This is a genomic window from Chryseobacterium ginsenosidimutans, assembly GCF_039536845.1.
GTDB lineage: Bacteria > Bacteroidota > Bacteroidia > Flavobacteriales > Weeksellaceae > Chryseobacterium > Chryseobacterium ginsenosidimutans_B.
The window spans coordinates 57,672-115,342 of the sequence record NZ_BAAAZJ010000008.1 but is presented as its reverse complement, the minus strand read 5'-3'; the positions used below and the strand labels follow the sequence as shown (position 1 = coordinate 115,342).

Annotated in this window: 46 protein-coding genes, 3 tRNA genes and 1 riboswitch (2 of these 50 cut by a window edge); of the genes, 17 read left to right on the top strand and 32 right to left on the bottom strand. The window is 34.7% G+C overall.

Features of this window, described 5'->3' with window-relative positions; all coding sequences use genetic code 11:
- Positions 1-246, top strand: the 3' end of a protein-coding gene (locus tag ABD745_RS08825; protein ID WP_344828219.1) for a TrmH family RNA methyltransferase. The gene continues 522 nt to the left of window position 1, outside the view; only the last 246 of its 768 coding nucleotides appear in the window; its start codon lies off the left edge, out of view; it ends in the stop codon at positions 244-246.
- A 74-nt stretch (positions 247-320) separates the two neighbouring features.
- Here the strand turns inward: ABD745_RS08825 and ABD745_RS08820 are convergent, their stop codons facing one another.
- Positions 321-593, bottom strand: coding sequence for a hypothetical protein (locus ABD745_RS08820; protein ID WP_047401248.1), 273 nt, complete (start codon positions 591-593; stop codon positions 321-323).
- Positions 594-776: 183 nt separating this feature from the next.
- On the opposite strand from ABD745_RS08820, the gene ABD745_RS08815 reads away from it, so the two are divergent.
- The gene (locus ABD745_RS08815) at positions 777-1,940 is read left to right on the top strand and encodes a hypothetical protein (RefSeq protein WP_344828215.1); all 1,164 of its coding nucleotides are present in this window, start codon (positions 777-779) and stop codon (positions 1,938-1,940) included.
- A complete protein-coding gene (locus tag ABD745_RS08810; protein WP_344828212.1) occupies positions 1,924-2,514 on the top strand; it encodes a hypothetical protein in 591 nt (196 codons plus the stop codon). The genes ABD745_RS08815 and ABD745_RS08810 overlap by 17 nt, the downstream gene beginning before the upstream one ends.
- Here ABD745_RS08810 and ABD745_RS08805 read toward each other — a convergent pair.
- Entirely contained in the window at positions 2,460-3,038 is a 579-nt protein-coding gene (locus ABD745_RS08805; RefSeq protein ID WP_344828209.1) for a 5-formyltetrahydrofolate cyclo-ligase, read from the bottom strand. The two genes, ABD745_RS08810 and ABD745_RS08805, sit on opposite strands and share 55 nt — an antisense overlap.
- Before the next feature lie 5 nt (positions 3,039-3,043).
- Positions 3,044-4,420 (bottom strand): oxygen-dependent tRNA uridine(34) hydroxylase TrhO, encoded by a 1,377-nt coding sequence (gene trhO / locus ABD745_RS08800; protein WP_344828206.1) that lies wholly within the window; start codon positions 4,418-4,420, stop codon positions 3,044-3,046.
- 376 nt (positions 4,421-4,796) lie between these two features.
- On the opposite strand from trhO, the gene ABD745_RS08795 reads away from it, so the two are divergent.
- On the top strand, positions 4,797-6,326 hold the full coding sequence (locus ABD745_RS08795; RefSeq protein ID WP_344828203.1) for a trypsin-like peptidase domain-containing protein: 1,530 nt from the start codon (positions 4,797-4,799) through the stop codon (positions 6,324-6,326).
- Between the two features lie 63 nt (positions 6,327-6,389).
- Here ABD745_RS08795 and ABD745_RS08790 read toward each other — a convergent pair whose 3' ends face one another.
- The 3 genes from ABD745_RS08790 to ABD745_RS08780 form a co-directional block, all read right to left on the bottom strand.
- A complete protein-coding gene (locus ABD745_RS08790) occupies positions 6,390-6,842 on the bottom strand; it encodes a hypothetical protein (protein ID WP_047401236.1) in 453 nt (150 codons plus the stop codon).
- A complete protein-coding gene (locus ABD745_RS08785) occupies positions 6,842-7,222 on the bottom strand; it encodes a RidA family protein (RefSeq protein WP_047401234.1) in 381 nt (126 codons plus the stop codon). Before ABD745_RS08785 ends, ABD745_RS08790 begins: the two co-directional genes overlap by 1 nt.
- A 67-nt stretch (positions 7,223-7,289) precedes the next feature.
- Positions 7,290-9,878: a putative LPS assembly protein LptD gene (locus tag ABD745_RS08780; RefSeq protein WP_344828200.1), complete on the bottom strand. Its 2,589-nt coding sequence runs from the start codon at positions 9,876-9,878 to the stop codon at positions 7,290-7,292.
- 64 nt (positions 9,879-9,942) lie between these two features.
- Between ABD745_RS08780 and ABD745_RS08775 the strand changes: the two genes are divergently transcribed.
- From ABD745_RS08775 to ABD745_RS08740, 8 genes are all read left to right on the top strand, one after another.
- Complete coding sequence (locus tag ABD745_RS08775) at positions 9,943-11,229, top strand: N-acetylmuramoyl-L-alanine amidase family protein (RefSeq protein ID WP_344828197.1); 1,287 nt, start codon at positions 9,943-9,945, stop codon at positions 11,227-11,229.
- Positions 11,230-11,285: 56 nt separating this feature from the next.
- Positions 11,286-11,360 (top strand) — tRNA-Glu (locus tag ABD745_RS08770).
- Between the two features lie 10 nt (positions 11,361-11,370).
- Complete coding sequence (locus ABD745_RS08765) at positions 11,371-11,691, top strand: hypothetical protein (protein WP_344828195.1); 321 nt, start codon at positions 11,371-11,373, stop codon at positions 11,689-11,691.
- A 66-nt stretch (positions 11,692-11,757) separates the two neighbouring features.
- Positions 11,758-12,012, top strand: coding sequence for a 30S ribosomal protein S20 (gene rpsT / locus ABD745_RS08760; RefSeq protein ID WP_047401227.1), 255 nt, complete (start codon positions 11,758-11,760; stop codon positions 12,010-12,012).
- Between the two features lie 11 nt (positions 12,013-12,023).
- Positions 12,024-12,095, top strand: a tRNA-Glu gene (locus ABD745_RS08755).
- Between the two features lie 101 nt (positions 12,096-12,196).
- Positions 12,197-12,268, top strand: a tRNA-Glu gene (locus tag ABD745_RS08750).
- Between the two features lie 184 nt (positions 12,269-12,452).
- On the top strand, positions 12,453-13,106 hold the full coding sequence (locus ABD745_RS08745; RefSeq protein ID WP_344828190.1) for a FadR/GntR family transcriptional regulator: 654 nt from the start codon (positions 12,453-12,455) through the stop codon (positions 13,104-13,106).
- A gap of 51 nt (positions 13,107-13,157) precedes the next feature.
- Entirely contained in the window at positions 13,158-14,354 is a 1,197-nt protein-coding gene (locus ABD745_RS08740) for an MFS transporter (protein ID WP_344828188.1), read from the top strand.
- 64 nt (positions 14,355-14,418) lie between these two features.
- Here ABD745_RS08740 and ABD745_RS08735 read toward each other — a convergent pair whose 3' ends face one another.
- The 15 genes from ABD745_RS08735 to ABD745_RS08665 all read right to left on the bottom strand — a co-directional run bounded on the left by ABD745_RS08735 (position 14,419) and on the right by ABD745_RS08665 (position 33,724).
- Positions 14,419-16,710: a DUF5074 domain-containing protein gene (locus ABD745_RS08735; protein WP_344828185.1), complete on the bottom strand. Its 2,292-nt coding sequence runs from the start codon at positions 16,708-16,710 to the stop codon at positions 14,419-14,421.
- A gap of 35 nt (positions 16,711-16,745) precedes the next feature.
- The gene (locus ABD745_RS08730) at positions 16,746-17,942 is read right to left on the bottom strand and encodes a cell surface protein (protein WP_344828183.1); all 1,197 of its coding nucleotides are present in this window, start codon (positions 17,940-17,942) and stop codon (positions 16,746-16,748) included.
- A 13-nt stretch (positions 17,943-17,955) separates the two neighbouring features.
- The gene (locus ABD745_RS08725; protein ID WP_344828180.1) at positions 17,956-19,092 is read right to left on the bottom strand and encodes a YncE family protein; all 1,137 of its coding nucleotides are present in this window, start codon (positions 19,090-19,092) and stop codon (positions 17,956-17,958) included.
- Positions 19,089-21,107: a TonB-dependent receptor plug domain-containing protein gene (locus tag ABD745_RS08720; RefSeq protein ID WP_344828178.1), complete on the bottom strand. Its 2,019-nt coding sequence runs from the start codon at positions 21,105-21,107 to the stop codon at positions 19,089-19,091. The genes ABD745_RS08725 and ABD745_RS08720 overlap by 4 nt, the downstream gene beginning before the upstream one ends.
- 112 nt (positions 21,108-21,219) lie before the next feature.
- A riboswitch (cobalamin riboswitch) is annotated at positions 21,220-21,406 on the bottom strand.
- Between the two features lie 182 nt (positions 21,407-21,588).
- The gene (locus ABD745_RS08715) at positions 21,589-21,921 is read right to left on the bottom strand and encodes a hypothetical protein (RefSeq protein ID WP_344828175.1); all 333 of its coding nucleotides are present in this window, start codon (positions 21,919-21,921) and stop codon (positions 21,589-21,591) included.
- A 272-nt stretch (positions 21,922-22,193) separates the two neighbouring features.
- Entirely contained in the window at positions 22,194-22,457 is a 264-nt protein-coding gene (locus tag ABD745_RS08710) for a hypothetical protein (protein WP_344828173.1), read from the bottom strand.
- 107 nt (positions 22,458-22,564) lie between these two features.
- Complete coding sequence (locus ABD745_RS08705; RefSeq protein ID WP_344828170.1) at positions 22,565-23,239, bottom strand: superoxide dismutase; 675 nt, start codon at positions 23,237-23,239, stop codon at positions 22,565-22,567.
- Positions 23,240-23,267: 28 nt separating this feature from the next.
- Positions 23,268-23,948, bottom strand: a complete 681-nt coding sequence (locus ABD745_RS08700; protein WP_344828168.1) for an SCO family protein — start codon at positions 23,946-23,948, stop codon at positions 23,268-23,270.
- Positions 23,935-24,210: a YHS domain-containing protein gene (locus ABD745_RS08695; RefSeq protein ID WP_344828165.1), complete on the bottom strand. Its 276-nt coding sequence runs from the start codon at positions 24,208-24,210 to the stop codon at positions 23,935-23,937. The genes ABD745_RS08700 and ABD745_RS08695 overlap by 14 nt, the downstream gene beginning before the upstream one ends.
- 226 nt (positions 24,211-24,436) lie before the next feature.
- Entirely contained in the window at positions 24,437-24,799 is a 363-nt protein-coding gene (locus tag ABD745_RS08690) for a hypothetical protein (RefSeq protein WP_344828163.1), read from the bottom strand.
- 324 nt (positions 24,800-25,123) lie between these two features.
- Entirely contained in the window at positions 25,124-26,773 is a 1,650-nt protein-coding gene (locus ABD745_RS08685) for a heavy metal translocating P-type ATPase (protein ID WP_425549790.1), read from the bottom strand.
- 348 nt (positions 26,774-27,121) lie between these two features.
- Positions 27,122-27,541, bottom strand: a complete 420-nt coding sequence (locus ABD745_RS08680; protein ID WP_344828158.1) for a Fur family transcriptional regulator — start codon at positions 27,539-27,541, stop codon at positions 27,122-27,124.
- A 13-nt stretch (positions 27,542-27,554) separates the two neighbouring features.
- Positions 27,555-28,808, bottom strand: coding sequence for an efflux RND transporter periplasmic adaptor subunit (locus ABD745_RS08675; protein ID WP_344828156.1), 1,254 nt, complete (start codon positions 28,806-28,808; stop codon positions 27,555-27,557).
- Position 28,809: 1 nt separating this feature from the next.
- Entirely contained in the window at positions 28,810-33,168 is a 4,359-nt protein-coding gene (locus ABD745_RS08670; protein WP_344828153.1) for a CusA/CzcA family heavy metal efflux RND transporter, read from the bottom strand.
- Positions 33,169-33,400: 232 nt separating this feature from the next.
- Entirely contained in the window at positions 33,401-33,724 is a 324-nt protein-coding gene (locus ABD745_RS08665; protein WP_344828151.1) for a DUF6660 family protein, read from the bottom strand.
- Positions 33,725-33,837: 113 nt separating this feature from the next.
- On the opposite strand from ABD745_RS08665, the gene ABD745_RS08660 reads away from it, so the two are divergent.
- A complete protein-coding gene (locus ABD745_RS08660; RefSeq protein ID WP_344828148.1) occupies positions 33,838-34,245 on the top strand; it encodes a type II 3-dehydroquinate dehydratase in 408 nt (135 codons plus the stop codon).
- Positions 34,246-34,398: 153 nt separating this feature from the next.
- Here the strand turns inward: ABD745_RS08660 and pckA are convergent, their stop codons facing one another.
- The 11 genes from pckA to rimP form a co-directional block, all read right to left on the bottom strand.
- Complete coding sequence (gene pckA, locus ABD745_RS08655) at positions 34,399-36,018, bottom strand: phosphoenolpyruvate carboxykinase (ATP) (protein WP_344828146.1); 1,620 nt, start codon at positions 36,016-36,018, stop codon at positions 34,399-34,401.
- Between the two features lie 128 nt (positions 36,019-36,146).
- Positions 36,147-37,052 (bottom strand): GYDIA family GHMP kinase, encoded by a 906-nt coding sequence (locus ABD745_RS08650; protein WP_344828144.1) that lies wholly within the window; start codon positions 37,050-37,052, stop codon positions 36,147-36,149.
- A gap of 15 nt (positions 37,053-37,067) precedes the next feature.
- On the bottom strand, positions 37,068-37,943 hold the full coding sequence (gene fabD / locus ABD745_RS08645; RefSeq protein WP_344828141.1) for an ACP S-malonyltransferase: 876 nt from the start codon (positions 37,941-37,943) through the stop codon (positions 37,068-37,070).
- A 70-nt stretch (positions 37,944-38,013) separates the two neighbouring features.
- Positions 38,014-39,957: a LysM peptidoglycan-binding domain-containing protein gene (locus ABD745_RS08640; protein WP_344828139.1), complete on the bottom strand. Its 1,944-nt coding sequence runs from the start codon at positions 39,955-39,957 to the stop codon at positions 38,014-38,016.
- 36 nt (positions 39,958-39,993) lie between these two features.
- A complete protein-coding gene (gene bshC, locus ABD745_RS08635; RefSeq protein WP_344828136.1) occupies positions 39,994-41,580 on the bottom strand; it encodes a bacillithiol biosynthesis cysteine-adding enzyme BshC in 1,587 nt (528 codons plus the stop codon).
- A 13-nt stretch (positions 41,581-41,593) separates the two neighbouring features.
- Entirely contained in the window at positions 41,594-43,531 is a 1,938-nt protein-coding gene (locus tag ABD745_RS08630) for a putative porin (protein ID WP_344828134.1), read from the bottom strand.
- 248 nt (positions 43,532-43,779) lie between these two features.
- A complete protein-coding gene (locus tag ABD745_RS08625) occupies positions 43,780-45,291 on the bottom strand; it encodes a RagB/SusD family nutrient uptake outer membrane protein (RefSeq protein ID WP_344828132.1) in 1,512 nt (503 codons plus the stop codon).
- A gap of 17 nt (positions 45,292-45,308) precedes the next feature.
- On the bottom strand, positions 45,309-48,314 hold the full coding sequence (locus ABD745_RS08620) for a SusC/RagA family TonB-linked outer membrane protein (RefSeq protein WP_344828129.1): 3,006 nt from the start codon (positions 48,312-48,314) through the stop codon (positions 45,309-45,311).
- A 244-nt stretch (positions 48,315-48,558) separates the two neighbouring features.
- Positions 48,559-51,597: a translation initiation factor IF-2 gene (gene infB, locus ABD745_RS08615; protein ID WP_344828126.1), complete on the bottom strand. Its 3,039-nt coding sequence runs from the start codon at positions 51,595-51,597 to the stop codon at positions 48,559-48,561.
- 76 nt (positions 51,598-51,673) lie between these two features.
- Complete coding sequence (gene nusA / locus ABD745_RS08610) at positions 51,674-52,909, bottom strand: transcription termination factor NusA (protein ID WP_047401197.1); 1,236 nt, start codon at positions 52,907-52,909, stop codon at positions 51,674-51,676.
- 15 nt (positions 52,910-52,924) lie between these two features.
- Positions 52,925-53,392, bottom strand: coding sequence for a ribosome assembly cofactor RimP (gene rimP / locus ABD745_RS08605; protein ID WP_047401196.1), 468 nt, complete (start codon positions 53,390-53,392; stop codon positions 52,925-52,927).
- A gap of 220 nt (positions 53,393-53,612) precedes the next feature.
- Between rimP and ABD745_RS08600 the strand changes: the two genes are divergently transcribed.
- The 4 genes in view from ABD745_RS08600 to rfbB are tightly spaced (at most 2 nt apart) and all read left to right on the top strand, a layout consistent with a single transcriptional unit that may run on beyond the window.
- On the top strand, positions 53,613-54,938 hold the full coding sequence (locus tag ABD745_RS08600; RefSeq protein ID WP_344828120.1) for a UDP-glucose dehydrogenase family protein: 1,326 nt from the start codon (positions 53,613-53,615) through the stop codon (positions 54,936-54,938).
- Positions 54,925-55,848 carry a glycosyltransferase family 2 protein gene (locus ABD745_RS08595; RefSeq protein WP_344828118.1) on the top strand — a complete coding sequence of 308 codons (924 nt, stop codon included), beginning with the start codon at positions 54,925-54,927 and terminating at the stop codon, positions 55,846-55,848. The genes ABD745_RS08600 and ABD745_RS08595 overlap by 14 nt, the downstream gene beginning before the upstream one ends.
- A gap of 2 nt (positions 55,849-55,850) precedes the next feature.
- The gene (locus ABD745_RS08590) at positions 55,851-57,113 is read left to right on the top strand and encodes a hypothetical protein (protein ID WP_344828115.1); all 1,263 of its coding nucleotides are present in this window, start codon (positions 55,851-55,853) and stop codon (positions 57,111-57,113) included.
- Positions 57,110-57,671, top strand: the 5' portion of a protein-coding gene (rfbB, locus tag ABD745_RS08585; protein WP_344828112.1) for a dTDP-glucose 4,6-dehydratase. 518 nt of this gene lie beyond the right edge of the window; the window shows 562 of its 1,080 coding nt (coding positions 1-562); the start codon lies at positions 57,110-57,112; its stop codon lies off the right edge, out of view. Before ABD745_RS08590 ends, rfbB begins: the two co-directional genes overlap by 4 nt.

The window sequence follows — 57,671 nt, the reverse complement described above, 5'->3', positions numbered from 1 at the left end:
CTTCAGAAAAATAATTTTAATATTTACACAACCATCATGGATGAAACTGCAGAAGATCTTTACAAAAGAGATTTTAAGCAGAAATCTGCGGTTTTATTCGGAACGGAACATTCCGGATTAAGTGATTTCTGGATTGGGAAGGGAAAAAATACATTAATCCCCATGTCCGGAAGTATTGATTCTCTGAACTTAAGTAACGCGGTAGCAATTACATGTTATGAAACACTGAAACAGAAAAAAGGATAATTAAAAAATATAAGGCATAAAAAAACCGCATCACTGGGTGATACGGTTCTTTTATTTTTAAGCGTAAGCTAGAATTATTTCTTAACTTCTTCTTTAGCAGTTTTAGCAGCTTCTTTAACTTCAGCTTTAGCATCTTTAGCAACAGCTTCAACTTTAGCAGTAGCAGAATCAGCAGTAGCTTTTACTGAATCAACAGTAGCAGCAGCAGTAGAATCTACAGCAGCAGCAGTAGAATCGATAGCTGTAGTAGCAGAATCAGCAGTAGCTTCAGTAGAGTTAGCTTCAGTTTTTTTACAAGCAACTAGAGAGATTGCAGCGATAGCAGCTACGAATAATGACTTTTTCATAATAAATTAAATTTAATTTTGTTAATATTGTTTTATAAAATCTTTTTCTGTTCTGTTATTTGAACAAGACAAAGGTATAGCAGATAGAAAATTTGTTTAGGAAAAATAATTGTAATACCTTTGTAAAATAGTTTTACAAATAAATATAACTGATAATCAATAATTTAATCATTTTAAAATAAATTGACAGATCTAGATCTATTACATTTTGAGCAGCTGAAAAAGGATGTACAGGCTCAATATTTGAAAGAACACACCCCTTCCCATGATGATATATCAAAATGGAAGGGCATAGATATTATATACTTCCAGGAAGATCTTCGTAAAAAGGCTAAAGGAAACATTAGCGAAAAATCTTTTTATACCTATTTCAAAAATTCACCAGTCACCAAATTACCACGAATCGACATGCTCAATTTGCTGAGTATTTATGCCGGTTATGGTTCTTGGTACGAGTTTAAAAAACAACATCTTTTTGCAGGTGAATTATTGACAGATGATGAAGATTTGGAAGACACTGAACTTAAAGAATTGGAAAAAACGGTTTCTGCATCGCTTGATCTTCCAAAAAGTGACATTCAACCCAAAAAATTAGAGTTTAAAGCACCAGAAAATATTGATTTACAAAAATCAAATACTGAAAATCAAACAATTAAAAAAAATACAGAAATATCTCAAATCAATAATTCTGAAGCTACAAAACCTAAGAAAAATTTCTTCAAAAAGAATGTGTGGGCACTTGTAACATCAATTTTGATTATTACAACAGGACTTTTAGGTTTTAAAGACGTAATTTTTTCAAAAACATATAAATATTGTTTTACTGATGCCGACAGAGGAGCTTCAGTAATCAATACACTGGAAATAAAAGTGATTAAAGAAAATGAATCTCCTATTCTATATAAAATAAAACCGGGAGAATGTTTCTATTATTCTACGAAAGATAAAATTCTGAAAATGCAGATCAGTTCACCTTTTTATGAATATCTGGAGGTAAGCAGAAGTCTTGAAAATGCTCCTGATGAAGAAACCATCGAGCTGAAACCTGATGATTACAAAATGGCTGTCAATTATTTTTCAGTGAAAGATGCCAACGGAAATCCTGAACTTTTGAAGCAAAAACGTAAGCAACTGGAAAACCTGATCAGCAATAATGCAGTTATTTATCAGGTTTACGACAATGCCACGTACGGAATTGAAACATTAGATAAACAAAAATATATTACCTTAGTGACAACACCTACCACTTCGTTGAAAAACCTAAGTGTAATTGAAATGAAAAAAGATAAAGGAAAAATAATCTCCATTAAATTTAAAATTGCAACTACTGATGAAAAACCTCAATAAATTCTTGATTTTTGCAATGATATCCTTTGTTCTTGCAGCTTGTAACAACAAAAAAACGGATACAGTAAGCGATCTCGATAAATTAAGAAACAGCAACAACAGAAAGAGCTATCCTGCTGTACAAATGGACAGTATGCAAGCGGTAAATTCTATTACGAAACAAAAAGTTCAGGAACTTTTAGACCTGTCTACGCTTTACCTTTCAGGAAACAGAGATACGGAAATAGACACGGTGATCTACTCTCAGATGCAAAGCTATTTTCATAAACCCGATACTTTAACATTCAAAAAATTATTCCGTGAACTGGATAGTTTAAAAGTAAAAAGCGTAAAGGTAAACAGTCTTGAAGTTTATAAAGATGTTTATAAAAATGATACGTTGGATTATGCAAAATTCAATGTCGAATATTTTGATGATAAGAATAGATCTCTCGGAATTTTTGAAAAAAATGCTCAATATATTCTTCAATCTGCTCCCGTGAAGTTTAAAAAAGAGTTTAAATTTTTCTTTTTAAATTTTTACTCCAATCCTTTACTAAAGAAAGACAGCACGTCAGTCGGCGTTACCAAATAGTCAAGCGGAATATCATTTTCCCAGACATCATCGATAATTTCATCGGGGTTAAAGTAATTAACTCCGATTTTTTTTGTTTCAGAAGAAATATTTTCGAAAAAACCGTCATAAAAACCTTTGCCGTAGCCTACTCTATTACCTTTTTTGTCACAATATAAAAGCGGAGTAATAACAAAATCAAAATCTAAAATTCCTGAGTCTTTATTAGAAACAGGTTCAGAGATACCCCAATTATTAATTTCAAATTTGGTATCCTTAAAAATTTCTACAGAAATTAATTTTATATCCACAATTTTAGGAACAAAAACATGAATATTTCGACTTAAAAAATAATTAATGAATATTTGAGTATCAATTTCTTTAAACTTCTCAATCGGAATAAAAATATGGACTTTTTGATCTGAAAGAGGTTTAAAATAATTAATGAAATTTTCAAAAATCTTTTCAGATAACAAGAAAGCCTCATCAGTTGACAAGGCTTTTCTTTTTTGCATATATTTTTTTCTAAGCTCAGCTTTTAACATGATAGTTATGCGTTTTCAGCTTGCAAAATTTTATATAATTTATCAGACAAACGAACTCTGAACGGAAGTTCAAAAGTGATTTGATCTCCGATTTTTGCCGTTTCACAAGGTCCTCCATTTGCGAAAATCTGAGTAATTGTAACTTCCTGTTCGCCAGTTGTAGGACCTGAAATTAATACTTTATCACCTATTGAAAGCTCTTTATTTTCAATTAAAAACTGTGCAATTTTAGATTTTGTATAATAATGTTCTGCCTTTCCAATCAAAACTTTTTTGACCTTTATTTTCTTACGAATATCTTTGATTTCAACGGCTGTAGCTTTCGCTAAAGTTTGAGTTGACAAATCTCCTGAATTTTTAAATTTCAAAGCATCAGATTTTCCTTTTCTGAAAACTTTATTTCCGACCTGTAACCCTTTTCTTAAGGCAACCTGCTCTTCCAAAGGTAAATGTATGGTTTCCAGACATTCTGTAGAACAAGTATTTTCCATCGCTGCTTTGCATTCGTCACATTGAATAAACAATAAATGACAGGCATCATTAGCACAATTGGTATGGTTGTCGCAAGGTTTTCCGCATTGGTGGCATTGTGCGATAATATCGTCTGTAATTCTCTCTCCCAATCGGTGGTCAAACACGAAATTTTTACCTATAAATTTACTTTCTATACCTTCTTCTTTTATCTGACGGGTATATTCAATAATTCCGCCTTCCAATTGGAACACATTTTTAAAACCCTGATGTTTGAAGTAAGCACTGGCTTTTTCACAACGAATTCCACCCGTACAGTACATCAAAAGATTTTTATCTTCTTTAAAATCCTGTAACTGTTCGTTGATAATAGGTAAACTTTCTCTGAAATTTTCTACATCAGGAGTAATAGCACCTTCAAAATGACCAACTTCACTTTCGTAATGATTTCTGAAATCGACTACAATCGTATTCGGATCTTCCAATAAATTATTAAATTCCTGTGCTTTTAAGTGAATTCCTTTATTGGTAACGTCAAAAGTTTCGTCATTCAACCCGTCAGCCACAATTTTATGTCTGACTTTTATCGTCAGTTTTAAAAAAGAATGATCGTCTTGCTCAACCGCTACATTTAAACGAATTCCTTTCATGAAATCGTAAGCTTCCAACGTATCGCGAAATGCTTCAAATTGATCCGCAGGAACACTCATCTGAGCATTAATTCCTTCATGAGCAACATAAATACGACCAAGTGCATCAAGTGCGTTCCAGGCTATAAATAATTCGTCGCGAAATTTTTTGGGATCTTCAATTTTGGCATACGCATAGAAAGACAATGTAAGACGTTCCTTACCAGCTTCATCAATAAGTTGAGCTCTTTCTTCTGCGCTTAATGTGTTATACAGTTGCATGCTATAAACGTTTTAAGTGAGAAAAATATTTTTGCAAAGATAATCATTTTTCCAATTAGTGTATTTATCCTTAAAATCATAATCTTTATAACATGATATAGAATAATATGAAATAATAATCCTTAATATCAATTATTAAATTTAACTTTCATGACAATTCAACCATCTATATGTCATATTGTCTTTAATAAATTTTTAAGTTTTGTTAATTGACATTTTAACAATTATCACATAATGTATAAATTATTGCTATTCCTGTTAAATTTTAGTTAAAATTGAAACATTTCATACTAAACACATACCTATTTAGCATTAAATTTGTTTACAGTAAAACGAAAAAAAATAAAACATAATAAATAACAAAGAAAGATATACAATGAAGAGTACTTTAAAAAAACTATTACCATTTGCCGTAGTAGGTGTTATGTCCGGAGCTACTACCGTTGGAGCATTACAATATTTTAATCATGAATCCAACAGCGGAGACCAATCATACTTTACAAAAGCTTCAAATGTTTCTTTTGCAGGAATGAATTCCGCAGCAGTAGGCGATGATTTTGTGAAAGCAGCTAAAACGACAGTTCCCGCTGTAGTAACCATTAAAAACTACCAGTCCAGAACAGCAAGCAGAGCTTCAGAGCAAGATATGTTTGATTTCTTCTTCGGAGATCCGTTTGGAGGGAAAGGACAGCAAAGACAGAGAGAACAGCAACAAACACCGGATAATATGCCTTCAGGAATGGGATCAGGTGTCATTATTTCGCCGGACGGTTATATTATTTCAAATAATCACGTTGTAGCAGGAGCGAATAAACTTGAGGTTGTTTTAAGCAATAAAAAATCATACATCGCAACATTAATAGGAACTGACCCTAATACAGATATTTCATTATTGAAAATTGAAGAAAAAGGATTACCATATTTGAATTTTGCCAATTCTGATAATATTGAAGTCGGGCAATGGGTTCTTGCAGTAGGAAATCCGCTTGGATTGAACTCTACGGTAACTGCAGGTATTGTTTCCGCAAAAGGAAGAGGAATCGGGATTCTAGGTTCTCAAGGAAAAGCTGCCAACCCGATCGAAAGCTTCATTCAGACGGATGCTGCTATTAACCCTGGAAACTCAGGGGGTGCTTTGGTAAATACAAACGGAGATCTTATTGGCATTAACTCTGCAATCCAGTCAACAACAGGTTATTATCAAGGGTACGGATTTGCAGTCCCTGCGAACCTGGCAAGAAAAATCGTTGAAGACATTAAGAATTTCGGTATCGTACAGAGAGGTTTCTTGGGGGTAACTTCATTAGATTTATCAGATGATCAATTGGTTGCAGCTTATAATAAGCAATATAAGACAAATATCAAGGTAGGTTCAGGAATTTATGTAAGAGAAGCCGTAGATGAGGGAGGTGCCAAAGAAGCAGGTATTAAAGTAGGCGATATTATAACTAAAATTGATGGAATCACAATCACAGATTTTGCTGATCTTTCAATGGCGGTAGGAAGCAAACGTCCTGGTGATAAAGTTGTTGTAACCTATTCCAGAAATGGTAAAGATGCCACAACAACTGTTACTTTAAGAGATCAAAAAGGAGGAACTGCTACAAGAACGAAAGCAGACCTTAGTGTCACTGAAAAAATCGGGGCAGAATTCCAAAGTATTGATGATAAAACGAAAGCATACTACGGACTGAACAGCGGAGCTGTAGCCAAAAATGTTATAGAAGGAAGCGAAATGGCTAAAGCAGGTATTGTAGACGGTTATATTATTACCGAAATCAATGGTAAACCTGTAAATTCTCAAAAAGACGTAGAAAATTTATTGAATAAATTCTCCGGAACAGTACAAATAAAATATATGGACGACTACGGAAGAGGCTATCAAAGAGGTTTTAAAATGCCTTAATCAAAGAACTAAACTAAACTTTTATATCAACAAAAAACGCTGCAGATTGCAGCGTTTTTTTATTTATGATTTATTCATTTTTTCAGCGATTCTTCTTTTCTTTTTCCGTTCATAAATGATTTCTACAATCTTACCACCCATCCATGCAAAAGGGAAGAAAGTAAGGAAAATAGAGATTTTATAGAATGTAGGATGATAAGGAAAAACAATAACGTCCAACATTGCTATAAACAACATTATAAAACCGATAAGAATAGCATATGCCACTTTAGCATATTTAACGATAATGGCAGTTACCACACCTCCAACTGTAGTCCCCAATCCGGAAATAAACAGAAGGAAGCCAAAAAAGGCATCATTATGCTGCATACTTTGAAGAAATCTCTGCCAATGCTCAAATGGAGCAAAAGCATCGAAAGTAACCCATTGCGGAAATGCTCTTATACCAAGAGTAATGATAAGTCCGGCAATTCCAAGACCTATAATAGCCGCAAGTGTATTTCTTATAAAGTTCATTAATCCTGATGTGCAATCATAGAAATTTCGATATCAACATTCTTAGGCAGGCAAGAAACCTGTACAGTTTCACGAGCCGGAAAGCTTTCTGCATCTAAATAAGAAGCATAAATATCATTCATTACAGCAAAATCATCCATACTTTTAAGGAAGATTGTAGCTTTTACAACATTTTTAAAAGTCATTCCTGCTTCTGTAAGAATAGCTTCAAGGTTTTTCATTACCTGATGCGTTTCTTTTTCAATCCCTTCCACCAATTTACCAGTTGCAGGATCTACAGGAATCTGACCGGAGATGTACAAAACACCATTTGCCATATTGGCTTGTGAATAAGGCCCGATAGCTGCAGGAGCGTTAACTGTGTTGATTATTTTTTTCATTAGAATTTATTTTGGGTGCAAATATAAAATTTATATTCTATTTCTATAATCAAATATCAATCCGATATTAGAAAGGCGCATTTGGTTGTGTGAAACTTCTGTCCTTATACTTAATGGCATCACTTAAGATATTGGCTTTGATACCGATAAAGAAGTCATACACTTTGTACTGACCAAACGGAACCCAGTTGAAATTAATCGTAAAACTTCGCTGATCTCTCGCAAAACCAATTCTTGTATACGCCAATTCTCTTGTCACCATGTCATAATGTGTGCTTCCGTTGATATTCCAGTAGGGTGTTAATTTAAGGCTTCCATCCAAACCAACTGAAGCCAGTTTGGTCGGAGTTCTTGAAGCTGTACTTCTTGTGTAAGCATAATTGGCGTTCACATTCAAAGTCCATGCCTGATCGAAATGAGCATAATTATCATCATCAAAATAATAATTTTCATTCCTTATTTCTCCTTTCGATTTATATTTTTTAGCATAATCTGTTTTTTCTCCAAATATTTCGCTGCTCAAAGGGTAAGACATCTGAACGTTGAATCCCTGAACACTGAAATGTCCGAACTCTTCTGTTCTGATTCCTGTATCCTGTCCCGGAAGATAGATAATTTTATATGGATCCAAAGAAACACTTGTATTTACGCTTAGTTTATTATTAAAGAAAGAAGACTGACCGTTTATCGTAACAATTGACCAGGGGTGATCTTTTGCTGCAAAATTATAACTTCCCGAAAGGTTTAATGATTCAAAAAGTTTTATCTTTTTCACTCCTGTAGAGTCACTTTTAGACTTTACCTTCATTTCGATATTGTTCCCGATATTGAAACCTAAAGCACCTACCATTCCGCTTGAAGGGCTTCCGATGATACCTCCTTCAAAAATTGAATAAGGCGTTAAAGCTCCGTTTGCATCATAGTAATTTTTATAATATCCATAACCAGAACCTCCAAAATCAGGAGAATAAGTAAACCCGATACTTGGTGTCATCATATGTCTGATCGCTTCAACTGCAGAACCTTTCTTAAATTTCAGCATTCCATATAATGTTGTCTGAATACTTGCCGTACTTGAGAATGTAGAATATCCTGAAATACCTTTATCAGTTTCTGTAACAACTTTATTCTGAATAGGATCGTAAAACTTATTTACTGTTTTTGTTGTTAAGCCATTATCAATATTAGCTCCTAAACTGAATGTAAAATATTTTGCAACCGTTGTATTTGTACCTAAAGCAATATTATTTTTCAAGCCGGTCTGCATTTTATCCCACATTTCTTTTTTGAAAAGTTCACCTTCGTCGGTTTGTACAAAGTTTGTTAAATTAATTCCCGTATTTACCGTAATATTTTCCAGTAACCCACTTCTAACACCCGTTTTTGATTTAAATAAATAAAACTGATTGATCGCAACATTCATCTGTGGCAAACGAAGATCAGACAATCCCGTCGCAAAATTCTGAGAATAAGAAGCCGTTCCCGTAATTGTTGCAGGCAGTTTCAAAAATCTTTTTGTAATAGTTACCGTTGAGTTTTGCTGGGTATTTAATACATTTTGATTTAAAATATAATTGTTATTCAGCGTATTATTATAGAATTTTGTACTTACAACATCTACTGAAGCAGAAAAATTCAGGAAAGGGTTTGCTTTTGTATCCTGAGTATGTCTCCAGGCAATTCTGTATGTACTTGTTTTTCCGTAATCATCCAACCCTTTGATACCACGAACCGCCGTTCCTATATCCGCAGAGAAATTCCCGGAATAACGGTATTTTTTCACATAGTTCATTTCAGGTCTGAAATTAAAACTTCCTTTGGTATAAATATCGGTAAGAATCTTCAAATCAAAATGTTCCCCGATCGGCTGATAATACCCCAAACCATTCAGGAAGAAACCTACATCCTGTCTTTCCCCGAAACTCGGAATCAAAATACCCGCTGCTCTCTTACTTGAAAAAGGTAAAATAGCAAAAGGCATAATCAAAGGAGTCGGAATCTGCTCGATATACAACTGAATAGGACCCGAAACAATTGAGGATTTATTTTTTGTCTTAATTAATTTAAGATAATTAGCTCTTAAAAAATAATCAGCCGCCGTATCCTTTTTCTTAATATAATAATCATCTGTGGTATAATCCGCACGTCTCATTGCAAAGACAGAATCGTTATATTTCTTTGTTTTATTAGCTACAATAACCCCTTCACTTTCTTCAGTTCTGGCATTAAAAGCAATTGCCTGTCGCGTTTTGGTATTATACTGAAACTCGTCGGTTTCATATTTTTTACCAGCCTGAGTTGTAATTACAGGTTCAATTATTCTTCCTAAAGAATCTTGTTTTCCACGCGCATACATCAGACTTTTCTGTTCGTCGATAGAGATATAATCTGCATCAATCTGCATATCCTGGTACTTCACCTGGGCATTTTTGTTCAGATAAACCATTTTTTTCTGGAAATCTCTGCGTTGAAAATCTGCTTTTGTCTGAAGTACATCTTCCAGCGATTCTTTTTTTAATACAATGGTATCCTTTTTGGAAATAGTATCATTAACCGCATTTTTAGGCAATTCTTTAGAAGTTTCTTGTGCTAAAAAATTGTTAAAAATTAGGATAATTAAAATTTGTAATATATTTTTGGAGACGGTTTTGACCAATTTTTTGTTATATTTATTGTATACAATTAAGGCTCAAAATTAATATAATTTTTAAAACTGTAAGATGCACAAAGTAAATTTTAAAATAATTTTATCATTTCTCATCATTCTATCCAGCAACTTTATTTTTTCTCAGAAGAAATTTACCGTTGTTTTAGACGCAGGACACGGAGGAAGTGATCATGGAGCAAACAGAAGTTATGCAGACATCGGGAGAATTGCGGAAAAAGATGTCACCCTTGCTATTACCCTGAAAGTTGGGGCAATGCTAGAAAAAAACAAAGATTTTAAAGTTATTTATACCCGAAAAATTGATGAATATCCCTCTCTTTCCGACAGAACAAATCTGGCGAACAGAAGCAAAGCAGATCTTTTCGTTTCCATACACTGTAATTCTTCAAAAAAACCTACAGCTTACGGAACCGAAACTTATGTACAGGGTCCTGATCAGAATGACACCAATCTTGAGGTGGCAAAAAGAGAAAATGATGTGATTTTTCTGGATGAAAAAGATAAGCAGACCTTCGGATCTTATGATGCAGGTTCTCCTGAATCTTTAATTGCCCTAAAACTTCAGCAAAGTAAATATCTGGAATCCAGTCTTCTTTTGGGAGGTCTGGTTGAAGATAATTTTGTAAATAAAGATAAAAGATCTTCAAGAGGAGTATTTCAGAAAAACCTGCATGTTCTTCGTATGAATGCGATGCCTTCGGTACTTATTGAAACCGGATTTATCAATCATCCGGAAGAAAGTCATTATCTGGCTTCGGAAAAAGGCCAGGATGAGATTTCACAAAGTATATATCAGGCTATTATTGATTATAAGAAAGCAATTGACAGAAAATCAGGTGGTCCGGTAATCGTTAAGAAACCTGAACCGGATAGACTGTCAGAAGTTGCTTTAAAGAATGATTTCAGAATTTTATTATTAAGCTCTCCCACAAAGTATAATGACGGAGATCCTGCTTTAAAAGGGTTAAATTATATTTTACCTCTTAAAGAAAACGGACAATACAAATATTATTACGGAGTAACCAACCTTGCATCGGTAAGGGATATCAATATTAAAACAGCTAAAGATGCAGGATTCAGAAATGCTTATGCTGTAGGATTTATGCCTAATCAAAAATTGAGTACGGGTTACTACACCATTGAAGTACATACAGGAGAAAAACTGAATGGGAATTCATTTGTGCTTCAAACCCTAAAAGACCTTGAAAGAAACAAAGAAGACGGAGTTTTCTACTATACTTACGGAAAAGTGTACAGTTTGGAGGACGCAGTGAAACTTCAGAAAGATATTGAGGCTAAAGGAATTAAGAATTCGGTGATTCAAAAAGTTTTCAAATAATAAAAAATAATTTTGAAGTTAAAAAGTTAATTATTACTTTTGCAACCTCAAAATTTGGCCTATTCGTCTAGTGGTTAGGACTCAAGGTTTTCATCCTTGCAACAGGAGTTCGATTCTCCTATAGGCTACCAAATTTATATCATGCCGGATTTAAAAATACAAGAAGCTAAATTGCTTTTTAAGAAAATCCACTCAAACCCAAAAAGTTATGATTTAAAAATCAATGAAGACGGGATTACAGGCAGAGATGATAAAATAAGTTTCAGACTTGACAGGACGGGAGAAAGGGTAACTTTTGAAGTAACGATTGACGAACTTACCTTCACCAATACCACTGGAGAATGGAACAATGCGATGGTAATGCTTACGAGCACCATCAAAAAATTAGAAAGAGAAGAAGAGAATATTAAAATAGAACAAGCAATAGATAAACTAAGAAAATATTTATCAGAAGAAAATTAATTTTTTTAAAGATAAATTTGGTAGATAAAAAAAAAGTTTATACTTTTGCACTCACATTTGAACGATATGGCAAATCATAAATCAGCATTAAAAAGAATTAGACAAAACGAAGTAAGAAAACTTCGTAACAGATACTACCACAAGACTGCTAGAACAGCTTTGAAGGTGTTAAGAAATGAAGAAGATAAAGCTGCTGCTGCAGAGCAATTGCCAAAAGTTATCTCTTTGTTGGATAAATTAGCTAAGAAAAATATTATCCACAAAAACAAAGCGGCTAACTTAAAAAGCAAATTAACTAAGCACGTTAATAAACTAGCTTAATAAGTATAGTTGGCCCGTTCGTCTATCGGTTAGGACCTCAGATTTTCATTCTGGTAAGAGGGGTTCGACTCCCCTACGGGCTACAAAACATAATCACTACTAACCGGGTGATTATAAAAACTAAGAGTTGTAAACTTATAAAAACAAAATACTAACCCTGTAAGCAATTACAGTTATGGTAGATGGCCCGTTCGTCTATCGGTTAGGACCTCAGATTTTCATTCTGGTAAGAGGGGTTCGACTCCCCTACGGGCTACGTAAAAGAGATTCATTTTTTTGAATCTCTTTTTTATTTCCCTTTATGGTGATTTAATTTTCATTCATCCTAAATCTTCTAGCGAAGAAAAATAAATTTGTTAAAAAAAACAGGGTTTGCTTTTCAAGTTAAATTAAAAACGCTTATCTTTGTAATTCATCAGATGATATGATGTTTTAATGCAATGCAGATTCAAAGAAAGACATTAGCTCAGGAAGTCGCAGACAGATTAATTGAAGGAATCATCAATAATGATTATCCTGTAGGTGAAAAATTGCCAACAGAACCTGAACTAATGAAGATCTATGGCGTCGGACGTTCCAGTATTCGTGAAGCGATAAAAATACTTTCAATCAAAGGTGTGCTGAATGTACATCAAGGATTGGGAACATTCGTTGTTTCAAAAAACATGCAGGAATCTTTGGAATCGCAGATGGATAAAGCACAAATTGAAGATGTACAGGAAGTACGTTCTCTGCTTGATTCAAAAATTGCAGCGAAAGCGGCTACCAATCGTAGTGAAGATCAGTTGAAAAATATTAAAAATTATTTAGATCTTAGAAATACATTCGCAGAAGAAAATAAAATCTTAGAATGTTATCAGGCTGATATTAATTTCCATATTGCCATCGCAGAAGCTTGTGGAAATATTCTTTTAAAAGAAATCTATAAAGTAGCAAGTTCGCACATCTTAAGATCTTTTGAAAGCAGGCATAATGATACAGAATCGTTTAAAATTTCTCAGGCTATTCATAATAGTCTTTACCTAGCTATCCAAAATAGAGATGCAAAAAATGCTGCAATTATCGCTCAGCAAATTGTTGATCAGATTTATTAAAAAATAAATTTAACCAAATTCATCAGATGACCTGATGAATTAAAAATTATTATGGAAAATATAACATCAAAAACAATTGACACTACTAAAATTGTTTATCCTATTTTATTTATGATCAGTTTTTCTCACTTCCTGAATGATCTGATCCAATCTACCATTCCTTCATTGTATCCGATTTTGAAAGGTGAATTTAGGTTATCTTTCGCCCAAATCGGGATTATCACTTTGGTATTTCAACTTACAGCATCAATTTTACAGCCGTTTGTAGGAATTTATACTGATAAAAAACCAAATCCCAGATCTCTTGCGATCGGAATGGGATTGTCAATGGCAGGTCTATTATTATTGGCAGCTGCCCATCAATATTACGTTATTCTGATTTCGGTTGGGTTAATCGGAATGGGATCGTCCATTTTTCATCCGGAAGCATCAAGAGTTGCACAATTGGCATCAGGCGGACAAAAAGGTTTGGCGCAATCCATCTTTCAGGTAGGTGGAAATTCGGGAAGCGCAATCGGACCTTTGCTGGTTGCTTTAATCATCCTTCCATTGGGTCAGGGTTATGTTGGTTTATTTGCCATTGCAGCATTTATAGGAATTATCGTTTTATGGAGAATCGGAAATTGGTACGCTGAAAGATTAAGCTTAAAAAAATCAGCAAAGCATTCAAGTGATCTTATTAATATTCAATTATCCCGTAGAAAAGTCATTTTTTCAATTACGATTTTATTGGCTTTGGTTTTTTCTAAATATATCTATTTGGCTTCCATGACAAACTATTTTACCTTCTTTTTGATTGATAAATTTCACATTTCGGTAAAAGATTCTCAACTCTATTTATTCATGTTTTTAGCAGCAGTTGCCGTCGGAACGATCTTAGGTGGGAAATTAGGGGATAAATATGGCAGAAAGAAGATTATCTGGATTTCAATTTTAGGAGCAGCACCATTTACCCTGTTCTTACCCTATCTATCGTTATTTTGGACGATTACATTTGCTGTTTTAATAGGATTAATTATTGCTTCGGCATTCTCTGCCATCCTTGTATTTGCAACGGATCTTTTACCTAATAAAATAGGATTGGTAGCAGGATTATTCTTTGGCTTTATGTTTGGAATGGGCGGAATCGGATCTGCTGTTTTAGGCGCAGTAGCAGATGATACGAGTATTGAATATGTATTTAAAATCTGTGCATTTTTACCATTAATGGGAATTATCACAGCATTTTTACCCAACCTTAAAAAATAAAAAAAAATCCCCACCAAAGGCAAAAGGTGGGGACTAAACAAAATTTGGATATGCTACTAAAGATTTAGTTTTTAATCAATTTCTGCTGATATACTGCCTTTTCGGTTTTTGCAATTAAAATATACACTCCTTTCGGAAGCATACTTACATTTACCTGCCCATTGCTGAACTGTACATTAACCAATTTACCAGACATATCGTATACAGAAACGTTTAAAACTTTCTCCTGAGTTCGAATGTTAAGAATATCAGCCACCGGATTAGGGTAAATACTGAATTCTAATTTTTTAACCTCAGCTGTTGCCAGTACTGAAGTGGAGCTTGTTATTGATAACGTTTTATCAACAACCTTGCCGTTAGAATTGAAACTTACCACAATACTTGCAGTTCCGTTTCCTATTGGTGTAATAACCAATTCATCATTTGTATTAATCGTTGCCGAAACCACTGATGGATTGCTGTTCGATTTTACAGACTTTACAATTGCCGCAGCAAGATTATCTGTATCTGAAGTTACGGTTTTTAGATCAATTGTCGTAACAGAATTTGCACTTACCTGCGTAGGAAGCGTATTATTAATAACAGGAACGGTATTATCCGGAAACACAGCAATTGCCGGAAACCAGTAATAATCGTTTAATTTTATCGTATTTGTCAAAGTTCCTGTATTATTAAATGTATGAATCCAGTTATTTTGATAATGTGCACCGTAACCGCTTTCTGTTGTATTTAAAATCAATTCATCGGTAACAGGATTTACTCTTAAAGCTGCACCGTAAGGAATTTGCTTATAAGTCCCTGTTTGTCCCGGAATAGTGGCAAAAGCTTCATTAAAAGTGCCCGAAGTTACGTCAAATTTCACAATCTGAGTTCCGGAAACAAAACTACTGATAGAATTGATCCAGTATAATGTATTGTTTTGGCTACTTGCCGTTAAACTTCCTGCATTCCACGCTCCCCAAGCTCCGATATATTTTGTTGTAGGAATATTATAAACTGTCGTAGTAAAAGTGGTAGGATTTATTTTAACTAATTTCTGATCCTGAATCGCCCAAACACTTCCGTCTTTCGCCTGAACAATAGAATGGAAAGAACCCGCAATTGTAGTAACAACCGTATCTGTATTTGGATTAATCACCAAAACTCCCGCAGATTGTTTCACTGCAAAAACATATTGAGAAGTTCTGATCATATTACCAATTTGTCCTGCGTACTGGCTTCCTCCTCCTGTTGTAGGAATTAAATTTCCAACCTGTAAATTATCAATATCAAAAGTATAGATTCCATTGGAAGCTCCGATGTAACCTTTGTGTTCATTAACTCCGACAAAAGATCTTCCGTCTCCACCACCGATATTATTGAATCCTGCAATTTTCTGCATGGTCTGCGCATTGGCAACGACTAATCTTCCTCCCGGAGTATATTGTGTATCCCCACCATCTGCCGCTTGTTTAGAAATAAAATAAAATTTATCCCCATAAATTGTTCCATACTGAGTTGTAGCTCCGAAAGCCTGATTGCTGTTGGCATTGCTATATACTCTGTAATTTACGTTTCCATTATTATCAATAAAATTCACAGAACCGTTGGTATGACCAAACCATTCTTCATTCACCATGAAATATCCGTTCGTAAAGTTTGATGACGCAACATACGGCGAAACCGGAGTCATTGTTGAAGAAATCGGAGTATCTACAAATCCCGGTGCAAAATTCCAGATATCATAAGAACCATTTACCAAAGTTCTGCTTGTTGCACCCACTCCTGAATATCCGAAATCAGGATCAGTAGGATCTTTTACCCAGTAAGACCAATATCCGTTGGTTGTCCATCCGGAAGACCAGTGATCGTTTGTATCTGCAGCGGTGTAAGTATCAAAATCATAAGAAGTTGTGTTTACAATTCCGCTTACCGGATAATAAGGATAGGTTACGTTTCCGTTTTTGTAAAGAGCATTTGTTCCTGTTCCGTTCAGATCAAAACCAAATCCTCCGATTGCCGTTCCGTAAGGTCCTGTTCCCGGATAAAGCAAAGAATAAAACCTGTGATCTGCAGCAGCAATTGCATGCAGCATATCTTCACCTGTCGCCATTCCGTTCCATCTGAAACCCCAAACCAGAGCATCAGCGTTTTTCCCGTCATTCCACTGAACTACAAAAGCCGCTTCATTAGTTCCTGTTCCAACCCAATACTGAATATCAGAAAAATTAATCGTTGTAGCAATGTTCTTTGCAGACTGATTCTTCGGGGAAGATTTCAACTGAAGATCATTTCGGGGAAACCCCTGTACTTTTATCTGTGCATTCGTAAAAAATGCAAACAGAAAAAGCATTGTTAAAAGATAAAACTTTTTCATTTTTAATTTAATTATTAACTATTTATTATTGATTTTTAATTAAGATATAAATCATAAGCTCCGGCAACTTCCGTAGAAACTTCGCCCAGCCAACCCGCTTCTTGGTTGACTCCTGTGTAAACTTTCACAAAATCAATTCCCGGAAGTTTTACATATTTTCCGCTTTTATCGACTGCCCAGGAAATATCAATATTAGAAGCCTCATCGTTATTCGGAGCATTGTCTGCATATCCGAAATCATAAGATTTTCCGACCCAATAAGATCCCGTTCCGCTCTGATCATAATAATTGTTCATCAGTTTTGTTCCGGTAAAGCTGTAAGAAGTATCGCTCAGCCACATTGGATAGTAGCTTTGCGCATGGAAGGTATTTTTTGTTTTAAATCCTAAATTCCCCAGATTGTCCTGCCATTTTATATATTCTGTATCAGTCTGCCAAAACTCACTTCCCGGAACGGGAGGTTTATTTTCATTGGGCTTTACATATGTTATGCTATAATCTTTTACGGTTGTATTTTTGAAATATTCGCTGCCTGCGATTTCATACCATTCATTATCATCGGGTTTTCCGTTTTTATTTCTGTCGTAGGCAACCATGATAATTCCAGGTTCGCAAGATCCTGAACGTGGCTGGCTCGCATCATTTCCCCAAAAAGCATTTCCTAAAACTTTAAAATCTCTTCCGTTCATATTCGGAATCGTATGATCAAAACCGAAAACAACGTATCCACCAAATCCGCCTAAAGTCAGCATCGAAGAATTTCCTCCGACCAAAGATTCTTTAGCTTTCTGAAGCATTTTCGTAAAAGTATCTCCGTTTTCGTATTCAGGAATTTCATTGATGAATTGCCCCACTGCAGGACGGAAATCGAAAACATTAGAAATATATTTGCTGTACGTTCCGGTTTCCTGTTTTACAATAATTTTTGAATTATATGTTTTTACAGTTCCGTTAATGTCAATTTTTAAAGTTAAAGGATATGTTTTCACAACAGGACTGATAAAATCCAGCTGAGAATCTTGGGAAATAATAGAATCATTGATGCTCCATGTGAAATTCCCGCCAACTTTCGGATCGATATTTAAGACCTTGAAACGATCGATTGTGTAAGATTCTTCCAAGCCATTAAAAGCAGAATCATCTTCGTCTCTGTCACTTTTACAGCCAATTGTTCCTATCAGAATTGCTGAGAAAAGTGTTGTTTTTATAATTTTTAAAATGTTTCTTTCCATTTTTTAATTTAATTTATTTATACAAAAAAGTGAAGTGTGCAGGGATATTTCCGCCTTCTGTTTTCCATTTGAAGTGTCCGTTTTTATCGAAGCAGTAGACATATCCGGTCGAAACATAATTTCTCGCATCAGTCATATAAATATCTTCTGTAATTGGGTTTACAGCAATTCCGTAAGGCGTTTTGATCGCATCAACATATTCCTGATCGATGATTTTATTAGAGATAATCTGCTCAGTTTTCACATCAATAATTCCGAAAGATTTTGTGTAAGCATGAGTATTGTAGTTGAATTCATTCCCGTAATAATACAATTTGTCATTTACGATCGTCATTTCACTTACCGAAATATGAAAATCTTTTTTCACCAATCCTGTAGCCGCATCAACCAAAAATAAACTTGAAGGAACGGTGTAGTAATCACCTCTTGAGCTTACATACAGATCGCCGTAATTATCTTTTTTAATTCTGTGAAGATTAATCGCAACATCTATTTTTTTAGTTTCAGTAAAAGAATTCAGATCAACCACAGAAACTGTTTTATCATAATTTGGAAACTTATACCCTCCGGAATTAGCAACGAATAACCGATTTCCAACAATTTCCATTTCTTCCGGCTGATAACCGACAACCGCCGTTCTTTGAATCGTTAAGGAAACCGTATCAATCTCAACCACTTTTCCCAGCGGCGCATTCGGATCTAAAGCAACGGGGCCGGCATAACTTGAAGCATAAGCTTTTCCGTTTTTAAAAGTGATGTAACGGCAGTTTTCAAGATTAATGGTTTTAATTCTTTTTGCGGTTTTAGCATCCAAAACTTCAATTTTATTGGAAACATTAATGACGGCATACAATTTATTTCCATAGATCTGAATGTCATTTCCAACGTCTCCCAGCTCTTTCACCACATTCGGATTGATCTCTGCATAAATATTTCGGTGATACGTTCCAGTCGTATAATCAAAAAAATCGAGAGTCGCTTTGTTGCTTCCCATATTGCCTTCATTTAAAAGGTAAAACCCTTTGACAGCGGTATTTTCAGGCTGTGCAAGTCCTGTTTCGGTTTCTTCACGGGTAATGTATTCATCCGTTCTGCACGAAATCAATGAAAACAGTACACAAATCAGAAGATAAAAGTTTAATTTTTTCATAATGTAAAGCTTACAATGAGTTTAAAAGTTCTTCCCGGCATCGGATAATTCAGCACCACATCATAATATTGATTAAAAATATTATTAACCTCGAAACTGGCTTTAAACTGATGCTCTTTCCATTTTATTTTTCTCTGAACTGACAAATCATGCGTATACCAAGGCTGAATGTAATTGTATAGGATATTATTCTGATTCACATCGTAGCGTTCCCCAACATAGATAAAACTGTAATTGAAGCTCCAGCCTTTGTAATCAGACATCAAAGAAAAAGATCCGCTGTGCCAAGGCGTGTAAGGAATCTGGTGTCCGAAATACGATTCTCCCCGATCGGAAAAATCTCTTGCCCTCTGAAAAGTATAGCTTAATAACGGACGGATCTTAACATTCCCAAAAAGCAGATTAGCCTGAAGATTGATATCTGTTCCGAGAATTTCAACTTCTCCAAGATTCAGCATCGTCCACCGGAACATACTTCCGTTCGGAGCGGCAATGATTTTATCTTCAACTTTATTAAAATAACCATCAACTTTAGCCGAAATTCTTTGTAAAACAGAACCTGAAAAACCTTTGGAATAAGCAAAACCAAGATTATACTGATTGGTAAATTCGGGTTTCAAAGAAGTATTTCCGATCATCGTATAATACAGATCATTGAAAGTCGGCATCCTGAAAATCCTTTTATAGAAAGCTCTTACCGTAAAATCTTTTCCCGCAAAAGGCTGATAACTCAGAAAAGCTGAAGGCGTCCATTCTGTTCTGTCCGGTGATTTTGTATTTTTTTCCACATCTTCCGAAACAAAAGTTCCTAAAACACTTCCCAGGAATTTCAGACGTTTCCATTGATAAGTGGTTGCAAAAGCCGCCAAAGTTGTATAGCGTGTCGGGTAAGAAAAATTAACCAAATCCGCGTCCAGATTATTATACTGAAAATCTACACTCGCGCTGACATCCCAATCAGAAGTAATAGAAAATAAATTGGAGCTAGACACATACAGTTCCCGTTGAATATACTGATTCTGAATTTTTATGGATGAAACTGTATCAATATAATGCGTGTAATCGTACGCGAATTTGGCCTTAATCTGAGTTTCCAGTTTTGGAAATATTTTTTTCTTAAAACTTCCCTGAACGAAAAAATTTTCGTCGGTCTGCCTTTCCCCTCTTCCGTCAAAACGGTTGTTCACAATTGCAGCAGGAATTCCACGATTTGACATATAACCGTAACCTCTCACATTCCAGCTTCCGTTATTGAGTGTTCCGTTCAAACTTGTTTCAAAACGTTTTGCATGAATATCAGAATCCATTCTTTTGGCAATTGTATCGTAAGCAATTTCTCCGTCAGGATATTTTTTCTTGTAACGGTATTTGTAAACACCATCACTCTGAATAAATTCTGAGCTAAAGCTTGCTGAAATATTTTTTGAGATTTTCTGTTCCAATCGAAAAGAAGGATTAAACAGATCGATAGAACTATTTTTGAATCTTACGACTAAATTTGTTTTACGATTTCCTTTAAAACCCGGAACTTTCGGCTGTAAATAAATAGATCCTGACGAACCGAAATCTTTTGCAGGCTGAAAGATTTCACTTTTTTGTCCGTTGTAGAGAGAGATTTCTTCCAAATCATCAAGAGAATATCTTCCCAGATCCACTACTCCATTCTGAGCATTCCCGATCTGGATTCCGTCATAAAAAACACCAACGTGCTGACTTCCCATACTCCGGATATTGATTGTTTTCAAACCACCAATTCCACCGTAATCTTTGATCTGAATTCCCGAAAAATACCTCAGTGCATCGGCAACCGACTGGCTGTTGAGCCTTTCCAGCTCTTCCCCCGACAACACCTGTGCAGGAAGAATCTCTTTAAAATTTTTCTTTTGAATATTGACCGGAATGATGGGATGTTCCTTAAGACTGTCTTTAGATTGTGAAAATATAAGCTGAGCTGCCAACACAAAAACTGTGATAGCAACTTTCTGAAGTTGAGATGTAAAAAATGTTGTCACCATTAGCTCATTTAGAATAATGATGACGCTAATGGATATAAGAATACAGCGACTAAGCACAGCTGTAAACTGCACAAAATCAATGATGTCCTAATGCTTTATTCCACGAAAGCGTCAAACGTTAAATCTTCTGGCAGGTCTTCTGACTTACTCCATTTTTGAAATCCTTCCCATTAAAAAAACAGTGGATATTATCTTCAAAAACTTTTTTTGTGGAGCTTACAGCAGCGGGTCTGTTCCGGATTTTCACCGGATTCCCTTTTAAGCGCTTTTTATGGCTCACCAGATTGCGGCAAAGATAGAAAATAAATCATAGAATCAAAATTGAATTTAATTCTATGATTTTCAATTAAATAAATTTAAAATTTGATTTAGGAAAATACATTTTTTAAACGCAAAGTTTTATTTTCTCTTGATAATATTTTAGGAAGCAAAGAAGTAATCAATTAAAATTGATTTGAAGAAGCGAACGTTTACAGTCAGCTTAATCAGACAGCTTGCTGTCAGAACTTTGCTTCCTTAAAGTTATTCCCAACTGAAAACTAGGATTAACTCCCGAAATTCCTTTTTCATCAAATTTTCCCAATGGAACTTTTACTCCAACACCGCCATTTAACTGATGAATATTATCTTTTGAATTCAATAATTGATAAATTCCCATCAGGTTTAAATCTCCGATTCCATTGATTCTAATATCCTCCTGCAATGTTTTCTTTTCATGAAAATGAAATGGCAAACTCGCATATACACTCAGTTTTTTCGTCAAAGGAATTTTACCCCAAAGCTGAATCGTATTGAAATATTGATCCTGCGTCAAATCTTTTACGAATAAATTTTCTTTTGCTTTATAATGTTGGGCAAAATATTTTATGCCGATATATTGTGAATTTAATAAAGATTCAAAACCGGATGATCCGTTTCCCGCAGCACAGCATCAAACGCCCCTTTTGTCATTCCGTAGGAATCTAAGCGGGATTATAAAAATTAAGACGTAAAATCTTTGCTGAGATTCCTGCGGAATGACAACTAAACGTTAATTTTAAACGAATGCAAACTCTTGCAGTCAAAACAAGATTTGAAAAAATTAACTCAAAAAACCGGTGGTCTGAAAATATGTTTTAAAAACAGAAAAGAATAATCTGTTTTATAGGTGAACTTGAAATTAAAAAGAGAAATTTTCTCTGTATTTCGGATTTCTGTACTATCAGGAAGAATGTAAATATCGAGTAGTTTCTGTCCTGAGTTTTTTATTTTATTTAAAGGAGAAGAGTCGTTATCATTGGTTTTAGCAATTTCTTTACTCAGATAATATTTTCCGTTACAGTGAAGCTCGGGATTGCTTTGTTGATACACAAAACTTCGGAGATATAATCATAATTTACAGCATATTCCACCAATGGCATCAGAGGTCTGAATACCACAAATAAAGTGAGGAATATGCTGCAAATAAAGTTCATCGATTATTTTTTGCTGATTGCTTCTTCGTATCTTCTGCTGATTTCTTTCCAGTTCGTCACATTCCAGATGGCAGCTAAATAATCTGCTCTTTTGTTCTGATATTTCAGATAATAAGCGTGTTCCCAAACATCAATTCCAAAAATCGGCGTTCCTTTTTCTTCTACAACATCCATCAACGGATTATCCTGGTTCGGCGTCGATGAAACGAATAGTTTCCCGTTTTTATCCACAGACAACCAAGCCCAGCCTGAGCCAAAACGATCTGCTCCAGCTTTAGCCATTTTTTCTTTGAAAACATCCATACTTCCGAAAGTTTCGTTGATCGCTTTTGCCAATTTCGCTGATGGCTGTGTATTTTTTTCAGGGGTTAAAACCGTCCAGAATAATTCGTGATTGTAGTGACCTCCCGCATTATTTCTGATAGCCGGACTTAGTTTCGAAACATTCGACATGATCTGAAATAACGTCTGTTTTTCCTGTGGTGTTCCTGCAATAGCTTTATTCAAATTCGCTACATACGCTGCAGCATGTTTCGTGTAATGAATTTCCATGGTCTGTGCGTCGATATTACCTTCCAATGCATTGTAAGCGTAGGGCAAAGCCGTCTGCTTAAACTGTCCGAACGCAAACTGCGCCGCAAATACTGCACTTAAAGCAGCTACTTTCAAAATCTTCATACCGTTTTGTTTTTTGTGTGGTTAAATTTTATTTCAACAATTTCTTAATATCCTCAATTAATATTTCTCTGTCGGGATGATATTTTCCCGTCAGTTTCGGAGTCTTTCCTTCCTTGTCCTCATAATTCAATCCTGAATAATATAAAATCGGCATATTTTCTTTGTTATATCTGCAACGAATATTTCCTTCTTTATCGACAAGTGCGATCATCCCGCTGTGATTGAGACTCTCACTTTCATCTTCTTTGTCACCGACATAAATATTGAACTGATCCGCAATCTTTCCGATGTAATCTCTGTTTCCTGTTAAAAAATGCCAGTTTGGAGATTTTGCGCCTATTTTTCTGGCATGTTCTTTCAATAATTCCGGAGTATCATTTTCCGGATCAATACTTATCGAAATAATTCCAAAATCAGGATTATTGATTTCATCCTCAATGGCTCTCATATTCGTATTCATAACAGGGCAAATCGTAGGACATCTGCTGAAGAAAAACTCAACCAGATATACTTTTCCAAGCATATCTTTGTTGGTAATCTTTTTGCTATTCTGGTCGGTAAGTTTAAAATCCGGAACTTTCATTACGGTGTAAAGATTCTTTTTAAAATATCCCATTCCGACTCCGATACCCAAGAATAGTAAAGCAATAATAGCAATCGGAATAATTACTTTACTCTTTGTATTGTTTGTCTTTTTATTTTTGGACATATTTCTCAGGATCTTTTTTGAACTCGTCTCTACAATAAGCACTGCAAAAACCATACGTTTTATTTTTATAGACTGCTGTATCTTTCATATCAGCTTCTGTCGGCATATGACAAATCGGGTCTTCTGCATTGGCAAATTTCACTTTTTTCGTATTTGATTTTGAAGCTGCAGTATTCTTTTTATGCTTTACTTTAGGCGTTTCCTGAGCACAAGCCATTAATGAAACCGACAATAATGCGGTTATAATAATTTTTGATTTCATTTTATTTTAAATTGAAATTAATAGTCGTATTGAATGAAAATGGATTGATTTTTTTAAACTAAACTTAATATTAGATTGAATTGAACATTAAGAATATTTAAGCTGCTAAGATCCATTAAGAAATCAAAATGATTTTTAAGTTTTACCTATAAAGTAAAACATATCTTAAAGCCTTAACCCAACTCAATGATTACAATAAAAACTAACATTTTAGTTTAAAATAAACTTAAGCCAAAGGAGGATGGAATATTCTGGAAAAATATTCTGATGTATGGAAATCTATATAATCCGAATTAGGATTTTTTATTGAAATATCAGATTGATTGTTGTCTGAAAAAGAAAGGATTTCATTAGACAAGAAAACATCTAATCCTGTAATTTTAATATTTTGATTATTATTGGATTGCTTTTCTGTTTTTGCCAATTCTTTTTCAACGTAGCATTTTCCTTTACAGGTAGATTGAGGAACATTTCTGTTTTCACAAAGGTTTTTGACGATGTAATCGTAATTTACCGCATAATTAACCAATGGCAAAACCGGACGTAATGCAATCGTAAAAATGATGAATATGGAAATGAAAAACTTCAATTATATTTCTGTTCTACAAATATACTACTGAAATTGTTTTTGTGAATCATTTATGATGAAAGTCATTTTTTAGTTGATGGGTTTTGGTTGATTGTTGAATAGTAAAGTTTTTTTTGTTTTTATTTCCTACGGATTACACAGATTTACACTGATGATTGTACATAAATTTTTAATTAAAATATCACATAAACATCTGTGCAGATCTGTGGGAATAAATTCAGTTTCGGGCTAAAGCCCGTTCATATTGATAATTGAGTTTACTTTAATACAACATAAACGCAATATTTTAAACTTTCAGCATCCATCTCCCCTCTTCCAACTTCACTAAAACTTCATTCTCTGGATTCTCACAGCATTTAAAATAGCCAGTAAAGCCACTCCGACATCAGCGAAAACAGCTTCCCACATCGTTGCTAAACCACCTGCTCCGAGAGCAAGAACGATTGCTTTTATCGTAAATGCAAGAATAATATTTTGCCAGACTATTTTTTTCGTCTGCTTTCCGATATTGATAGCCATTGGAATTTTGCTCGGCATATCATCCTGAATAACAACATCAGCAGTTTCGATAGTAGCATCACTCCCCAATCCGCCCATTGCAATCCCGACATCGCTTAACGCTACGACAGGAGCATCATTTACACCGTCGCCCACAAAAGCTACGGTTTGATTTTTTGCTTTAATTTCTTTAACTTTATTTACTTTATCCTCGGGGAGCAAATCTCCGTAAGCATTTTGAATTCCCAACTGATCGGCGACATATTTTACCACAGAGGTTTTATCACCACTCAGCATTGTCGTTTTTACGTTTAATGATTTTAATTTATTGATGGTTAATTGTGCATCAGCTTTGATGGAATCGGCAATCGTTAAATAACCAACAAATTTTCTATCATAAGCAACCGCAATTAAAGTATAGACAATATTTTCAGACTTAATATCATAGTTAATGTTGAATTTATCCATTAATTTGAAATTTCCGACCAACAATTCTTTTCCATTGACAGTTGCTTTTAAACCATATCCTGCAATTTCTTCTACATTTTCTAATTGAATTGAATGATCGATTTCTCCGACATATTCCTGGATTGCGGTTGCAACAGGGTGGGAACTTTTACTTTCTAAAGCATTGACAAATTTTAAAATCTCATCTTTGTTCAATTCACTGTTGAAATTAACTTCCTGCACTTTAAAAACACCTTCTGTCATTGTTCCGGTTTTGTCCATCACAACATTTTGAACATTCGCCAGAATATCAAGAAAATTACTTCCTTTAAACAAAATTCCGTTTCGGCTTCCCGCTCCGATTCCTCCAAAATATCCCAGCGGAATAGAAATCACCAAAGCACAGGGACAAGAAATCACCAAAAAGACCAAAGCTCTGTACAGCCAATCTCTGAACAGATAATCTTCAATGAAAAAATACGGTAAAAACGTGATTCCAATCGCAAGAAATACAACAATCGGAGTATAAATTTTTGCAAATTTTCTGATGAATAATTCTGTCGGAGCTTTCTGAGCGGTTGCATTCTGAACCATCTCCAGAATTTTGCTCAACTTACTGTCTTTGTAAGCTGTCGTGACTTTTACCTGACTGACTGTATTTAAATTAATCATCCCTGCTAAAACAGCTTCACCTTTGATTTTGGTATCCGGTTTACTTTCTCCCGTCAACGCTGATGTATTGAAAGAGGCTGTTTCGGACAATAATTCTCCGTCTAATCCCAATTTTTCACCTGATTTTAACTGAATAATTTCTCCAATATTTACTTTTTCGGCTTTTACAGTCTCAGGTTTTCCGTCCTTTAAAACCGTAACCTCATCGGGACGCTGATCGAGTAAAGATTTAATGTTGCTTTTTGCTCTTGTAACCGCCATTCCCTGAAAAACTTCACCTACGGAATAAAAAAGCATCACCGCAACACCTTCCGGATATTCCCCGATAGCAAAAGCGCCTACCGTTGCAATTCCCATTAAGAAAAACTCAGAAAAAACATCACCTTTTGCAATACTTTCATACGCTTCTTTTAAAACAGGCAATCCAACCGGAATGTACGCGATTAAATACCAGACTAAGCGAAACCAGCCTGTAAACCAATCGGGTTTTATATAGTTATCTAAAGCAATCCCTATTAATAATAACCCGAAAGAGATGATCGCAGGAAGAAACATCTGAAAAGCAGATTTGTCCCCTGTATCATGAGAATGGTCGTGATCGTGACCTTCATGATTGTGATTGTGCTCCTTTTTTGGTTTTGTGCTGCAGCATTCTTCCATAACTGAATAATTTTAATCAAAATTAGGTTTAAACCCAATGCAATACTATTGCAAACTTTCAAGACAGTTTTCACAGATTCCTTTCGCAAAAAGTCTTATTTCATCAATTCTGAAATTGGTCTGAATATTTTCAGGGATGGAAATATCTTCTTTACAAGTTGTCTGTTTACAAATCTTACAGTAAAAATGAAGATGCCAATCTTTGTGAGTCGTTTCGTCACAGCCGTCATGACATAGCTTATATTTAGTTGTCGCATTTTCCTGAATACTGTGAACAATTCCTTTTTCTTCAAAGGTTTTTAAAGTTCGGTAAATCGTTGTCCGATCTGCATTTTCAAAATGATTTTCTATTTCCGACAATGATAAAGCTGCTTCCTGAGAACTCAAAAAATCATACACCAAAATCCTCATACTTGTAGGTTTGGTATTTTTATCTATTAATTTATTTTCGATGTCTTTTTTCATGATCTTCTTGAATTTAATGTTCATGTTCTCCTGAATTCGCCAGTTTTGCATTAATAAAAAATGCGCCTTTGACAGCAATTTTCGATTCGGGAGAAATCTCTTTCACAGAAGTTATCGCTGTGAAACCCATATCGGATGAACCTTTTACGACTTCCACTTTCTCAAAGTTAATGGTTTTTGATTTTGTTTCAGAGTGATTTTCAGCTTCCTTTTCATGACTTTCTTCATTTTGCGTTTCTGTTTTTTTGTCTGTTTTTACAAATACATAAAATTTCCCGTCGGCTTCTACGATTGCTTCGTTGGGAATTGCAGGAGTTGTTGTTTTATCAAGACTTACAATTCCTGTGATGTTCATTCCGTCGATCAATCCGGTTTTGTTTCCTGTAACATTCGCATGAACCGAAATCGTTTTGCTGTCGTTTTCGAAGGAAGAACCGATGCTGTAAATTTCTGCATCATATTCAGTTTCAGGATTATTCGTTAGTTTAAAATGAACAATCTGTCCGACTCTCATTTTAGGGAGATCTTTTTCAAAAACCTGTAAATCAAGGTGAATAGAATTGTTATCAATAATTTCTGCAACGGGTGAAGAAATATCTACATAACTTCCGATCTGTGAAAAAATACTGCTGATTGTTCCGCTAATCGGAGCCGTAATTACCAAACCCGATCTCATGTTTCCGTTGTTTACTTTTCCCGGACTGATTCCCATTATTTGAAGCTGTCGCAAAAGAGATGCCTTTTTTGTTCGTAAAGCCTTTAATTCCGCATCCGCGCTTTGAAGATTTTTCTTTGCACCTGCATCATTGTCGAAAAGTTCTCTTTGTCTTCTGTACTCCTGTTCAGCGTAAGTGATTCTGCTGTTTGTCGTTAAATAATCTTCCTGCAGCCTGATAAATTCCGGATTGGAAATTGTTGCAATGACCTGTCCTTTTTTTACAAAACTTCCGACCTGAACATTTAAAGTTTTGATAATTCCGCCGTACAGAGAAGTGACGGTTGCTTTATTATTGTTTGGAACTCTTAATAATCCGTTGGCTTTAATGGTGGAAGTCAATTCCTTCATTTCAATAGTTCCTAAAGTGATTCCGACCGCTTTTATCTGATCTTCCGTTAGTAAAGCGACTGTTTGCGGAGTTTCTTCATGATTTTCTTCTGCCTGTTCGGTTTTTTCTTCCGAATTTTCAGAAGAAGTCTCTTTTTTATTACAACTTAAAACAAAAATTGCAGTGAATAAAAGATATATGATGTTTTTTTTCAGTTTCATATTATTTATTAATGATTGAATTGATCGTGATGACAGATTCGTTAACCTGCTGAATAGATTCTAAATATTTTAATTGAATATTGGTCGAAGTCTGTAAGGCAAAAAGATATTCCATGTAAGAAATTTCTCCTGTTTTATAGCCTAATTGTGCTGCTTTTACAATTTTTCCAGCATTAGGAATTGCCTGATTTGCGTAATAATCATACCGCTGAATATCCTGTTCATATTGACTAAACGCATTTTCCAATTGTACCCAAAGCTGTTTTTTTTGTTGTTTAGCATTGGTTTCGGCAACCTGTTTCTGATATTCCAAAGATTGAATTCTTGCTTTCGTAGCCCCGAATGTTAATGGAATTGCAACTCCAACCGTTACAGAATTGAATCGGTTTCCTGCATTGTAAAACTGCTCCTGTCCGTTTCTGGTGTGAAATCCTATTAATGATTGATTGGTGTAGCCCAAGCTAAACTCAGGAAGTCCGTGAGATTTTTCAACATTCTTATTCTTTTCTGCGATTTCCATTTCCTGATAAAAAGATTTTACCGTAGGATTGTTGGCAATTACCATACTGTCTAAAATGTTTTCGGCTTTTAAAGGCTCATAATTTTTATTGAATGGAATTTCAAAACTTTCGGAAGTATTTAAAAGTGTTTTTAAATTTTTATAAGCATTCATTAAATACACTTCATTTTGCTTCAACAGTAAATCAATTTCACCTTTTTGCGTTTCTGCCGTATTAATTTCAATCTTTTTAATATCTCCCGCTTTAAATCTTACTGTTGCAATTCTGATAAAATCCTGATACAGACTGTCGAGATTTTTTAATTTTAATTGATTGTACTGCAGATATTCAATCTGATAATAATAGGTGCGAACCCGCTTCATCAGTTCATTTATAGTAATTTCTTTATCAATTTGTCTGCTTTTAATATTTTCATTAATCAATTCTTTTCTTGCCTTAAACAATGTCGGAAAAGGAATGCTTTGTGAAATGGAAAACGACTGATCGAATTTCGGACTGTTGTATTGTCCCAACTGCGCATCGAAATTCAGTTTTGGAAGTTCATTTGCCGTTCCTTTCAAAGCTTCTGCAGATTTTATAATTAAATCTTTTGACTTTAAACTTAAATTATTGTTGACCGCAATTTCCATTGCATTTTCAATAGAAAACTGTTGCGCTTGAGCCTTAAAAGTTGATCCTAAAAACAGGAATCCCAATACTAAAGCTGCTGTTACAGATTTACCTTTAAAACTATTTCCTGAAATTTTTGAATTAAAAATAATGTACAACATCGGCAAAACGAATAAAGTAAGGAAAGTTGCAGTGATCAAACCTCCGATAACGACTGTTGCCAAAGGTTTCTGCACTTCCGTTCCGGCTCCTGTAGAAATTGCCATCGGTAAAAATCCTAAAGACGCTACTGTTGCCGTCATTAAAACAGGTCTCAATCTGATTTTTGTCCCTTCAAATACTCTTTTCAAAAGATCTTTTTCACCTTCTTTTTTCAGTTGATTAAAAGTTCCGATCAAGACAATTCCATTTAAAACGGCAACTCCGAAAAGAGCGATAAAACCGATTCCTGCACTAATACTGAAAGGCATATCCCGAAAAAGCAAGGCAAAAATGCCTCCGATTGCACTCATTGGAATGGCTGTAAAAATTAAAGCCGCCTGTTTAAACGAATGAAAAGTAAAGTACAACAACATGAAAATCAAAAACAAAGAAACAGGAACAGCAATCATCAAACGTTTGCTTGCCGCCTGTAAATTTTCAAACTGACCTCCGTAAGTAAAATAATATCCTGAAGGTAATTTTACTTTATCCAATTTAGTCTGAATATCTTTCACAACACTTTCTACATCACGGTTTTTCACATTGAAGCCAATGACAATTCTGCGTTTTCCTTCCTCACGGCTGATTTGTGCAGGATCCAATTTGTAACCAATATTCGCCACCTGAGAAAGTGGAATCTGCGCTCCCGAATTAGTAGAAATCATTAAATTATTAACATCATCAATATTCGTTCTGTGAAGACTGTCGAGACGGACAACCAGATCGAAACGCCTTTCGTTTTCAAAAACCTGCCCTGCACTTTTCCCTGCAAAAGCAGTACTTACAGCATTATTTACATCTTCGATATTCAAACCGTAATTTGCCATCCGTATTCTGTCGTATTCGACATTGATTTGTGGAAGTCCGCTAATACGCTCGATCTGCGGAGACGTTGTACCGTCAACAGACTTAATAATTTTCCCGACTTTATCTGCATAAATGGATAATGAATCTAGATTTTCACCAAAAATTTTAACGGCAACATCTTGACGGATTCCCGTCATTAATTCATTAAAACGCATTTGGATCGGCTGATTTTTTTCAAAAAACACTCCGGGAATTATTTCTAATTTTTCTATGATTCCATCTGCAAGTTCTTCATAAGATTTCTTTGTTTTCCAATCTCTTTGAGGTTTTAAAACAACAATTAAATCAGAAGCTTCAGGCGGCATCGGGTCAGTCGGAACTTCTGCTGAACCGGTTTTTCCGACAACCATTTTCACCTCATCAAAATTTTTAATAATTCTGGAAGCCTGCATCGATGTCTCAATACTCTGGCTTAATGAACTTCCTTGTGGTAAAATACAGTGAAATGCATAGTCTCCTTCCTGCAGCTGAGGAATAAATTCGCCACCCATACTTTTAAAAATGAAAATCGTAATGATAAAAACAGCGAACGTTGCCGAAACAACGATATATTTAATTCTAATCGCTTTCTCTAATAAAGGCTGATATATACTTTGAAGCTTATTCATCATTTTATCTGAAAATGTTTCTTTATGGGATATTTTTTTAGATAAAAACAAAGCACTTATCATCGGAATGTAAGTCAATGACAAGATTAAAGCCCCTAAAATAGCGAAACCAACCGTTTTTGCCATGGGTGTAAACATTTTACCTTCGACCCCGACCAACGTAAGAATCGGAATATAAACAATAAGAATAATAATTTCTCCAAAAGCTGCGCTGCTTCTGATTTTTGAGGCAGAAAGAAAAACTTCTTCGTCCATTTCTGTTTGAGTAAGCATTTGGGTAGATTTTTTTAAACCTAAATGATGAAGGGTGGCTTCGACGATAATTACGGCTCCATCGACAATTAACCCAAAATCAATCGCTCCGAGACTCATTAAATTGGCACTTACTCCGAAAACATTCATCATTCCCAACGCAAATAACAGTGACAGCGGAATTGCAGAAGCTACAATTAATCCAGCTCGAAAATTTCCGAGAAAAATGACTAAAACAAAAATGACAATTAAAGCGCCTTCAATTAAATTTTTTTCTACGGTTTTCATCGCTCTTCCAACCAAATCCGTCCTGTCGAGAAATGGCTCGATCACAATATCATCCGGAAGCGATTTTTGAATCGTGGGAATTTTTGCTTTGATATTATTAACAACTTCATTGCTGTTTGCTCCTTTCAGCATCATGACAACTCCACCAACGGCATCTACTTTTCCATTGTAAGTCATTGCTCCGTAACGAACGGCACTTCCCAAACGCACTTCTGCAACATCTTTCACAAAAATCGGAACATTTCCTGTTTCATTTTTTACAGCAATGTTTTTCACATCATCCAAAGAAGTCACAACCCCAATTCCACGGATAAAATAAGCGTTCGGCTTTTTATCAATATAAGCTCCTCCCGTATTCTGATTGTTTTTCTCTAAAGCGGTAAAAATATCCGTAATACTTACTCCCATTGCTTTCAGACGATTGGGATCGACGGCAACTTCATATTGCTTTAACTGACCTCCAAAACTATTAACCTCAGCAACTCCAGGAGTCCCGTTGAGCTGTCTTCGTACAATCCAATCCTGCATTGTACGAAGTTCTTTAGGATCATACTTTTTTTCACTTCCTTTTTTGGGATGGAGAATATATTGATACACTTCGCCTAAACCCGTACTTACAGGTGCCAATTCAGGTATTCCGATTCCTTTTGGAATTTCTTCGGCGGCTTCTTTTAATTTTTCATTAATTAATTGACGTGCAAAATATACGTCTACATTTTCTTTAAAAACAACCGTAATCACCGATAAACCGAATCTTGAAATACTTCTCATTTCTTCAATGTCGGGAACATTGGCAATACTTTGTTCGATCGGAAATGTGACTAATTGCTCGACTTCCTGTCCAGCTAAACTCGGACACGCTGTAATAATCTGAACCTGATTATTGGTGATGTCAGGAACGGCATCAATCGGTAATCTGGTAGCGCTCCAAACGCCCCAAATAATCAAAAGCAAGGTCATTATACCAATGACGATCTTGTTTTTGATACTGAATTTTATGATTTTATCTAACACAAATTGAGATTTAATTTGTGATTGTCGGTCTGATTCTGTTTAAATTGTTTTTTTACAACTAACTATTTTTAAGATTGCAAAGGCATTCTACTTAACAAAGATGCAAAGACAGACAATCATTAATTTATTGAAATATTTAAATTCTATTATTCGAAAATAACAGATGTAAAAATATCATGAAGAGCTCTGCAAGAATATTGCAAAGTTTCAAGTATTAAAAAATTAATGAAAATTAAATCTTAGGCGGTTGCCAGATATGGTCGTAAACCTGATATGCGAAATTATTTTTCTGAAAAAGAATTTTCTTTGAAAAATATGAATGAATTTGTGTCGGAACTTCGATTAAAGCATCCAGCTTGAAAGCTGCAACCGTCATTTGGCAACAATTGCAAACACACAACGGAGAACAGATATCTCCCTTATCTTTTGAATGAGATTCTTCAATACCAAAAGACTGTTGTGTATGGTTTGAACCTGATTGTTTCTGCACATCTTCACAAGGCATCAACGAAAGTGCCATGAAATAAAACGCCAGTATAAATCTTAAAAGGTTCATATTGACAAATATAGAGATTTAAAATTTAATCAAATAAAAAAGCTTAGATATAAAAATTCGTTATTTCAAATTATTCTTAAGCCTTAATTGAAAAAACTTTTTAATTTTATACTATGAAAGTTTTAATTATCAATGGTCCGAATTTAAATCTTTTGGGAACAAGAGAGCCGGAAATTTACGGAACAGTTTCTATGGAAGATCATTTGGATGCTTTAAGATCCGGATTTCCAGCATTTGAATTAGATTATTACCAATCGAATATTGAAGGAGAAATTATTAATTACCTTCAAAAAGATGATTTTGATGCGGTAATCATCAATCCCGGAGCTTTCACGCATTATTCTTACGCCATTGCAGATTGCTTAAAAAATATCAATAAACCAAAAGTAGAAGTTCATATCAGCAATATCTATAAAAGAGAAGAATTCCGTCAAAAGTCTGTAACGGCTGCCAATACTGATGCGGTTTTGTCCGGTTTTGGAATGGAAGGATATCGATTGGCAATTTTGAGTTTGAAATAAATCTTGTTTAAAGATGCTTCGACAAGCTCAGCATGACATATCTATAAATACTAACCGTTTTATTAGCTGTCATTTTATAGCGATGTCATGCTGAGCTTGCCAAGAATCTTTATAATAAAAAAATCCTCATCAAATTGATGAGGATTTCTATTTTTAGTTTGTTGTTTGCTGTTGCAATTGAGGCCCTGAAGCGATAAGCTTTTTACCTTCTTCCGTATTGCAATACTGATCAAAGTTTTTGATGTATTTTGCAGCAAGATCTTTTGCTTTTTCTTCCCATTCAGAAGCATCATTGTATGTATCTCTAGGATCTAAAATACCCTCTGAAACATTCGCCAATTCTGTAGGAACTTCCAAATTCATGATTGGGATTCTTCTTTTTGGAGCATCTTCGATAGAACCGTCAATGATGGCATCTATAATTGCTCTTGTATCTTTTAAAGAAATTCTCTTTCCTGTACCATTCCAACCTGTATTTACAAGGTAAGCTTTTGCACCGTGCTCTTTCATTTTCCCGATCAATGTTTTTGAATACATTGTTGGGTGCAATGTCAAGAATGCTTCACCGAATGCCGGAGAGAAAGAAGGTTCAGGTTCAGTGATTCCTCTTTCAGTTCCTGCCAATTTTGAAGTATAACCGCAAAGGAAGTGATATTGTGCCTGATCTTCATCCAAAACAGAAACCGGAGGCAATACCCCGAACGCATCTGCAGAAAGATAAACGATTTTGCTCGCATGTCCTGCTTTTGAAGGCAAAACAATTTTATTGATATGATAAATCGGATAAGAAACTCTCGTATTTTCTGTGATTGATCCGTCTGTATAATCAGAAATCCCGTTGTTTACGACAACATTTTCAAGAAGTGCATCTCTTTTGATTGCTCTGAAAATATCCGGTTCTTTTTCTGCAGAAAGGTCGATTACCTTTGCATAACAACCACCTTCATAGTTGAATACACCATTATTATCCCAACCATGTTCATCATCACCTATCAAGTATCTTTTCGGATCTGCGGACAAAGTCGTTTTTCCCGTTCCTGAAAGACCGAAGAAAAGAGCGACATCTCCGCCTTCACCTACATTTGCAGAACAGTGCATTGAAGCCATACCTTTTAATGGAAGGTAATAGTTCATCATTGCGAACATCCCTTTTTTCATTTCTCCACCGTACCAAGTTCCTCCTATGATCTGAAGCTTTTCAGTAAGGTTGAACATTACGAAGTTTTCAGAATTCAATCCTTGAGCTTCCCAGTTCGGGTTTGTCGTTTTAGAGCCATTGATTACTGTGAAATCCGGTTCTCCAAAGTTTTCCAGCTCATAGTGAGAAGGACGGATAAACATATTAGTAACGAAATGCGCCTGCCACGCTACTTCTACGATGAATCTTACTTTTAATCTTGTATCTGTATTTGTTCCGCAAAAAGCATCTACAACATACATTTTCTTTGATGTAGAAAGTTGGTTCAGCACTAATTCTTTACAAGACTGGAAAATTTCAGGAGTTGTAGGCAAGTTTACTTTACCATCCCAAAAAATTGTGTCTTTTGTAACATCATCCTGAACAATGTATCTGTCTTTAGGTGAACGACCTGTGAAAATTCCTGTTTTTACTGATACTGCACCAGATTCTGTAAGTTCAGCTTTCTCAAAGCCCTGATTTTCAGGAGAAACTTCAGCCTGATACAATTCTTCGTACGAAGGATTATAAATGACTTCATAGTTTCCTTTAATCCCTAATTTTTCTAAATCCTGGATGATTTTAGCGTGTTTCATTTTACTTATATTTTCTATTTCTTTTTTGAGACTCAACAAGATTAATATTAATTAATTGTTAAAAGTGGTTTAAATATAATGATATAAGTCAAAATGGCAAATAAAAAAACAACTTTATAATCTACTGACTACAAGTTAATTAAATCAGACCATTCAAAAATAGTGTTAAAATCTTTTCCCCAAAAATAGTCCTTAAACCCATCAAATTTTGAGCTCATGACAAAATCTCCACCCCAAGCACCCAAACTTTTCACAAAAACAGGGCAATCTGCGAAAAACCTAGCCTTAACTGTGGGAATTTCAAGGAAATCCGATATTTTTTGCTCATGAATTAACATTAGTTGAGAAAAATTTTCCAATTCATTACATACTAAAATATTTCTTGTAAGATTCGAAAATTCATCGACCAGTTTTTGGGACTTATTTTTTGATCTGTAAAAATTGATTCCTTCACGACTATCCTGCTTTTGATTTAAATGAATAAAGATGAGTTCATTTTTAAAAGAAGGATTAAAATCCACCTTTTCATATTTAATTTCAGGAACGCTTTGATACAGAACGGCAGATTTCTCTTTTGCCACGGCGATATCATAACCACTTCCGCCCAAACTTATCGTATTTAAATAGAAAGGATCAATCTCTGCCCATTCGGCAAGATTGTTCATTAATGTAGAACTACTGCCTAAGCCATAATCCGCCGGAAACTGAAGATTAGTTTTTAATTGATAAGTAAAATTATCTTTGAATTTAATTTTAGAAAGTAACTGAACGTTTTGTAAAGTCTTAACAATAAATTCAGCACTTGAAGGAATATTGGTTTCTAAGATGTGCCAATTTTTATAATCAACAACAACTCTTAACCATAATTTGTTTTGATGATAAGCTTCCCAAAAAATAAAAGATTTCTCATCGTCTTTTTCTTCAAAAAAAAACTCTTGTCCAAGCTTTGTGGGTACAGCAAGGACAAGAGCTCCGTCTATTGCGAAATATTCTGAAGTAAGCATCAGCTTTCCCGGTGAAAATATCTCGCCCATGATTTTTGTATTAAATTAGATTGCAGAAGCAACGTCTACAGAAGAATCAATTTTCTTGATCAAACCCTGTAACGTTTTTCCGGGACCAACTTCAATGAAATTATTTGCCCCATCTTTAATCATATTCTGAACAGATTGTGTCCATTTTACGGGACCTGTTAATTGAGTAATAAGATTTTGTTTGATCTCATTCGGATCGGTAACTGCTGTCGTTGTGATGTTCTGATAAACAGGAATCGTAGCATTTCTGAATTTTGTCTTTTCAATTGCAGCTGCCAATCTCTCTTGTGCCGGTTGCATTAATGGAGAATGGAATGCCCCATTTACAGGCAATAATAAAGCTCTTTTCGCTCCTGCTTCTTTCAATTTCACGCAAGCTTCTTCAACTGCTGCTGTTTCACCGGAAATTACCAGTTGTCCGGGACAGTTATAATTTGCAGGAACCACAATTCCGCTGATCTGTGCGCAAATTTCTTCCACTTTAGCATCTTCCAATCCTAAAATTGCAGCCATAGAACTCGGATTTGCATCACAAGCTGCCTGCATAGCTTTTGCTCTTTCGGAAACCAGTTTCAGACCGTCGTCAAAAGACAAAACTCCGTTGGCAACCAATGCTGAAAATTCTCCCAAAGAATGTCCGGCAACCATTTCAGCTCCAAGACCGTTTACTGCTTTCAGTGCAGCAACTGAGTGTATAAAAATTGAAGGCTGGGTAACCTCCGTTTTTTTAAGATCTTCATCCGCTCCGTTAAACATAATCGAAAGGATATCGAACCCTAAAATTTCGTTGGCAGATTCCATCAAGTCCTTTATGTCTTTTCTAGAATCGTACAATTCTTTTCCCATTCCTACGAACTGAGAACCCTGCCCTGGAAATACAAGTGCTTTCATGTATTAATTTAAAATATTACGCAAATATAAATATAATGTTAACAATATTCTTTAAACTGACTCAAATCATTTATGGAACCAATCTAATCACACGATAACCTGTATTTACATAAGCTCCATTTGCTTTAGATTTTACGAACTCAAATTTTGTAGCCAATTGAGTCTGTACTTTATTCATTTGCCTGAAAATCTCTCCTTTTTTGTTTTCTCTGGTCAACATATCGTTTACAACATCAAAACCTACGATCGCAAATTTTGGAGGAGTTTTACAGTATTTACCTTTATAAGCAGCAAGAATTTCTTTCTCAAAGCTTCCGTCAGTATTTATCTTTCTGTCCATCAGATAAACAAGGTTTGCCTGACTAAGATCATCCACTTTTTTCTCAAAAACAGGAACGTAATGCATACTGAATGCTTTCACTCCCTGTACTTCTTTAGACAAAGCAATTACCTTATTGGCAAAAGCTTCACCAACTGCATCGTTGTCACTCGCCAAAATTGCAATAACCGGAGCAGACTGCCCTGTCATCATATTTTGGTCAATCTGAATATCTGCCGGAGAATTTACAATGATAATATTCGGACTTTTCAACGTTTTTTCAAGACCTGCCTTAATATAGTTTGCATTTTCTTTTTTGGAATCTGCAACTATATAAATTTTTTGATCCGAAAAAGCAGCTTTCACTTCTTCTACAATTTTATCTGCATACGTATTATCGCTTGTTTCAATAATAATTAAGTTGCTGTAATTGTACAATTCCGGAGAATTGGCAAAAGGTGCTACAATTGGGATTTTCTGATTTTTAGTAAAGTCTAAAACGTCAACGACATTCGACTTAAAGAATGGCCCGATAATCAAATCTGTATTATCAGGATTTATTTGTGTCAGTGAATTTCGGAAAGATGCTTCGTTTCCTGAATCCACTATTTTAATATCTAATTTTTGTCCGTTTCTGGCATTTCTTTCAATGGCAAGTTTTGCACCTGTTAAGAAATCAAGTGCCATCGTTCTGTATTGAGTTTCCCCAGTACTGTATCCAAAAGGTAACATTAAAACAACGCTCAAAGCATCACCGTTTTTCTTTACATATGCAGGATCAAGTTTTTTGATTTTTAAAACCATTCCCGACTTTAAACCGTGAGATAAATCCGGGTTTAACGCGATTAATTCATCAATGGTAATCCCGAACTTGTTTACGATAGAAAAAACCGTGTCACCTTGCTGAACTGTGTATGTTACATAATCATCGGCGGCAACTGTATTTGATGAAGATCTTTCGTTTCCGGAATCCACTTTTGTTTTAGGATTAGTTGTTTCTTCAAAAACATCAGCTCCAGAATTTGTTTTCCCTGATTTTTTAACCTTAATAGATTCACCAGGTTTTAAACCTTTTTCTTCCAATCCCGGATTCAAAGCAAAAAGCTCATCTTTCGTAATATTGAATTGTCTTGAAATTCTGTAATAATTATCCTTTGGCTGAACAATATATTCACCTTCCGAAGCTGTTGCAACCGGCGTCTCAACTACCGTTTCAACAGGTTTTGTCGCTACAGGTGTATTTACAGCTACAGCTTGCTGCTGAGTTCCACCAAATTTTTTAATGCTTTCAAGAGGCAAAGTTATTTCATCGCCAATCTTCAAGTGAGAATCCAAATCGGGGTTCAGTTTTCTGAGATCAGTTTCTGAAATTCTGTATTGTTTTGTGATTCCGTAAATTGTCTGTTTTGGCTGAAGAGTGATCTTTCCAACCTGAGAACTATTTACCGGTTTTGGAGAAACAACGGCTTTCGGTACTGAAGCAGTTGTTTTATCATTTTTAACTGTCAAAATATCTCCAAGTGCCAACTTTCCGTCTTTCACTTTGGGATTCAGTTTCAGCAATTCATCTACAGTTATTCCGTATTTTTTTGCAATATTATAGGGAGTATCACCCTTTATAACGGTGTGCGATTTCTGAGCCGAAACGCCCAAAATCATACATAAACTGGATAGAATAAAAAACCTCTTTATCATTTTCTGTGATTATATTGCAAAAATACTTCTTTAAAATTAAATGGCAACAATTATTAGTTTTGACTCTTCAATTTGCATTTCTTCTAAACAAGTTTCAAGCCATGAATATCCATCATCTGCAAAAAATACGCTAAAATTATAAACCCTTTCCTGCCAATTCTTAGAAGGATGTACATCTAAAAACAGTCTTTCCAGTCTTTCCAACAATTCGCTTTTTTTTATTTTTTCTGCATGAAGAAGACGTTTTCTCATTCTTTTGAAAGACTTCATCTGTCTTATCTCTTCTGCTTTCACCATATTCCCGAAAGATTTTTCTGTGGTTTCGGCAATTGATTTTAATTCAGAAAATTGATTTACCAAAAGATTTTCTTTTTTTTCCAGTAAATTAAGTATGATATTATCTTCTAAGATTTTGTTGTTGGTAATCGTTGCAAAATTTTGGAAAAAATCTTCAATTTTAAGATTCAATTTCTCAATTTTCCCTAAAGTCTTTTTCTTTAAAAATAACATTGAATTTCTTGGAATCAAAACAGGGAACGGAATATTGATTTTCGTGAAATAATCCTTCAATTCCAGCCAATACATGATCTCGGCATTTCCTCCGATGTAAGCCAAATTTGGCAAAACCGTTTCCTGATAAACAGGACGCATTAATGCATTCGGACTGAATTTTTCAGAAGAATTTTCCAGTTCATTTAAAATCTCTTCTTCTGTGAAGTGGATGTTTTTATCAACAATACTATATTTCTGGCCGTCAAAATCAATTCTGTCTCTCGTTTCAGATAAGTAGAAAAGATTGATTTCACGGGGATTTACCTGAACTTTTCCGTATTTTTTCGTTAAGAAATCTACTTTTTCTTTTGAATTTTTATTTAAGCTAAAATTCAAAAGTTCGTCTTTGAAAGTTTCTTTAATTTGATTTTTCAGCTCTTTTGAATCTCCGTCAACAATCAACAAACCAAATTCTGAAAAGAGTCGATTTACTAAAGTTTTAATAGCTTCCGTTAAAGTATTTCCAACTTTATAAGCTTCTTTTATCATTAAAATCAACTCGGTTCCGAAAATAGAATCTTTAAATTCTTTTTCAAATTCAGAAATGAAAAAAGTATCATTTATTTTTATTCTTCCAACTGCTCCACCCGATTTTTCATTGATTTCGTAATAATTATTCTCCGTCCTAAAATGGTTGATCTCCGCAAAATCATGATCTTCGGAAGCCATCCAATAGACAGGAACGAAATTAAAATCAGGAAAATTTTGTTTTAAATAAGTACAGGTTTTGATGGTCTGTAAAATTTTATACACAAAAAAAACAGGTCCGGAAAAAAGGTTCAGCTGATGACCGGTTGTGATTGTAAATGTATTCGGAAGTCTTAAATCATCTAAGTTTTCTTTTTGTTTCGAAGATAATTCCAATGTCGAGAGCTGCCTTTCTAAAGTACCAGACAAAATATTTCTTTGACTTAAACTAAAAGAATTCTGCTTTAAATGAAGTTGCTTTTTAAAATTATCTAAAGAAAATGTACTTTCTTCAAAACCCTCAATTTTATGATTCAAAAAATCCTTTACTAATTGAGGAATGCTTTCTATATCTTGAAATGATATTTTATTTATAGTTTTCAACTTTGATTAAATTTTAGTTGAACAAATACCACACAATTCCGATGTTTAGCCTGAAGTCGTAGACCGGATAACTTGGAAATGCGTAAGCCTGATTACTTGAAAAGACAGTTCCGATCTGCTGTCCTTCAATAAAGAAGAACATTTTTTTAACTTTCATATTAAAATAAACATCAGCTATCGGTTGTCCGCCAATTGAAAATGAATTGGCATTTGGTAAAATATATTCGTTAAGAATCGGGAAATAATCTCTGGATGCAAATTTTGAGAAATAATACACTTTTATCCCAGTCTGAATTTCCGCTGCATTTTTAAACGCTTTAGACTGGTAAAAGAAGTTTGCACGACCAATAAAACTTGGCATTGGTAAAAGATCTTTGTTTGTCAACGCATTCTGAAATTGTACTCTTGTGTTTAAATGAAAATTTCTATAACTAAATGTTGCATCGCCTCCAATTTGAGAAATATTCAACGGACTTGCACTTTGTCTCGGCGTTGCAGTCATATCGAAATATGTATAGTTATCAATTCTAAAATAGTTGGCAAATAATTCTGTTTTGAACCACTTCAAATTAATACTTCCTCCAACTTCTGTGACAGTTTGGTTTTGAGCATTCTGAAGATAATAATTGTAATTATTGTAAATCGAAGTATTCAACAAATAATTAAATGAAGGATAAGCACTTTGAAAATTCACTTTGGCATTGACAAAATAATCTTTAATCGGCTCAAATTTCAAATTATTCGTTGTTCTCATGTAAGTTCCGAATTGACTTCCATTTGAAAATTCTAAGAATGAATTCAACTGAATTTTATTAAAAAGTTTAACCTGTAAATTTCCAACAGCACCAATTCTACTTTCTTTGATCTCGGTAGGAATTACTAAAAGCGGTAAAGTGATTTCACTACTTCCCAATTTTATCATCTGATAGCGAAGTCCGGCATCCAGTTTGAATTTTTCATTGTCCCAAACCAAGCTTACTGTATTGCTGAAATTATCTGAATATTTTTTTGATGTAAGAGGTCCATTGGTAACAAGTTCGGCATCGGAATCATACCAAAAAGCTTCCGGCGTGCTTTGTGTGTAATAATATTTATTTCCCTGATGAGAAATTGTATGCCTGATTCTGAAAGGATATTTTTCCGGATTAAATGGCGTAAACTGATGCGTCAGATAATATCTTCTGTAAGAAAACTGCGAACTTGACGAAGCCAGATTCACCTGCATATTCTGCCTGTTTCTGGAATTGCTGTCCCCATTTTGAAAAAGACTGTCAACCGCAATTCCCCCATTTTCCTGATTATTTACATTTTGGTGCAAATAATGAGCAAACAACTCATAATTTCCACTTTTGGAAACATAATGTCCTGAAAATAATGTTCTGTTGTTAGCCGCCAGAGAGTTCCTGTACATGCCCTGAGAACGCAATCCTGTATATTCCAAAGCAAAGTTGAATCTTTTACCAATATTTTGAGTATAAGTTGAGTTCAAAGCGGCTCCGTTTTTCATCGCATTATGATAAATGAAAGTTGCTGTCGGTGTTTTCACATCATAATAATGAATATCATTAATTCCCATAATTCCATAGGCTTTGTTAGTTGGTAATAAAGCTAAGTTTTCTTCTGGATTTACTTCGTAAGACAATGGATTGAAGCCTGCTCCAATATTTGCAAACTGAGCTCTTCCGAAGTTGTCTTTGTTATTGTACTGAGAAAAAATATACGTCTTATCGAAAGTCATCACCGTATCAAACACTTTTTTTTCTGAAAACTGTGTCTGATAGAGATAATCATTGATCGTCGGTTTAAATATTTTTAAGGAATCTTTTTTTCCTGAATCAATCACCAAAGTGTCTTTGTCATCTTTCGGAAGTTTGTTGAAGTCTGTTTTGTTTACAACTTGTGCCTGAACTGTGAGACTGAGGAAAAATATTATTGAAAGTATGTACTTCATTATCAAATTTTGTAAAAGCAAAAATAGGAAAATTGGAATTAAATCAACACCCTATAATAGAAACATTAATTATTGATAAATACAAAAATTAGAACACAAGTGATTATTAAAGGACATGCCGAAATATTATTTCTAATAAAAATCATATAATTATTAATACAGTTTATCTACTTTAATTACTAATCTATCGAATAAAAGCTGCCTATTTTTTGTAATAAGCAGCTTAATATTAAAGTTTATTTTTTGTTTTATAGTGGATTCTGTACCACTAAACCATTACTTGCATCAATTTCTGATTTAGGAATCAAATATTGCCATCTTTTATCGCCTGCTGGAACAGCGTATACATTATTAATGACAGTTGCAGAGTGATTTGTCGTTGTAGAACTACCTCTATCTAATGGTAGATTTAGCCTTTTCAAATCCAAAAATCTAAAACCTTCTCCCCAAAGCTCAATTCTTCTACTGTCTAAAATTTCATTTATGTAAGCTGTGCCTGTATTTGTAGAAGCAACATAGCTTGGATTTCTATTTAGCATAAATTGATTAAAAACAATTCTGGAATCTGCTTCTTTACCAGGAATTCTTGCTAAAGCCTCTGATTCTATAAGATACATTTCTGCAACTCTCATTAAAGGGACGTCACATCTACTGTCTGAAGTACTTACCGCCAAAAATTTTTGACTGGTATATGCAAATTTTGAAAAACTAGATGCTAATCCTAGCGCAGTGTGCTGACCTGTTGGATCAAAGTTTTTAGTTCTAACATCCGTCGTAGGAAACTTTTGATACAACAGCTTATTTATTGCTTTTGGAGCAGTACGAATATTAGTAGAGTTATAGTTTCTAGACATATATGCTCCAAAATTTCCGAAATAATCAGTTTGATCTGCAACAATATATGACCCCCACATCCATTCACTATTCGTCAATGTATTAAATCCTGCAGTATAACTTGCATTTGACATAAGTGCTATATTATCTGCGGAAGCTGTTGTTCTAGCTAATTTAGCATTGTCTGCCGCAATTTGATAATTGCCCTGCGTAAGAGCAACTCTCGCTTTCAGACCTCGCACCACTTTTACATCAAAATGGGATTTTGCTATTCTACTTGTATATGGTGTGAGTAAAGAAATTGCTGTATCTAAATCTGAATTAATTTGAGTATAAACTTCTTCTACAGTATTTCTTGCTTTCGGAGTAATTTCTAAAGATGTTCTTACTGGTACACCCAATTGCGAGTTAGTAGTTCCTGCTGAATATCTTATGCCATAAAGCTGGACCAACATATAATGACAAAATGCTCTGTATGCATATGCTTCAGCGATTGCTTTATTTTTAGTAGCAACATCACCTGTTGCGCTTTGACCATAGTTAATTACTGTATTGGCATTACGAATAAGGGCATAATAAAACTGATATGGATAAAAATCGTTTGCCCCATTCTCGTTTACTTGATCTTGCCACCTAGCTGTAGTTACGTACCAACCATTTCCTGTAGAAGGAAAAACTAAATCTTCCCCTAAGGCATCCATCATAATCATAATTCCAGCTTGTCCGTTTTGGCCCTGATTAGAATTTTGTCTCACATACAAATCACGATGCATACCATTTATAATAGTCATAAGATTATCAGCTGTAGCAACTGCAGATACATCACCTACAGAATCTGTAGGAACAGTTTCTAAGAATTCGTCTTTACAAGATGACAATGTGAATAAACCAGCTATAATTATAAAACTGCAAATATATTTTTTCATTTTTTTATTTTTTTGAATTAAAAGGAAACATTAAGACCCAAACTATAAACTCTCGCAGGAGTATATCTGTTTGTTGTTGTTCCATTAAAAGATTGTACCGGCTCTAATCCTTTGCGTGCCGTTTTAGACCAAATATTTTCTCCACTGATAAATAATTTCAATCCTCTTATACCATATTGTGAAATATCTTCAGGATTAAAAGCATAAGCTAATGAAGCAGAACGTAATGATATAAAATCAGATTTCACAAGCCATCTTGAAGAAGCCGCATTACTACTTACATATGTAGTCGCATCCATTCTCGGTACGTCAGTTACCTGACCTACAGTTGTCCATCTATCTAAAATATCAGTACTTAAAGCACCGCCTTGTGTATAAGCAGACATAAGTGAAGCATAATTACTATCATATGTTTTGCCTCCTATTTGATAAGTAAACATAGCATTAAAAGATAAATTTTTATATCTTAAAGTCGTCCCAAAACTACCGTACAATTTTGGAATCGATGATCCTGAATAGTCATATTTTGCTTTCGCATAATTTGTTGTAACCAAGACCCCATTTACAGTCCTAATATCTGCTGCCGTAGTATTAACATACGCATCATCTACAAGAAATAACGGTGAGCCATCATTTGGATCAACACCATACCACTGCCTTAGCCAATAATCGTAAATAGACTGCCCTACCATTAGCTTTTTTGTACCATTTATAATTTGTGTCTGCCCGTCTGGTAATCTTGTCAATTCGTTTTTAATTGTGGATGCATTAGCAGTCAAATCCCATCCAAAATTACTTTTCTTAATTATTGCTAAATTCAAAGTTGCCTCAATTCCTTTATTGTACATATCTCCAATATTGGTATAAATAGAATTTCCAGGAACTCCACTTGATACAGGAGTAGGTACAGCAAAAATCAAATCCGAAGTTGATCTCTTATAATATTCAACACTTCCAGAGATTCGATTGTTTAAGAAAGCAAAATCAACTCCTACATCGAATTGTTTATTTGTTTCCCATGTAATATTAGGATCTGAAACTAATCCTAACAATACACCTGCTTCTGTTGCATTATTATATCCTAAATTATATAAACTCTGATAAGCATAAAACGACAATGCTGAATTAGTAAAGTTTTGATCATTTCCAACCTCACCATATGATCCTCGTATTTTAAAATCATTTATAAATTTAACATTTTCTAAAAATGATTCTTTATTCGCACGCCATCCTGCTCCTACGGACCAAAACGTCCCCCAACGTCTATCAGGCGCAAAACGCGAAGATCCATCAGCTCTTATTGATCCAGAAACTAAGTATTTTTCTAAAAAATCATAATTTAGTCGTGCAAAATAACTTTCCTTTCTGTAGTTATCTGTTTGAGAAGTTAAAGATGTTGGTGTAATAAAATTTACTAATTCATCGTTATCAGAGGCGACCTGCCCTTGCTTATATCCATATAAATATTCATAAATATATTTTATAGATTCATGCCCCCCTGTTAAATCAAAATTATGATTACCTAAACTTTTTCTATAATTAAGTATTTGATTAAATGTTATAGTTTGGTTTGTAACCGCTGTTCTCGAAGCTGCACCTGCTGGAGCCGCATCTCCAATGATTTTATTAGTATATGTACTATTTTTAAAATTTCTTATATCATAGGCTACATTCATTGTTGCAGTTAAACCCTTGGCTAATTTAAATTCCGCATACGATCTAGAATTAACTAAAAAAGTTTTTGAAAAATCTTTATTAAGAAGAGTTTCTTGTATAATATGCCTTCCCGAAGCTGCGTCTGCTCCTCTTATAGATGTAAGATCAAATACTTTTTGTCCGTCAGAATCGTATAAAGTATTTCCATTTGCATCATGAACATAAGGACTATAAATTGGACCCATACTTCTTGTCCAACTAAATGGATTAATATAAGAAGAATTATTAGTTGCCCCGTCTACTGCATTATTTCCAAAACTAGATGCTGCTGATAAATTCACGCCAACTTTTAACCAATCTTTAACCTGTGAATCTATATTTAAACGTGATGTTAATCTTTCATAATCAGATTTTATAATATATCCCGTTTCATTTAAATAGCCAATAGAAGCAAAATATGTTGTTTTATCCGTACCACCACTATAATTTAAATCATAACTTTGCCTGAAGCCTTTTTTAACCAAATCTTTTTGCCAATCCAAATCTGTATATTTCAAAGATGCGTTTGGATTTAGAATCCCATCAACTACAAGTTGATTATCCGGCACATTGAAAACATTATTCTTCAATACAGTAATTAAATTGTTATTCGCATAAGCATTTGCCACAGTAACAGTTGCTGTAGGGTTAGAAGATTGGTAACCATTTCTTAAAGATTCCCAAACCAAAGGATAATACTGATATGCATTTACTCTATCATACTCCGGTATTGCTCTCTCCGTAACACCTGTTAAAGCAGTAAAATTAATTACATCTCTACCTTTTTTACCTTTTTTTGTAGTAATTAGAACAACACCATTAGCCGCACTCGAACCATATAACGATGTTGACGCCGCATCTTTAAGTATTGTCATTGATTCAATATCATTTGAATTCAAAAAAGCAATACCTGTTGGATATGGAGCCCCATCCACAACGTATAATGGCTCATTAGAAAGATTAACTGAGCTGAATCCTCTAATCCTTACTGAAGGAGCACTGCCCGGCTGTCCTGTAGAAGTACTCACCTGTATTCCCGAACCAGCGCCATCTAAAGCTTGAGCAATATTCGTAATACTCCTTTGCTCTAATTTCTTAGCACTTATTTGAGTATTAGATCCAACAACCGTTTCCTTTTTTTGCTTACCATACGCAACAACCACAACTTCTTCTATTTCTTTTGTAGTGATTGTATCATCTTTCTTTTGTTGAGCTGATAGCACCTCTCCTAAAAAGAAAAAGGCTCCGACAGTTAAAACTTTTAATTTCACATTCATATTAAAAAATTTATATTTAAGAAATACAAATATGTTAATAAAAATTAACATTTACAATTTATTAACATCAATAATTTTTTAATAAATTTTATAATACTAATTACAATTAATTAAGACTAAATCCTATTTAATTACAACATTACATTCAATTATTTTATTAAAACATAATTGAACCAAAAATACATTTTTAACATTTATTTAATATAAATTAAAAATGTATTTAGATTTATTATAAATTAATAAAATAAAAGCCACTCTTTTAGAGTGGCTTCAATTCTTATATAGAAAATAAAAGTTATTTCAACTTCTTCTTCACGGCAACTTCTTCATAAACTTCAAGAATATCACCAATTTCGATATCATTGTAACCTTTCAGGTTCAATCCACATTCGTAACCTTTTGTTACTTCTTTTACATCATCTTTGAAACGCTTCAAGCTTTCAAGTTCTCCATCGAACTTAACGATACCATCTCTCAATACTCTTACTTTTGAATTTCTGGCCACTTTTCCTGAAAGAACCATACATCCGGCAATTGTACCAACTTTAGAAATTTTAAATACTTCTCTAATTTCAACACTACCAATTACCTGTTCTTTAATTTCCGGAGAAAGCATCCCTTCCATTGCTTCTTTCACCTCTTCAATAGCAGCGTAGATGACAGAGTAATTTCTGATTTCAATTTCTTCCTTATCAGCAAGATCTTTTGCGTTAGCACCGGCTCTTACATTAAATCCGATAATAATTGCATCCGAAGCAGCAGCTAAGTTAACGTCAGATTCAGTGATCTGTCCAACACCTTTATGAAGGATATTTACATTGATCTCACCAGTAGACAATCTCTGCAACTGATCAGATAATGCTTCAACAGAACCATCTACGTCACCTTTAAGGATAATATTTAATTCTTTGAAATCACCAAGAGCAATTCTTCTACCTAGCTCTTCAAGTGTAGTATGTTTCTTAGTTCTGATAGAAAGTTCTCTTTGAAGTTGTTCTCTCTTATTAGCGATAGTTTTAGCTTCACTTTCATCTTCATAAACTTTAAACTTATCACCTGCAGTCGGAGCTCCGTCTAATCCTAAGATTGTGACAGGAATTGAAGGTCCTGCTTCCGTAAGGTTTCTGCCTCTTTCGTCAAGCATTGCTTTCACTTTACCGTGGTTTTTACCTGCCAATACATAATCTCCAACTCTAAGAGTTCCCGATTGTACCAACATAGTAGCAACATACCCTCTTCCTTTATCTAAAGATGCTTCAATTACAACTCCTTGTGCATTTCTATTAGGATTAGCTTTTAATTCAAGCATTTCTGCCTGGAGCAATACTTTCTCTAATAAAATATCCACATTGTTACCAAGCTTAGCAGAAATTTCCTGAGCCTGAACATTTCCTCCCCATTCTTCCACCAAAATATTCATTCCGGAAAGTTGTTGACGGATATTATCAGGATTTGCACCCGGTCTATCAATTTTATTGATTGCAATAATCATTGGTACACCTGCAGCCTGTGCGTGAGAAATAGCTTCTTTTGTCTGAGGCATTACATCATCATCGGCAGCAATTACAATAATTGCAATATCCGTGATCTGAGCACCTCTGGCTCTCATCGCCGTAAAGGCTTCGTGACCTGGTGTATCTAAGAATGTAATTCTCTGGCCGTTTTCCAATTTCACGTTATAAGCACCAATGTGCTGTGTAATACCACCGGATTCACCTGCGATTACGTTAGTTTTTCTGATGTAATCCAACAATGATGTTTTACCGTGGTCAACGTGTCCCATTACCGTTACGATCGGAGCTCTAGGAAGAAGATCTTCTTCAGAATCAATAATTTCTTCTGCTTCAGATTCTCCAAGATCTGCATCAGAGAATTCGATTTTATACCCAAATTCATCCGCTACCAATAATAAAGTATCAGCTTCCAATCTTTGGTTCATGGTAACCATTACACCTAATGAGAAACAAGCAGAAATTACTTCAGTCGGCGAAACATTCATTAAACTTGCCAATTCACCAACAGTGATGAATTCTGTTACTTTTAATGTTCTGTCTTGCGCATCAATTTCTTGCTGACGCTCATCTTGTTCTCTACGGAAGTTTCTCTTATCTTTTCTGTGTTTAGCAGATTTAGATTTACCTCCTTTATTTGTTAGTTTTTCAAGGGTTTCTTTGATCTGGTTTTTAACTTGCTCGTCTGTTAATTCAACAGGCATCGTTCTTTGACCAGGTCTGTTGTTATTTCCAAAACGGTTTCCGCCACCTTGCCCTGCAGGACGGTTTTGACCGCCTTGACCCGGAGGTCTGTTTCCTTGAGGACCACCAGGACGGTTTTGTCCGCCTTGACCCGGAGGACGGTTTCCTTGAGGACCACCTTGGTTATTGTTTCCAAAACGATTTCCGCCTTGACCTTGTCCTTGACCCGGTGGGCGGTTTCCTTGTCCGCCCTGACCTGGAGGACGGTTTCCTTGTCCTTGGTTATTGTTATTATTTCCGCCCTGCTGATTATTGTTTCCACCTTGTTGGTTGTTACCACCAGGTTTTTCAATTCTCTTTCTTTTCTTCTTAGCTCCGGCTCCTTGCTTAGGCGCGAATTGTGTTAAATCAATTTTTTCTCCGACGATTTTAGGTCCGTCAAGTTTTTGATAAACAGTTTCAATTTTTTGAGGTTCTTGTGACTCTTCTACCGTTGGTTTTTGAGGCTCAGCTTTTACCTCAGCAGGTTTAGCCACAGGCTGCTCAACAACAGGTTTTGGAGTTTCTTTCACAGGCTCTGCTGCTACTGGTTTCTCAATAGGTTTTTCCTCTGCTTTTTTCTCCTCCACTTTAGGTTTATCTTTTTTAGTTGGTCTATTTCTAGATTCTATTTGAGACAAATCTATTTTATCCAGAACTTTAAATTCCTGCTTTTCAGGAGTTGCCTTTACTTCCGGTTCCGGCGTTGCTGGTCTCACTTCTTCTTTCTTTTCTTCAACAACAGGTGCCGCAGGAGCAACAGGAATTTCTTCCACTTCAGGTTTTTTAGGCTCTAAGTCTATCTTACCTAAAATTTTAGTTTCTGGTTTATTAGCTTTAGCTCTTATTACTTCAGGTGTTTTCTTCTCTTCAATCTCCAGTTTTTCTTCCGGAACTTTAGTAATCACCACCTCATGGGAAGCTTTTCTTTGCTCGCCATCTTTGGCAAACTCAGCTTCCAATGCAGAATATGCCGCTTCTTCTAATTGAGCGTTAGGATTGCTTTCAACCTCGATACCCTTAGCCTGTAAAAATTCTACTAATCTGGACATCGAAATATTGAATTCCTTAACCGCTTTATTTAATCTTATTTTTGGCATCTATATTATTTACTATTTTTTTAATTCTTAAAATTAAAGTATTTCTTTTTACTGTTATTAAAATTTATTTAAAATCTTAATCTTCAAATTCTTCTCTTAAAATACGTTTTACGTCCTCGATAGTTTCCTCCTCAAGATCGACCATATTTAAAAGGCTTTCAGTCTCTTTATCTAAAACTGATTTTGCAGTAGTAAGACCTACTTTTTTAAATTCATCCAAAATCCACTGCTCGATATCGTCATTAAATTCTCTCAAATCAACATCGTCATCCTCGCTAGCTTCTCTATATACATCAATTTCGTATCCTGACAACCAAGATGCCAATCTGATATTCTGTCCTTGCTTACCAATCACTTTAGAAATCTCTTCAACAGGAGTATAAACTAATGCATAGTTTGCTTCCTCGTTGATATCAATTTTATTAACAGTCACGTTTCCTAAAGCTCTCTTCACCAAGATTTCAGGGTTTTTCGACCACTGAATAACATCGATGTTTTCATTTTTCAACTCTCTTACCACTCCGTGAATTCTTGAACCCTTCACGCCCACACAAGCTCCTACAGGATCAATTCTGTCGTCGTAAGCATCTACTGCAATCTTAGCCTTCTCACCAGGAATTCTTACTACCTTTTTCAACATGATAGTACCATCCTGAATTTCAGGAATCTCCAGCTCTAATAATTTCTCCAGGAATTTAGGTGCAGTTCTGGAAATAATAATCTGTGGTTTTGAACCTTTGAAATCTACTGTTTCCACAATAGCTCTGATATTCTCACCCTTTTTAAAGAAATCCGATGGAATCTGATTTTCTTTAGGCAAAATGAATTCGTTCCCTTCATCATCCAATAAGATCACATGTTTGTGACGGATGTGGTGGATTTCTCCCACTACAATCTCCCCGATTCTGTCTTTAAACTGCTCGTACAACATTGCATTGTTGTGCTCCTGCAGTTTAGTCGCTAAAATCTGTTTCAAAGTAAGGATATTTCTTCTTCCTAACTGAGCAACAGGAATTTCCATTGTAAAATCTTCTCCAACTTCGAAAGTAGGGTCAATTTTCTTAGCTTCAGAGATCTCGATTTCCAAATCATCATCTTCCGACATTTCGTCGTCTACGATCGTTTTATTTAAAAAAATCTGAAAATCTCCTTTATCAGGGTTTACAATCACATCAAAATGATCATCCGAATCGTATCTTTTTCTCAAAAGTGTCTTCAGTGAATCTTCAATAATTGCCATAAGATCAATCTTACTGATCCCTTTTTCGTCTTTAAAATCACCAAAGGATTCAATCAACGCTATATTGTCCATCTATTCTTTTTTCTTTTAAAATTTAATTGTTACTAATGCTTTTTTAATCTCAGAGTACGGAATTTCCTGTTCCTCCTCCACATCTACTTTACCTTTACCTACCTCTTTCGGTTTGCGGTAACGCAGAATAAGCGTAATCTTTTCTTCATCTACTTTTGCCAGTTCACCTTCAATTTTTTCAGAGTTATTTAATAAAACTTCAATTTCTCTTCCTAAATTTTTAGCAAACTGTCTCGGAGTTGCCAGAGGCTCACTCAATCCCGCCGACATTACCTGTAAGCTGAAATCATGTTCCTCACGATCCATATTGAATTCTATCGCGCGACTTGCATCAAGGCAGTCCTGCAAAGAAACTCCGTTGTCACCATCTAAAATCACTGTGATGTCATCCCCCGCAGAAAACTTTAAATCAATAAGAAATAAATCTTTTCTGGTTTCAAGGAATTCATTTAATAATTCTTCAATTCTCTTTCTAAACTCCATAAAATATTCAAAATCTTGATTTAACAGTACGAAAAAAGGCTTTCTTCCGAAGGCCTTCCCATGTTTTTCCGTTAATCCATTGCAAATATACGAATTTTTCTTAAAAATGCAAAATATCTTATTATCAAGTAAATAAGTTAATATTCATTTACATTAAATTAAAGGTCGTGGTGATAGTATTTTTACTATTTTTGTCACTTAATTTTTAAAAACATACATTTTGAATATTACTATTGTAGGAACAGGCTATGTTGGGTTAGTTACAGGAACAACTTTGGCAGAGCTTGGCAATTCAGTATACTGTGTAGATATTGATGAGAAAAAAGTAGAAGGCATGAAAAACGGCATAGTTCCCATCTATGAGCCGAACCTTGAAGAAATGTTTCTTAGAAACATCCAGGCTGAAAGATTATTTTTCACTACCAATTTAAAGGAAGCATTAGACAAAAGCGAAGTTATTTATCTTGCTTTACCAACTCCTCCGGGAGAAGACGGTTCTGCAGATCTTTCTTATGTATTGAAAGTTGCAAACGATATCGGCGAAATGATGACAGAATATAAAGTTGTCGTAAACAAAAGTACAGTTCCCGTAGGCACAGCCGACAGAGTAAGCGAAGTAATTGCTTCGAAAACAAATATTCCTTTTGACGTCGTTTCTAATCCTGAATTTTTAAGAGAAGGTTTTGCCGTTGAAGACTCTATGAATCCTGCGAGAGTGGTTGTAGGATCAAGTTCTGATAAGGCTAAAGATATTATGGCTAAAATTTATCAGCCATTTACCAATACCGGAATACCTATTATTTTCATGGACGAAAAGTCTTCTGAACTCACAAAATATGCCGCCAATTCATTTTTAGCTGTAAAAATTACATTTATGAATGAAATTGCCAATTATTGCGAAAAAGTAGGTGCAGATGTAGATAAAGTAAGATTGGGAATGGGAAGCGACGACAGAATCGGACATCGGTTTTTATTCCCGGGAATCGGATATGGAGGAAGCTGTTTCCCGAAAGATGTGAAAGCATTGATAAAATCAGGAAAACAGGAAGATTTTAATTTCCAGATATTAGAAGCTACAGAAAACGTAAATATTGCTCAGAAAGTAATCCTTGTTTCGGAAATTGAAAAATATTTCGGAGGAAACATTGAAGGAAAGACAATTGCTTTATGGGGATTGGCTTTTAAAGCAAATACTGACGACATCAGAGAAGCATCTTCTCTGGATAACATTGCTCTTTTATTGGAAAAAGGAGCAAAAATCATTGCTTACGATGCAGTTGCGGAAAGTAATGTTAAAAAACTTCTTGGAGATAAAATTCAATATGCGAAAAGCATGTATGAAGCATTAGAAAATGCGGATGCTTTATTCATCGCAACAGAATGGTCGGAATTTAAAAATCCGAACTTTGAATTAATGGCTCAGAAAATGAAAAACAAAGTAATTTTCGACGGAAGAAACATGTATCCACTGGAAATTCCCGAGCAAAACGGATTCTATTATAAAAGTATCGGACGTAAAACAATTTCGCCAAATGGAGACTCTTAAAATAGCTGTACTTGTTCCCTGCTATAACGAATCTCTAACAATCGGAAAAGTTGTAAAAGACTTTAAAACTTATCTTCCTCAAGCTGAAATCTACGTCTATGATAACAATTCAAAAGACGGAACGATAGAAATTGCTAAAGAAGCAGGTGCGATTGTACGACAGGAAAAACGACAGGGAAAGGCCAATGTTGTCTTTAAAATGTTTAGAGAAATAGAGGCAGATATGTATATCATGATCGATGGTGACGATACTTATCCTGTAGAATGTGTTCAGGAAATGGTGAATCAGTTTGTCGAAAACAACTGCGATATGCTTGTTGGCGACAGACTTTCCAACAACAGTTACAAGAAAGAAAACAAAAGAGCTTTTCACAATTTTGGAAACAATCTGGTAAGAAACCTCATCAATGTATTTTTCGGATCTGAGCTAAAAGATATTTTATCCGGATACAGAATTTTTTCTAAGAAATTTGTTAAGAATTACTCAAGCTCTATTAAAGGGTTTGAACTGGAAACCGATCTTTCGATCTATTCCTTACATCACGGATTGGCAATTGAAGAATATTCTATTGATTACAGAGACAGACCGGAAGGAAGTGTCTCAAAGCTAAATACTTTTACAGATGGTTTTAAAGTAATCAAATTATTTTTCAACCTTGTAAGATTATACAAACCACTATTATTCTTTGGCGGATTTTCGATTGTCTTGTTTATTATAGGAATACTGTTCATGATTGTTCCCATCAAAGAATATTTTGAATACAAGTATGTATATAAAGTTCCTACATTAATATTTTCCATTATGCTGATGATTGTTTCAATACTTTCATTTGCTACAGGATTAATTTTAGATAACATAAGTATTATAGATAAAAAGAACTTCAAAGTACGATATAACAACACAAAATAAGCATGAAAGAAAAATTTATTTTTCTTCTTTTCGCTGTGGCATTTTTCCTCAATACACAGTTTAATTTGTTCCATCTGATTCCTCAAGAAAAGTTTGAATACAGCAAACTTGAAGAATCGGAAACTCTGGTTATAGGGAAACTTTTAAATTCCCAGAACGGATCAATATTTGACGACGGCGGTTTTACGGGTACTTACTATTACGAAAAAACAATTTCGGGAAGAGGTGTCGGCGGAAAGAAGTCTTATGCCAAATATATTAACAACGAAATCCCTCAAAAACAACATTTTGATGCTTACAAATCTCAAATTGGCGGTCAGGCGATTTTGTACAGTATATTTGATAAAATTTTCGGGTTAGACAATAAGACAAATATTTTAATCTTCAGAATGTTTAATTCTTTAGCTTTAAGTATTATTCTGACATTATTTTTGGTCTGGATTAAAAGAAAATTCGGTATCGTAACGGCGGTTATATCATTCGTTTTACTTCTTTTTAACTACTGGATATTTCTTTACGGAAAAAGCACCTGGTGGTGCAACTGGGTTTATTTTTTGCCTTTTGTTTACGGATTATTCTTTTTTGAAAAGTACGAAACGACGAATTTCAAAAGGTACATTATCGTATTTTCATTATTATTCTTTGTGAAATTCTGGTTTACCGGTTTTGAATTCATCACTGTATTTTTAATCTGCTCTTCGATACCTTATATATACTATGTGTTTGAGAATAAAATTTCTTTCTATTTGCAATTCATTAAAAGACATTTTCTTATCACCATTATCCCCTTGATCGTTGCTATCTTATTTCAGTTATTTCAATTTAAGCTTTTAACAGGAAACTTTAAAGACGGAATTGCACATTTAAAAGATGCTTATGTAAGAAGATCAAGCGGCGATTATTTTTATGAAAAAGAGTTCGGATATTTAAATAATTTAAAAAAATATCATGTGGATATTATTACAAGATATGCAGGAAATTCATTTATTAATGAAAATCTAACTTTTGTGAAAATTCCGTTTTTAATAATTATTGTAACAGGAATTTTATGTTCCTTCATATTGTATAAAAAAAATATTGAGAGAAGACTTGTTGGAATAACATGGTTTTCGATCGCAGCACCATTCAGCTGGTTTATTTTATTTAAAGAACATGCGCACATCCATAAACACATCGATTTTTTTGTTTGGTACTGTCCGTTTCTATTATTAATAATACTTTTAATATCTTTAACCTTTAATTTATTTTTGAAAACATCAAAATGAAAAATATAATCATCACAGGAGGAGCCGGATTTATTGGCTCTCACGTTGTAAGAGAATTTGTAAAAAACAATCCCGACACAAAAATCATCAATCTTGATGCTCTTACCTATGCAGGAAATCTTGAAAACTTAAAGGACATTGAAAATGAGCCTAATTATGTTTTCGAAAAAGCAGACATCACAAAGCCTGAAGAGCTTAGAAAGGTTTTTGAAAAATACAATCCTGACGCAGTTGTTCATTTAGCTGCAGAAAGTCATGTTGACAGAAGTATCACAGACCCGATTGCGTTCATCAACACCAATGTAAACGGAACTGCCAATCTTCTGAATCTTTGTAAAGAATTCTGGACATTAAATCCGGATCATACTCACGGAAGATTCCCGGATGAAAAGAGAACAAACCTATTTTACCATGTTTCTACAGACGAAGTTTACGGAAGCTTAGGTGAAACAGGATTTTTCTTAGAAACAACTGCTTACGATCCACAATCTCCGTATTCGGCTTCAAAAGCAGCTTCTGATCATTTGGTGAGAGCTTATGGAAATACGTATGGAATGC

Coding starts and splice junctions, on each gene's coding strand:
- ABD745_RS08820 (WP_047401248.1), bottom strand. CDS start 593: ATGAAAAAGTCATTATTCGTAGCTGCTATCGCTGCAATCTCTCTAGTT.
- ABD745_RS08810 (WP_344828212.1), top strand. CDS start 1,924: ATGAAAAACCTCAATAAATTCTTGATTTTTGCAATGATATCCTTTGTT.
- ABD745_RS08805 (WP_344828209.1), bottom strand. CDS start 3,038: ATGTTAAAAGCTGAGCTTAGAAAAAAATATATGCAAAAAAGAAAAGCC.
- trhO (WP_344828206.1), bottom strand. CDS start 4,420: ATGCAACTGTATAACACATTAAGCGCAGAAGAAAGAGCTCAACTTATT.
- ABD745_RS08795 (WP_344828203.1), top strand. CDS start 4,797: ATGAAGAGTACTTTAAAAAAACTATTACCATTTGCCGTAGTAGGTGTT.
- ABD745_RS08790 (WP_047401236.1), bottom strand. CDS start 6,842: ATGAACTTTATAAGAAATACACTTGCGGCTATTATAGGTCTTGGAATT.
- ABD745_RS08785 (WP_047401234.1), bottom strand. CDS start 7,222: ATGAAAAAAATAATCAACACAGTTAACGCTCCTGCAGCTATCGGGCCT.
- ABD745_RS08775 (WP_344828197.1), top strand. CDS start 9,943: ATGCACAAAGTAAATTTTAAAATAATTTTATCATTTCTCATCATTCTA.
- ABD745_RS08765 (WP_344828195.1), top strand. CDS start 11,371: ATGCCGGATTTAAAAATACAAGAAGCTAAATTGCTTTTTAAGAAAATC.
- rpsT (WP_047401227.1), top strand. CDS start 11,758: ATGGCAAATCATAAATCAGCATTAAAAAGAATTAGACAAAACGAAGTA.
- ABD745_RS08745 (WP_344828190.1), top strand. CDS start 12,453: ATGCAGATTCAAAGAAAGACATTAGCTCAGGAAGTCGCAGACAGATTA.
- ABD745_RS08740 (WP_344828188.1), top strand. CDS start 13,158: ATGGAAAATATAACATCAAAAACAATTGACACTACTAAAATTGTTTAT.
- ABD745_RS08735 (WP_344828185.1), bottom strand. CDS start 16,710: ATGAAAAAGTTTTATCTTTTAACAATGCTTTTTCTGTTTGCATTTTTT.
- ABD745_RS08730 (WP_344828183.1), bottom strand. CDS start 17,942: ATGGAAAGAAACATTTTAAAAATTATAAAAACAACACTTTTCTCAGCA.
- ABD745_RS08725 (WP_344828180.1), bottom strand. CDS start 19,092: ATGAAAAAATTAAACTTTTATCTTCTGATTTGTGTACTGTTTTCATTG.
- ABD745_RS08720 (WP_344828178.1), bottom strand. CDS start 21,107: ATGGTGACAACATTTTTTACATCTCAACTTCAGAAAGTTGCTATCACA.
- ABD745_RS08705 (WP_344828170.1), bottom strand. CDS start 23,239: ATGAAGATTTTGAAAGTAGCTGCTTTAAGTGCAGTATTTGCGGCGCAG.
- ABD745_RS08700 (WP_344828168.1), bottom strand. CDS start 23,948: ATGTCCAAAAATAAAAAGACAAACAATACAAAGAGTAAAGTAATTATT.
- ABD745_RS08695 (WP_344828165.1), bottom strand. CDS start 24,210: ATGAAATCAAAAATTATTATAACCGCATTATTGTCGGTTTCATTAATG.
- ABD745_RS08685 (WP_425549790.1), bottom strand. CDS start 26,773: ATGGGAATTGCAACGGTAGGCGCTTTTGCTATCGGGGAATATCCGGAA.
- ABD745_RS08680 (WP_344828158.1), bottom strand. CDS start 27,541: ATGAAAAAAGACATCGAAAATAAATTAATAGATAAAAATACCAAACCT.
- ABD745_RS08675 (WP_344828156.1), bottom strand. CDS start 28,808: ATGAAACTGAAAAAAAACATCATATATCTTTTATTCACTGCAATTTTT.
- ABD745_RS08665 (WP_344828151.1), bottom strand. CDS start 33,724: ATGAACCTTTTAAGATTTATACTGGCGTTTTATTTCATGGCACTTTCG.
- ABD745_RS08660 (WP_344828148.1), top strand. CDS start 33,838: ATGAAAGTTTTAATTATCAATGGTCCGAATTTAAATCTTTTGGGAACA.
- pckA (WP_344828146.1), bottom strand. CDS start 36,018: ATGAAACACGCTAAAATCATCCAGGATTTAGAAAAATTAGGGATTAAA.
- ABD745_RS08650 (WP_344828144.1), bottom strand. CDS start 37,052: ATGGGCGAGATATTTTCACCGGGAAAGCTGATGCTTACTTCAGAATAT.
- fabD (WP_344828141.1), bottom strand. CDS start 37,943: ATGAAAGCACTTGTATTTCCAGGGCAGGGTTCTCAGTTCGTAGGAATG.
- ABD745_RS08640 (WP_344828139.1), bottom strand. CDS start 39,957: ATGATAAAGAGGTTTTTTATTCTATCCAGTTTATGTATGATTTTGGGC.
- ABD745_RS08630 (WP_344828134.1), bottom strand. CDS start 43,531: ATGAAGTACATACTTTCAATAATATTTTTCCTCAGTCTCACAGTTCAG.
- ABD745_RS08625 (WP_344828132.1), bottom strand. CDS start 45,291: ATGAAAAAATATATTTGCAGTTTTATAATTATAGCTGGTTTATTCACA.
- ABD745_RS08620 (WP_344828129.1), bottom strand. CDS start 48,314: ATGTTAATTTTTATTAACATATTTGTATTTCTTAAATATAAATTTTTT.
- infB (WP_344828126.1), bottom strand. CDS start 51,597: ATGCCAAAAATAAGATTAAATAAAGCGGTTAAGGAATTCAATATTTCG.
- nusA (WP_047401197.1), bottom strand. CDS start 52,909: ATGGACAATATAGCGTTGATTGAATCCTTTGGTGATTTTAAAGACGAA.
- rimP (WP_047401196.1), bottom strand. CDS start 53,392: ATGGAGTTTAGAAAGAGAATTGAAGAATTATTAAATGAATTCCTTGAA.
- ABD745_RS08595 (WP_344828118.1), top strand. CDS start 54,925: ATGGAGACTCTTAAAATAGCTGTACTTGTTCCCTGCTATAACGAATCT.
- ABD745_RS08590 (WP_344828115.1), top strand. CDS start 55,851: ATGAAAGAAAAATTTATTTTTCTTCTTTTCGCTGTGGCATTTTTCCTC.